This window comes from Kitasatospora nipponensis, from assembly GCF_039528135.1.
Classification (GTDB): domain Bacteria; phylum Actinomycetota; class Actinomycetes; order Streptomycetales; family Streptomycetaceae; genus Kitasatospora; species Kitasatospora nipponensis.
In genome coordinates this window covers 1-55,836 of record NZ_BAAALF010000018.1, presented here as the reverse complement: position 1 = coordinate 55,836, position 55,836 = coordinate 1, and the positions used below count along the sequence as shown (strand labels likewise).

Genomic DNA, 55,836 nt, shown 5'->3' with positions numbered 1-55,836 from the left:
CGCAAGACGGTGCCGGAGCTGCTCGCGGAAGCGCTCCTGGCCAAGCAACAGGCCAAGCTCGCACAGGCCAGGGCCGGACAGGCGGCCGTGTCGAACCCCGCTCCGGTGAGACGACCGCGTAAGCCCCACCGCCCCGATCCGGCCGCCGAGCACGCCCGGCTGCTCGCCGCCGGGGAGAAGCTCCTCGCCAGGGAGGACGCCACGAAGGCCAAGGAGGCCGCCCGGATCGAGGCCGACCTCGCCAAGCGCAGAGCCGCGCGCGAACGCGAAGCTCAGCAGCGGCAGCGGGAGCAGGAGCGCGCGGTCCGGGAGCGGGAGCGGTTCGAACGCGATGCGTTGAAACAGCGGTTGAAGGAGGAGGCCGAGCAGCGCTGCCGTGAGGTCGCGGCCGTGCTCGACGAGCTGGAGTCGGTGCTGCGTGACCGGCCGGACGGGTTGGAGGACTGGCATCCGCTGGTCGAGCGTGCGTTGGCCCACGGCGGGGCGAGCGGGGTGGCGGATGTGGTGGAGGACCTGCTGCGACGCTCGCCGGTGCCCGCAGGGTGCCGCGAGGATGCCGCGGTGGGGTACGTGCCGGAGGCCGGGCAGTTGCTCGTCGACGTGGCGCTGCCCTCGCAGGACGTGGTGCCCGCCGTTGCCGGGTACCGGTTCGTCGCCCAGCGCGGGGAAGTCGTCCCGCAGCAGGTCAAGGAGGCCGACCTCCAGGAGACCTACCGACGGCTGCTGGCGAGGTTGGCCCTGCGGGCGCTGGACGAGGCGTTCTCGGTGACGCCGACGGGTCTGGTGGGGACGGTCGTCCTCAATGGGCACGTCGCCACGACCGACCCCGCCACGGGGCGGGCTGTTCTGCCGTGCGTGGTGAGCATGATGGTGGAGCGCGCGGACTTCGCCGAACTCATCCTGGACGAGCCGAGGTTGGACCCGCAGCGCTGCCTGCGCAACCTGGGCGCGGTCATCTCCCGGCACCCGCACGACCTGGAGCCCGTGTCGCCGATCGTCGACTTCGACCCGGCCCGGTTCAAGATCGCCGCGGACACCGCCGTCGTCGGCCCGCTCGACGGCCGGCCCGACCTGCTGCAAATGGACCCGTTCGCCTTCGAGCGCCTGGTGCGCGAGCTCTTCACCGCCATGGGCTACGAAACCTGGCGCACCCAGAACTCCCGCGACGACGGACTCGACGCCGTCGCCGTCCGGCGCGACCCCGTGGGCGTCACCGTGATCGCCGTCCAGGCCAAGCGCACCAAGAACGTCGTCAGCCCCGAAGTCGTCCGGGCCCTGCTCGGCACCCTCCAGGACAAGCAGGCCGCCCGCGGCGTCCTCGTCACCACCTCCTGGTACGGCAAGACGAGCTGGGAGACCGCCCACCGCAACGGCCAGCGCCTCGACCTGATCGACGGCCGCAACCTGAAGGCCCTGCTCCTCGAACACCTCGGCGTCGACGCCCTGATCAGCCTGTCGAAGCTCCCGCCCGGCTGGCAGCCAGGCGATGTCGACTGAAGGCCCCCTCCGGCCTTCGGCATCCGCGCCCACGCTCTGCGATATCACGTAGGGCGCGCCACGAGAGCCGACCGGAGCGTGAACGTCACCTCGGATGCTCCGTGCCCACAGCGGCAGCCCACCGAAAGCCACAGGTCAGAACCGCAATTACGCGTTGGTGATCGCAGCGGTCCATCAAAACGAAGAGTCTGTAGCCTCGCGGGCTGATCAAGGAACCAGAACCGCAGGGGACAGAGAAGTGCACAGTTCAAAACGGCGGCGGGGCCGCGTCTACCGCCGATGCGGGTGCCGTGATGCGGAGCGACGCCAGCTCGGCGCCTCGTGCCCGCGACTGGCCGAAGAAGCCCACGGCTCGTGGACCTTCGCCGTGGACATCCCCTCAATCAGCGGGCGTCGGCGCACGATTCGCCGCAGCGGCTTCGAAGACGCCTTCGAGGCCGAGCCCTCGCTCCGGCGCTTCCTCGAAGGACGGCAACTGGGTTTCGACGCCGACCCGCACGAGACCGTGGGCGCCTACCTGACCAAGTGGCTGAAGGCGATGGAGTTCCTCCTCAAACCCACCACCTACACCCGCTACCGCACCTACGTGCTCTGCGAGTTGATCCCCGTGTTCGGCAAGCTGCGCCTGGAGGAGCTCGCCCACGATCACATCGCCGCCTACGCGCACGAGCAGCTCGAGTCCGGCCGCGGCCGCCAGGCCGTCTACCACTGCCTGGCCACGCTCTCCAGCGCCCTGGGGACCGCCGTCCGCACCCACCGGCTCCCCTTCAACGCGGCTCAGCCCCTGCCCATGCGCCGGCCCCGCGCTGACGAACGCGTCCCCTGGAGCGCCGAGCAGGCCGTCACCTTCCTCGCCCACTGCCGCGACGTCGACCCCGCCTTCGCCGACCTCTTCGAGGTCATCATCGGAACCGGCCTGCGCAAGGGCGAGGCACTCGGGCTTCAACGCCAGTGCGTGCGGATCGACGACCGCGTCATGTATATCCGCCACACCCTCTCCGCCATCGACAACCACGAACTCGTCCTGACCGCACCGAAGACGAAGAAGAGCCGCAACTGGGTGCCCCTGTCGGAGCGCGTCGCCGCCGCCCTCCAGCGCGCCATGGCCAGGAGCACCTCCACCGACAACGATCATGTCTTCCAAGGCACGGACGGCAAGCCCCTCCACCCGGCCGCGGTCCGCCGGCGCTTCCACGAGCTGCGCAAGCAGGCCGGCCTGCCCCACGTGACCATCCACGACCTACGGCACCTTGCCGCGACCCTCGCCCTGGAGGGCAACGTCTCCATGGCGGTCATCTCCAAGACGCTGCGGCACTCCACGCTCTCGACCACCGCGAACATCTACAGCCACCTGACCTGGGAAGTGGCGATGGCCGCGGTCCACACCATCGAAGCCAGGCTCTGCCTCGTCGAAGCCCGCGCGCGCGGCGTTGACGTCCTCGCCCTCAGCCGCCCTGCACCGAACCCGCTCTTCAGCCACGCCGCCTGACGGCGCTACAGCCACGTCCCACGCCAGGGGCACACAGAACACCGGGCAGCCGGTCCATAACTGACGTCCGCTCGAACCACTGCCCATCAGCAGATGCCGCGGGTCTCACAGGCATGCCCGCCCACAGAAAAATCAACGCCACTCCGACGCCGACCCGCGTCCGATCGGCCTCTCAGCCGCGCTCAACTCGCCGACGGAGGAGAAGCCGGTCACCCCAAGGCGCTTCTGAGTACAGGACGTCCCCCCGGAACGCGACGTGAACGAGCGTTCACGACCACACTGCGACCACCACAGCAAAAAGGCCGCCTCCGCTGTTCAGCGGAAACGGCCTCCGACCTGCGAAAACGCTGGTCGGGACGACAGGATTTGAACCTGCGACCCCTTGACCCCCAGCAAATACCTTCGCTGACCTGCCAATCGGCCGCCTGCTCAACGGATCCCGAGCGAGCGGCCAACTTGTTTTCCAAGCAAGAGAGTTGGCCCGCGAGAGCTACTCGCATGGTTCACCCGGGCTGACGGAGGCCCAGCTGTGACAATGGCCAGAGATGTCCAACTGTGTCCATATACATCCACCAGCAGCCAAAACCGGCTGGTCCCAAAACGGTCCCAAGGCCCAGTACCGGGCTCGGACACGCCGAGTAACAGCCCTCTGCCAGCCACCCGCTACCTGCCGGAGATGACTCCCAGAACCTCGGCCCGCGGGTCCGCCTACTGCAAAGCGGATCAGGGACGCCTACCCACCAGCTACGCGCCGTGATCTCCCGGGCGGCGTGTCGCCTGGCGCGTGTCGTCCCCGACCGGCCATCGCGTGCTCCGCGCCCTGCCTCGTACGCCCTGCGAAGACCAGGGTCCGGTATCTGTCGAAGTCGGCGTCCGGGGGCGGCTTGGCGAGGTCGGTGCAGGCGCCGACGGTCAGGATGTTCCAGGCATGGGAGGGGTCTTCATCCGGGAGATGTCGCAGAGCGTGAGGTGGTGCAGGCTTCTGTCGTCCTGGCGAGGTGGGTGATGAGGTGCTCGCGGACGTTGCCTGCCGAGACGACGATGAGGCGGGAAGCCTGGGGATCGAGTGCGTCGAGATGCGGTCGCCCTGGATGGCGATGCCGATTCCGGCGGCGAGTACGTCGAGGGTGGCGGAGCATGGGGTCGCCTAGAGCGTGTCTCCCTGATGGGCTGGCCAGATCCGCCAGCACGGCTTCGAAGATCCGCACCCAGGTGCCGTTAACGGCCCAGGTGATCAGCCGCTTATGAGCGGTCTGGAACGAGCCGAGCTCCTCGGGAAGATCCCGCCATGGCGAGCCTGTGCGGTACTTCCAGGCGACCGCCTCAAGCGTGCGGCGATGGTCAGCCCAACGCCGCCCACGAATCGGATCGGACGGCATCAACGGCTTGATCCGGGCCCACATCTCATCAGTGATCACTGACCGGACAGACATATCCGATCAACATGCGTGCCCGGTGATCGACGGAATCGCTCTGCCTGTGCACACTCACCGTAGGAGGGGTCTCTCTGCCTCCAATCCATCAGCTACCGCTTGGTGAGGTGAAGGTAAGAGAAGCTCAGGTCACCATGCGTTGATGGCCGGCGCGTCGGGTTCGTGCTGCTGCCAGGCCCCGTTGAGGCGCGCGAGCCGGTCGGCGGCGGCGATGCCGCGCAGGGACGCGACCTTGCCGTCGCTCACGTCGAACGCGACGGCGCCCACGACCCGGCCGTCGACCACTGCGAGGACGGCCGGGGAGCCGTTGACCAGCGCGATGTGGAACGCGGGCGAGCCGCCGGCCATCCGCCGCTTCGCCGCGGTGGGCTTGAAGCCGGCGCGCACGTAGGAGGCGATGCGCTCGCGCGTCTCGTACCGCAGGAGCCGCCTGGCCAGTCCGGCGCCGTCCGAGACCGCGGTCGCGTCGGCGGTGAGCATCGCCACCAGCCGTTCGGTGCGCCCCGACGTGGCGGCGACGAGGAACTCCTCGACGATCCGGCGCGCGGACGTGGGGTCCACCGGCTCGCCGTTGCGGCGCTCGGCGGCGACCCGGCGTCGGGCCCGGTGGACATGCTGCTGGCTCGCGGACTCGGTGATGTCGAGGATCCCGGCGATCTCGGCGTGGGGATAGGAGAAGGCCTCGCGCAGGACGTAGGCGGCCCGCTCGACCGGCGAGAGGCGCTCCATGAGGGTCAGGACGGCCAGGGACACCGATTCGCGCTGCTCGAAGGTATCGGCAGGGCCGAGCATCGGGTCGCCCTCAAGGAGTGGCTCGGGCAGCCAGTCTCCGACGGCGCGCTCGTGGCGTGCCTGCGCCGAGCGGAGCTGGTCGAGGCAGAGGTTGGTGGCGACCTTGGTCAGCCACGCCTCCGGCACCTCGATGCGTTCGCGGTCCGCGGCCTGCCAGCGCAGGAAGGTGTCCTGCACGGCGTCCTCGGCGTCGGCGGCCGAACCGAGCAGACGGTACGCGAGCGAGGCCAGCCGGCCCCGGCTGGCCTCGAACCTATCGATGGCTGCGCTGTCCATGCGGGGCAGCCTATGCGGCGACCCGCACGCCGATCCGGCCGGGCGCGGTGGCCAGGCGGCGCCGGCGCTTGGGCAGGCCGAAGGTCGGGTGGGCGATGCTCCAGCCGGCCCCCTTGAGGATGGCCGACTTGAGCCACACGGCGGTCCGGCCGCCCAGGTACCAGGACTTCGACCGGACGTCCCTGTCCACCATCTGGAAGATCGCGTCCCGCCGCCCGAGGCTGATGTGGTTGCCGTGGTACTTGAGCCCGATGCTCGGGATCTGACTGTCCGTCAGGCGCGCGATGATCGCGGCAGTCGCCTGCATGTTGGTGTAGCCGGCCGAGGCGCAGGACATCGGCAGCGGCCGGCCGTTGTCGCCGATCGCGTAGGCGCAGTCACCGGCGGCGTAGACCTCCGGGTGCGAGACCGAGCGCATGGTGCGGTCGACGACGATCTGGCCGGTCCCGGTGACCTCCAGGCCGCTGGCGGCCGCGAGGGGGTGTACGGCGAACCCGGCCGACCACACGGTCACGTCGGCCGGGACGGACGTACCGTCGGAGGCGATCGCCCGGGTCGGCTCGACGGCTTCGATGTCGGTGTGCTCGCGGACGGTGATGCCCAACCGGTCGAAGGCCCGGCGCAGGTGACGGCGGGCCTTCGGGGAGAGCCAGGCGCCCAGCTCGCCGCGGGCGGCGAGCGCGACCGAGAGGTCGGGTCGGGACTCGGCGAGCTCCGTGGCGGTCTCGATGCCGGTCAGCCCCTCACCGACGACCAGCACGGTGCCACCCTCGCCCAGGCGGGCCAGGCGCTCGCGCAGCCGCAGTGCCGAGGTCGGGCCGGTCACGTCGAAGGCGTGCTCGGCCACACCCGGGACGCCGTGGTGGGCTACCGAGCTGCCGAGCGCGTAGAGAAGCGTGTCGTACCCGAGAACGTTGTCGCCGTCCTCGCCGGTCACGGCGACGGTCCTGCGCTGGGGGTCGACGCCGGTGACGCGCGCGATGCGCAGCCGAACCCCGGTGCCCGCGAACACGTCGGCGAGCTTGCGGAACGCGATGGCCTGGCCGCTCGCGAGCTGGTGGAGCCGCATCCGCTCGACGAAGTCGGGCACGGCGTTGACGACGGTGATCTCCGTGTCGGCGGGGGAGAGTCGGCGGGCCAGGTTCCCGGCGGCGAAGGCCCCGGCGTATCCGGCGCCGAGTACGACGATGCGGTGCTTCATAGCGTTGCTCCTGTCTCGTTCACGTGGCCCTTGAACGAGATGGCGTCCCCATTGCTGACAGGAGCCGGATGTGACGCGGGTCACCGAACAGGGGGGCGGAGGCTGCCAGACGTCGCGACCGTGCCAACTACCTCGACCAGTCACAGCAGCCAGACCGGACCGCGCGGAAGCCCTCCAGCATGCTGACCGCGCCCATTCCGCGCGATCCGCCCGGGCGACCGCCTCGCCCGTCCAGGGCGGGCGAGTGCGCCACCAGCCCGCCCCCATGCCACCCCTGCTAAAGTCCCGATAAAATTACCTACGGTGTGCCGGGAAGACTGGTCGGCTCGGGGGACGACTGCAGCGATCAGGCGGCAGCGACCCCGCTCGTCGTGATGGGGTCTTTCGCAGATGCGCGCCGTGGGGCTCGTCCTCTTCCTCGTGGTCCTGGCCACTGCCGTAGCCACCTTCGCCCGCCGCTGGCGCATGCCCGCCCCGTCACTGCTGGTCCTGGCCGGCCTCGCCGTGGCACTGATACCCGGCGTGCCCGCGCTGCACATCCCGCCGCAGACCATCGCGCTGGTCGTGCTGCCCCCACTGCTGTACGCCTCGGCCGAGGAGTTGTCGCTGCGCGACCTGCGCACGGTGTGGAAGCCGGTCACGATCCTCGCGTTCGGCCTGGTCTTCGCGTCGGCTGCGGCGGTCGGTTTCGCGGCGGTCGCGGTGACCGGTCTGCCGCCCGCGATGGCGTTCGTCCTCGGGGCCGTGCTCGCCTCCACCGACCCGGTGGCTGTCACCGCGCTCGGCCGGCGCCTGGCTTTGCCCGGCCGCGTTCAGGTCCTGGTCCAGGCAGAGAGCCTGTTCAACGACGCGACCTCGCTGGTGCTGTTCAAGGTCGCCGTCGGCATCGCGGTGGCCACCGGGGCTACGGTGAGCCTGCCCGCCGCAGGCGGGGAGTTCCTGCTGCTCGGGGGCGGCGGAAGCCTGATCGGCGTGGCGGTCGCGGGCCTGGTGTGGCTGATCCGCCGCCGCACCACCGACCCGGTGCTGGAGACCGTGATCGCCCTGGTCACCCCGTACGCGGCCTACGTGCTGGCGGAGGCCGCGCACACCTCCGGCATCACCTCGGTCGTCGTCGCCGGCGTCCTGCTCGGGCGCTCCGGGCACCGCCTCACCGACGCGCACATCCGCCTCCAACTGCACGCCGTGTACGCGGTGGTGGTGTTCCTGCTGGAGAGCGTCGTCTTCAGCATCGTCGGTCTGGAGCTGCCCGCGCTGGTGCGGGACCTGCCCAAGGGCGCCGGCTGGTGGCCGCTGCAGGCACTGGCCCTGGCAGCTGTGCTGATCGCTGTGCGCGTGCTGTCGACTCTGCCGCTGACCCGGGCGGTCAAGCCCAGCCGCGGCCGGATGTCCTGGCGGGTGGCAGGGGTGGTGACCTGGGCCGGGACCCGCGGCGTGATGCCGCTGGCCGCAGCCCTGTCGATCCCCCTCGTGGCGAACGGCGGCGGCCCGCTGCCCGGACGGGCCCTGGTGCTGGTCCTCACCACGGCGGTCGTGGTGTTCACCCTGGTCGTCCAGGGGCTGAGCCTGGCGGCCGTGGTCAACCGCTCCGGGCTGGCCCTGGAACCCGAGCACACCGCCCGCGAAGAGGCCCAGGCCCGCGACGCCCTCGACCGTGCCGCGCTGACCCACGTCGACGACCTCGCCTCCCTGGAGGCGATGCCCGAGGCGGTCGTCGACCGGGTCCGGCGCGCCCTGAACGCCCGGCTCGACCACACCATCGACGGCCCGGACGGCAGCACCATGGAGGCCGCCTACCGAGAGCTGCGGCACGAGGTGATCGCCGTCCAGGGCACGGAACTGCAGCGCCTGTACGACGAGCACCGGATCAGCGACGCCACCCGCAGAACCCTGCAGCACGACCTCGACCGCGAGGAAGCCGCACTCGGCAACAGCTGAAACGCCGCTGCCACATCGCCGCCGGTGACACTTCGGCACTGCGGCGGCGGTGGGCAGCGCAGTACTCGAGACAGCCCACACCGGCCTCGAACGGAGGTCGAGCGCCGCACCAGCTCGCCGTCCAGGGCTGCAGCGACGGCTGGCGTCCGGGCGGGTAGCGTGGCGAAGGAAGAGGAAATCCGTCGCCGTCCCATCGAGCCGCCGCCACGAGTGCGTCGGCCGCCGACCCCGCCTCCTTCGCCGCGGCCCGATGGCGAGAGGAGGAGCGATGTCTGTCGCAGAACTGGACGCGGTGAAGCAGGAGGAGTTCGGCGGCCGCATGATCCAGGTGCTGAACGATGCCTGCCTGTGCCTGATGACGGGCCTGGGTCACGAGAGCGGATTGTTCGACACGATGTCCGCCATGGCGCCGGCCACCAGTACGGAGATCGCGCGGGCTGCCGGGCTGGACGAGCGCTACGTCCGCGAGTGGCTGGGCGCGATGGTGGTCGGCGGCTTCGTCGACTACCGGCCCGAGCAGGGCACCTACCACTTGCCGCCCGAGCACGCCGCGGCGCTCACCCGGTCGGCCGGGCCGGACAACCTGGCACGGATCGCCCAGGACATCGGCATGTGCGGGGAGGTCGAGCAGCGGGTGCTCGAAGCCTTCCGCACCGGATCCGGTGTGCCGTACTCGGCGTACCCGCGCTTCCAGGCCCTGCAGGCGGAGGAGTCCGGGGAGGTCTACGACCTGGCCCTGGTGGACGGCATCATCGCACTGGTGCCCGGCCTCACCGAGCGGCTGCGCGCGGGCATCGACGCGCTGGACATCGGCACCGGCCAGGGCCACGCCGTCAACGTCCTGGCCAAGGCCTTCCCCGCCAGCCGCTTCCACGGGCTCGACATGTCCGAGGACGGCATCGCCGCCGCTCGCGCCGAAGCCGCCGAACTCGGCCTGACCAACACCGACTTCCGGGTCGGCGACTGCACCGAGCTGACCGGCTCCTACGACCTGATCACCGCCTTCGACGTCATCCACGACCTGGCCCGGCCCACCCGCACCCTCGCGGCCGTCGCCGGCGCGCTGAAGGACGACGGCGTCTTCCTGATGGGCGACATCTCCGCCTCCAGCCGACTGGAGGAGAACCTCGAACACCCGCTCGGGCCCGCGCTCTACACGTTCTCGACCTTCTACTGCATGAGCGTCTCGCTCAGCGAGGGCGGCGAAGGCCTGGGAACCGTCTGGGGCGAGCAGACCGCCCTGCGGATGCTCGGCGAGGCCGGCTTCAGCCGGATCGACACCCAGCGGGTCGAGGGCGACATCCTCAACGTGTACTACGTCGCGCAGCACTGAAAGCCCAGCACGGTGCCGGCGCAGCAGTACGTGGGCCGATCGGGACCGGCCCACCGGCTGGCGCCGCCGACAACGTCGAGATCGCCTACACCCTGGCCATCCTGGCTCAACCGGATCGAGGCCCAGTGCACCGCCTGCGCCGCCTTGCCCTCGACGGTACCGACCATCCCCGCCACAAGGGGCGAACTTCACCTGATCCCAAGTCAGGGGACCAGCGGCCCGGCCAGCACACCCAACCCCGCCTCACGATCCCCGGCCCAGGTCACCGAACCAGCATCCCGCGGCTTGCGCCCCCACAACATCAGCAGCAGGTCCTCGGCGGTGCCCGCGACCTCCGCGATCGGCTCACCGGGCCCGTAAGTCCAGCAGCGGCCGGAGTCGGTGGCGGTGATCCGCACGGCCTGCTCGGGATGGGTGGCGGCCCCCTTGGAGATCATGCGGGGCGCCATGGTGTCGAAGACCTCGGCGACACCGTCGGCGGCGAGCGCCGCATCCATCGGCGTCGCCGAGCCGAGCGCGTGCTCGGCGTCCCACCGGTGCATCAGCGTCTCCTGGCTGCGGCGCCGACGCCAGAACCCGACCGTGTGCGGCGGGAAGAACGTCCAGGCCCCCATCGAGGGATCAACCGACAGGGCTTGCACGAGCGCGTCCGCCGTCCCGGCGTACCAAGCCTTGAGACCGGCCCGGTCACGGGGTGCGGCACCCTCGTCATAGCTGTCGCCATGGCCCTCCCGCACCGCCGCGACGACCCACAGGTTCCCCGCTCCCATGTGCACGGCCAGATCCACCAGCCTCCAACTGCCGCAGTGCTCGACCGGAGCCGACAAATCACCATCCAACACGGCACCGAACGCGTCCAGTTCACGCCGAAGTCCAACCAGGTAGTCCACGGCGCCAACATACAGCCGACCGAAGACGCCTGACTCAGCGCGCGGCCTCGGCGGACCATTCGATGATCATCGGCCGCACGCCAGGACGGCAGGTCAGACCGGCGCGTTCTCCATCCAGTGGTCGGCACCGGGGTCGCCGCCCTCGGCGCGTACCGCCAACCGCTCGACGTAGTGGGTCCAGCCCTCCTTGTGGGGCGCGCGGGCCTGCGCCGGAAGGCCGTGGTGCACCAGGCGCAGCAAGGTGCCCTCGCCGTCCGGGTGCAGGGTGATCTCGACGGTGGTGGAGTCCGGCGGGACGGGCATGCCGCCGGACTCCCAGCCCCAGGTGAAGACCACGCGCTTGGGCGGATCGAGCTCCAGGAAGCGTCCGGCGGCGTGATTGTCGCCGGTGACGTTGGTCCGGTAGGAGCCGCCGGGTTCGAAGGAGAACTCGCCGTCCGTGCCCATCCAGGAGAGCCAGCGCTCGCGGTCGGTGAAGAAGGAGAACACCGTCTCGGGACGCGCGGCGATCCTGCGCTCGACGGTCACCAGTTCAGCGGTCATCAGGTCGTGCCCTTCTCCTGCGCTGCGCGTTCGGCCTGTTCGGCGAGGTCGGCCAGCGCGTCGAGCCTGGTGGCCCACATGGCCTGCAGGTAGTCGGCGAGCGGACCCATGGCCGTGCGGTCGGCCCGGCAGTAGCGCTTGCGGCCCTCCTGGCGCAGGGTAACCAGGCCCGTGTCCCTCAGCACCTTCAGATGCTGGGACACCGCGCCGAAGGTGACGTCGAACCGCTCGGCGATCTCGCCCGCGGACAGCTCGCTGTCCCAGACCAGCCGCAGGATCTCGCGCCGCCTGGGCTCGGCAACCGCTTGCACCGCTTCCATGGGACTCATTTTAGTCATGGCTTGAACTTGCCATGGTTTCGCGGTTGTTTTAGTGTCGACTAAAGCAATGAGAAAGGGGCACTGCCATGGCCGACATCGCGATGCGGTCGCACATCGAGGCCGACACGGACACCGTGTTCGCGGCGATCTCCACCACCGAGGGCATCCGGAGCTGGTTCACCACGACCGCTACGGCGGGGGACGCTCTGCACGACGACGGCGGCTACCGCAACTTCACCTACGGCTGGGCAACCAAGTCCGTGCGGCTGAAGGCATCCGCAGAGACCGGCGAGCCGTCCCCGTTCTTCACCTTCACCGGCTGACCCGACCCCACCACGAGACGAGAGACCGCCATGCACACCGCCATTCAGGAATTCGCTGCCGCCTTCGCCGAGACCGCCTCGGCCGTGCGGGCCGAGCAGCTCTCGGCCCGCACTCCGTGCGAGAAGTTCACCGTCGCCGAGTTGCTCGACCACCTCGCCGGCGTCCTGCCGTCCTCCGAGCGCGCGGCCCGCAAGCAGCCGCAGTCAACCGCCGGCGACCCCGCGCCGGTCACCCCGGCGGCCGTGGCCGAGTACGCGATCAACGTCGCGGTCGCGTGGGCCGACCCGGCCGCGTACGAGGGCCTGACCGAGTTCGGCCCCGGTGAGATGCCCGCCGACTTCGCCGCCGCGATCACCCTCCAGGAGCTCGCCCTGCACGGCTGGGACCTGGCCGGTGCGACCGGTCGGCGCTTCCGCGTCGGCGAGGACTCCGCGAACACCGTGCTCGCGGTCGTCGAGCAGATCGCGGCGAACGCCCGCGCCACCGGCGCCTACGGCGAGCCCGTCGCCGTATCGGCCGATGCGAGCGCATTTGACCGCGCGCTGGCCGTCAGCGGCAGGAATCCTGGCTGGAGTGCCTGACCTGCCACGCGGGCGAGCAGCGACGAGACGAGGCAGCAGCAATGACGATCGACGAGACGGCGCAGCGGGTGATCCCGCTCCCGCCCGAGCAGGTGGCCGCGTATGCCATGGACTGGCGCCACGACCACGAGTGGACGCAGGGCATCCGGACGGCGGAGCTCACCCGGGAGGCCGACGGCGGAGGCTTCGGCGTCGGCGCCGAGGTCACCCGCACCGCGTACTTCCTCGGCAAGAGGATCGACTACGTCCTGCGGGTGGCCCGGCACGACCCGCCCGGGCTGCTCGACATGGTGTCGGTGGCCGGTCCGATGCCGATGCACGTCACCTACTCCTTCACCCCGGACGCCGGCGGCACGCTGGCCCGCATCCGGGTGCGGGGCGACGCCGGCGGCTACTACCGGCTCGCCGCGCCGCTCATGGCGCGCAAGGTCCGCTCCTCCCTCGGCAAGGACCTGCGCGACCTCGAACACAGGCTCACCCCAGCACCATGACCCCCGATCCCCCAGCACGCACCGCACGCACGGGCACACACCGCACCACCCTGAGCACAAGGAGCACGACGATGTCCGAAATCGCCTTCCAGGTCGAGATCGCGGCCGACCGCAAGACCGTCCACGAGGCCCTGAACACGCACGACGGGCTGACGGGGTGGTGGACCAGCGGCGTCGACCGCAAGGACGAGATCCTCCTCTTCGACTTCCCCATGGTCCCCGAGCCGTTTCAGCTGCGCCGCGACGAGGCCACCGAGAGTCGCGTCGCCTGGACCTCCGTCGGGGCCTTCCCGCCCCACTGGTCCGGCACCACGATCACCTGGGAGCTCTCCGACAGCCCGGAGCTGGACGGCGGCACCCGCGTGCTCTTCCACCACCGGGGCTGGCAGGACGGCGACCCCGGCCTGCCGCCGGCCGCCTACACCTGGGGCCTGCTGATGACCCGACTCAAGGAGTACGCCGAAACCGGCGTGCCACAGCCGCTGTTCACCCTCTGAGAGGCTGCCATGGCCATCGACGAAGGCCTGGCCCAGCGGATCCGCGAGCAGCTGGGCGAGGTCCCCGGCCTCACCGAGAAACGCATGTTCGGCGGCCTCGCGTTCCTCCTGAACGGCAACATGGCCGTCGGAGTCCACAGCGACGAACTCATCGTCAGGATCGGCCCCGACAACACGGACGCGGCCCTGGCCCGCCCGGGCGTCCGCCTCTTCGACATCACCGGGCGCCCCATGCGCGGCTGGATCCTCGTCGCTTCCTCCGCCCTCACCGAGGACGCGACTCTCGGCGACTGGATCGACCGGGGCCGCACCTTCGCGGCGACCCTGCCGCCCAAGTAGCGGGCCGTCGACGAACGCGACCTCGCCCAGGTCCGCCGACGAGGCCGCCGAGGTACGGCACCCGCGCATCCATGACACGGCCACCGGGTTGGCGCAGACGGGCCGCATGCCGGTTGGATGTCGCGAGACGTTTCGACTCGAAGGAGCGAGGACCCGACACATGCCCTCTGACGACCTGTTCGACGAGATCGCCACCGACCTCGCCCCACGCGGTGCCCATGCCGGAGCGATGTTCGGTAAACGCGCCCTCAAGGCCCATGGCAAGGCCTTCGCCTGCCTCCAGGCCGACCTGCTGGCCTTCCGACTCGGCGGCGGCACGCCCGCCCACGCCGAGGCCCTGGCCCTGCCCGGAGCCGAACTCTTCGACCCCTCCGGTAAGCACCGCCCGTTCAAGGACTGGGTCGCCATCCCCGTCGCCCACGCCCACGCCTGGCCCCACTACGCCGAAACCGCACTCGACAGCCTCGCCAACTGAAGGAGCCAGGCCAGTGCCAGAGCCGGTCAAGGCCGTCAGGCTCACGAACAAGGAGGGCCGGCAGTTGCAGCGGATCGTGCGTCGGGCAGCACGAACAACTCCCCTGATCGATCCCACCGAAATCGACGCCGACGGGCCGGCAGCGACGACGAACTGTCGCTGCTACCGGCCCTTCAGCCGGCCGGCTGTCCGAACCCCGTCCGGGTCACACCACGGGTGCGGCGGTCTCCGGCGCGGTGTCCCGCTTGGTTACCGCAGCGGCCGGCTTCGGGTTGAGTCGCCGCTCGGCGAGGTGGCCGAACAGGATGCCGAAGGAGGCCCATCGGGACGCGGAAGCCGTCAGTGTCCCGGGCGAGTGAAGACAAGGCGTTCGCGCTCGACTTGCGCGCGGATCACGCAGTCGTTCGCGTGGTCGTTGATCAGCCCCATGGCCTGCATGAAGGCGAAGACGGTCGTCGGCCCGACGAACTTCCAGCCAGCTTCCTCAGGTCCTTGGACAGGCGAATCGAGGTGGGTGAGGTCGAGACGGTCTGCGGCTCGGGCAGCTGTGCCGGGTCGGGCTCGTAGCGCCAGACGAAGGCGGCCAGCGATTCTCCGCTCTCCAGCATCGCCTCGGCGCACCTGGCGTTGTTGATGACCGCCTCGATCTTGCCGCGGTGGCGGACGATGCCGGCGTCCTGCAGCAGGCGCTCGACCTCGCGCTCGCCGTAACGGGCGACCTGGGTGATGTCGAAGCCGGCGAAGGCGGCCCGGAAGTTCTGCCGCTTGGCCAGGATCGTGCGCCAGCTGAGTCCGGACTGGAAGCCTTCCAGGCTCAGCTTCTCGAACAGGCGCCGCTCGTCGGCGACCGGGAAGCCCCACTCGGTGTCGTGATAAGCCAGGAACTCCGGTACGGCAGCACTCCATCGGCAGCGGGGGCGGCCGTCGGGTCCGGGCGTCGTCGTGCTCATCGGATTGGTCCTCGGTCAGGGAAGCAGGAACTTGAGGCGGTCGTCGGCCATGCCAGGGGCTATCTCGATGATCTCCGCGCGGACGACGTCCTGCGCGACGAACGGGTCGGCGTTCACACGCTCCTCCAGTTCCTCCTTCGAGGTGGCGTGGGCGAGGACCGCGCCGCCGAGCCCCGGCTGGATGCTGCCGACCAGCAGGAACACCCCGTCGTCCAGGCCCTGCTTGATCCACTGCTGGTGGCCGTCCATGTACTGGCCGGCGGCGGACTTGTTCGTGGAGAAGCGCAGCAGCACGACGAACATCAGGTTCCTCTCAGGTGGTGGTGTAGGTGTCCAGCCAGTCGTTCATCCGGCGGACCTCCCGGCGGATGAACTCCTCGTCCTTGAAGGCGTTCGCGAGGATGGCGACGCCCTGACTGAATGCCAGGACGTGCATCGCCAGTGCCTCCGCTTCATCCGCGTGCCCAAGGAGCGCGAACTGGTCGCGGAGCCAGGAGCGGAAGAGCACGAACAGACCGTTGGCCTCACCCAGCGCGGCGTGGTCCAGCTTTGCCAGTTCGCTGGTCAGGGTGCCAACGGGGCAGCCGTAACTCTGGATGTCGGCACGGTTGGTCAGCAGGATCTCGATGAACCGGCGGATGCGGTCAGCAGGCTCGGAGTACTCGACCTCCCACTGCTCCAGCATCCGCCGGGTGTCGGCGAGCCTGGCGTCGATCACCGCATCCAGGATGCGGTCCTTCGACTTGAAGTGGTGGTAGAAGTTGCCCCTCGAGATCTGCACCGCCTCGGCGATCGTCGCGAAGGACGTGTGCTCGTACCCCTGCTGATAGAAGAGCCGGTCCGCCGCGTCGACGATCTGCGCCCGGGTCGCCCCGCCTCTCACGTTCATGCTCCTCCTCGCTCGCACCCAGGCCACCGGCACCAAAGACTTAGGACGGCTGTCCCAAGTGAATCCTAGGACAGCCGTCCTAAGTCTTGTCAAGGACCGCGCCCGCGGCCCACGAGCAGGCTCACCGCCTTCGACAAACCCATGCACTTCGCCATCGGCGGCCTGAGCAACCCCGACGACTGTCAGCGGCGGGAGGGGAGTTCCTGCTGCTCGCCGGCGGCGGCAGCGTGATCGGCGCCGCTGTCGCCGGGCTGGTGTGGCTGGTCCGGCGCCGCACCACGGATCCGGTGCCGGAGACGGTGATCGCCCTGGTCACCCCGTACGCGGCCTACGTGGTGGCGAAGGGCGCGCACGCCTCCGGCATCACCTCGGTCGTCGTCGCCGGCGTGCTGCTCGGCCAGACACTGAGCGGTGACCGAGCGGCAGGTTCATCCGCAACCGCGTCCAGGATCAGCCTGGATCTTCAGTACCCTCGCGCGTGGCGGTCGGTGTTGACGGACCTGCCCCCTCAAGCGCCCCCACCCCTCCGAAGATCCAAGAACCAACCCGTGGGCTTCCTGAAGGGCGGGAACGTCGGTTTCGGCGGATGCCGGGCCCGGCTGGCGTGTGTTGCTCACATCGTGGGGCCCGGAGGACAGTTCCTGGCCGGGACCGCCACCCATGGTGCCCGAGGTCATGGAGCCTTGGCTGGGTGGGGTTTCGGTGGCCGGTGGCGGATCGTGGCGGTGAGCAGGCACAGCGCCGACAGCGCAAAGAGTGCGGCGGTGATCAGGAGCCAGTGGTCGAGGAAGGGGTCGGGGTCGAGGCCGGTGGTGTTGCGGTAGCCGGGGACGCGGCGTAGGACGAGGGGGTACCAGACGGCGAGCAGGAGCAGGGAGAGGAAGGCCGGCACACGGACGTAGTTGACCGCTGGCACGCGCGGGCTGTGCGGGCCGTGGGGGACGCGTCCGAGACGGTCGGCGAGGGTCTGGGCAGCGCGGTCGGTGAGGGTGTACAGGGGGAGCAGGAGGAGGTCGTGGGCGAGGGCGGCGCCGACGAACCAGAGCGCGACCTTGATCGGTTCGCCCTTCAGGAGCCGGATCCCGGCGTAGATCGCCAGGGCGAAGGAGCAGAGGACGAGGAGCAGGTGCAGGGGGGAGGCGCCGTAGCGTCGCCGGATGCCGTCGCGGCTCAGGTGCGGGTGGGGCAGGTGCCGGGGGTGTGGTCGCTTCACGTGGTGGCTCCGAAGGTGAGGCGGGTGACCCATTTGGTGTTGTGGACGCCGGGGTTGGCGGGGACGATGACGCGGGCGGGGTAGCCGTGGTCGGGTGAGAGGTCGGCGCCGTTGACCTGGAGGGCGAGCAGGGAGTGCGGGTTGCGGACCTGGTTGTCGCGCAGGACGGTCGAGCTGAAGGAGCCGCCGCGTTCGACGGACTCGACGAAGACCTCGGGCAGGTCGCCGTGCAGTCCGACCAGGGCGGCCAGGTCGCTCAGGCGCACGCCGCTCCAGTGCTGGTCGGGGGTGGACCAGCCCTCCACGCAGGCGATCGGCAGGGCAGCGGTGCTCTGCGGCAACTGCCTTACCTGGTCCAGGGTCAGGACGCTCTCGTGGCCTGGTGCGCGGACGGTCAGGCGCCAGTCGGGGCCGATGTCGGCAGGCCGGATGCCGACGGAGGCTGCGGTCTTGTTGATCTGGAAGCCGTTCGGTCCGGTGCCCGGGTTCTGCCCGTGCGGCGCGAGCAGGGCTGTCCTGCGCAGCGCCCCGCCGATGCTCTGACCGGCCGTCACCACGAAGAGCACCAGGGATCCTGCGCCGACCATGCCCAGCGCGCCGCGCCGGGACATCGTGGCCCGGGCCGGTCGCGGCGCCACCAGGCCCGTGCCGTCGAAGGGTTCGGGCACGGTGGCGGCAGCGGTGGTTCGCAGTTCGGTGCGCAGGCGGCGGGTGCGCAGGGCGCGGGTCATCCGTCCGAGGCGGAAGGTCACGTGGACGACGAAGGCGCCGATGAAGACCCAGGCGCCGTAGAAGTGCAGGGTGTAGAAGGAGCCGGGGAAGATGTAGTGCAGCTGGATGTTCAGCAGGCCGGTGATGAACTCGAAAAGGGCGCCGCCGACCAGCAGCAGCAGCGAGAGCCGCTCCAGTGCCTGGGCGGGCGAGCGCACCGGCGGCCAGGCGAAGAGCTTGGGGATGACGGACCAGAGCTTGGCCAGCAGCACCGGGACGAGCACCACACCGAGGGTGACGTGCACGCCCTGGTTGAGCCGGTAGAGCCAGCTGGGTCCGGTGGGCCAGGCGAACAGGTAGAATCCCAGCCAACCCTTGTCCGGCGTCTGGTCGTTGACCGCGGCGAGGTCCGGATTGTATGCGGCGTAGGAGAGCAGACCGGTCACGAACATCACCGTGATGCCGAACAGCAACACCAGGCCGAAGACCGCGGTCAGCCACGGCCCGCGCAGCGGACTGCGCCAGAACTCCGGCCGCGCCGGCCCGGGCGGTGGGCCGGCGGCGAGCGCGGATCGCGGCCGGCCGGCGCGATGCCCATCGCCCGTGCTGTCCGCCGGGAGGGGAGACACAGGCTGACCCGAGCGCCCGGCGGTGGACCCGTCAGCCGTTGGTGCCTCGCCGCGGTCCTTGCGGGGGTCGGCTCCAGTCGCACCAGCGGGCTTCGGTTGGTCGCGGTCAGTCGGTCGGCGGGCGTCGCCGTCGTTGGCATCCATGGATCGTCCTTCGTCCTTGCCCCGTAGCGGCGGCCGCGTCAGCACGACGATAGGCAGCAAAAAGGGCGTAGGGCTGAAAGCAGGGCGGCCCCGATCAGTCAGGTCACCCGCCTGCGCCGCAGGCTCCGCAGTGCTGCCCCGGTACGGAATCCGACTCTTGCCCTGTGGCTCCGCTCGGCGAGCCTGGTCCGGTGGCAGGGTGGGCGGATGCCGATCCGGAGCGTCCTGACCTGCCTGCTCACGCTCGCCGCCCTGGTCGCTGCGAGTGGCCTTGGTCGCGCTCGACGGTCGCGGGGAGTGGCTGGCGGTGCCCGCCGCAGGCCAGGTGCTCTGTCCGGCGGACGGGGCGCTGAAGGTCCAGCGGGCCGCCTACGGCGCGGCTCTGCTGTGCGTGCTGGCCGGCGCGCTGCTGCGATGGCGCTTCGCCCCGGCGGACGGAGGCGGTGGCGCCGACTCAACTGTCCTGGGTAAGCAGCGCGCCGCGCTGAGCGGCGACCTTGCCTGACATCTCGTCGGATCAGTTGATCGGTACTGACTTGCGCAGGGCGACGAAGCACCGGCCGTGCGAGGTCCACTGCTCCACGTCGGTGAGTCCGGCCGACCGGGCGCGGCGGGCTGTGGCATCCGCGCCCAGCCGTGCCCAGGCGAACGGCGGCCCCAGCTGCCCGCCTGGTCCCTCCACCCGGACCCTGACCCGCTCGTCGACCTCCCGGCGCTCCACCTCCACCAACAGCAGGCCGCCCGGGGCGATCAGCTCGGCGCAGCGCCGCAGCAGCGCGTCCGGGTCACCGCCGATCCCCAGGTTGCCATCGGCCAGCAGTGCGGCGCCCCAGCGGCCTTCGGCGGGCAGCCGGTCGAAGACCGAGCGGCAGATGGCCGCGGCGCCCAGGCCCCGGGTGCGCTCCACCGCGGCACCGGCGAGGTCGACGCCGAGGGCCGGCACGCCGAGCGCGAGCAGTGCGGCCACCAGGCGTCCTGGGCCGCAGCCAAGGTCCAGCACTGGTGTGGCCAGGCGCGCGCAGCGCCGCAGCAGGCTGTGGTCCGCGCCTGCGGCCGGCCGGCACCAGCGTTCGATGTCGAGGTGAATCCGGCCGCCGTCGGCGCGGCGCAGCCACAGCGGCCCCCGCCCGGTGACCACGGCCTCGACGAACGGATCGTCGACCCAGGCGGCAGTGACCGTCATCCTGCCGCCTCCGGCGTGAGATCGAACGAGCGCAGGCTGCCGGCGAAGCGGCTGCCCGGTGCGGCCGCCGCGACCTGGTGGGCGTCGGTGAGGGTGTCGACGTCGTTGAGTTCGGGCAGCAGGGCGACCGTGAGACCGGCGGCGGCGAGCCGCGCCAGCAGGGCGGCCCCGGTGTCCGGCGTGGACATCGGCAGGTCCACCAGCAGTTGCCGGGCCAACTGTGCGGTGGGCCGGGCCAGTCCGAGTGCCCAGAAGCCGCCGTCCGTCGCGGGTCCGTACCAGGCGTCGACCCCGGTCCGAGCGGCTGGGGAGAGCGGCTCGGCCAGCATCCGCGCGGTCAGCTGCGGGGTGTCCATCCCGACCAGCAGCGCGGGTGCGGTGGGAGCCAAGCAGGCGGCGAAGGCGAAGGCCGCCGCGAGTCGCCGGTCCAGCCCGCCGGTGGTCTGCGGGACCACCTGCCACCCTGGCGGCAGCCAGCTCCCGGGCTCGCCGTCCAGCACCAGCAGCCGCTGCCCGGCAGGGACGGTGTCGAGCGTGTGCAGGGTGTCCACGAGGGCCGCCTCTGCCAGGGCTGCGGCCTGTTCGGGCGTGCAGGGCGGGGTCAGCCGGGTCTTCACCCGCCCAGGTACCGGCGCCTTGGCAATGACCAGGAGGGTGGGCGGCGGCGCGGCGAGCACGGTCCGCATGTCGCGCACGGCCTGCCGGGTGCCCCGCAGGGTACCGGTGACCTTGGAGCGCCCCGCGCGCGGCAGGTAGTCGACAGACGTCTCGGCGATCCGCATCCCGGCCGCCGAGGCGGCGAGCACCATCTCCAGCGGATAACCCGAACGCCGGTCGCCCAGCCCCAGCGCCAGCAGGCGCTCACGGCACGCCGCACGCATCGGACCGAGGTCGTGCAACGGCGCACCCGTCCTGGCCCGCAGCCGGCGAGCCAGCACGGCATTGGCCAGCCGCGCGTGCACCGGCCAGGCCCGGGCGCTGACGGGGCGTCGGCGGGCGAGCACCAGGTCAGCGGTGCCGGCTGCCACCGGGTCCACGACGCGCGGGAGTTGGGCCGGATCAAGTGAGCCGTCGCAGTCGAGGAAGCAGACCAGCTCGGCCTCCGCCGCGAGCAGACCCGCGTGGCAGGCCGCACCGAAGCCACGCCGGGCCTCCTCGACAACGGTCGCACCCAGCGAGCGGGCCAGCTCGGCCGAGCCGTCCCGCGACCCGTTGTCCACCACGATCGCCCGCCACCCGGACGGGATCCGACCCAGGACCCAGGGCAGCGCCGCGGCCTCGTCGAGACACGGCAGCACGACATCGACGGAGAGCGAGGAAGGCGTGATCACGTCGACCACGCTAAGGGCGGCAGGGCTCCCGACGGCCGCAGCGACGCCTTACGAAAGTCAGACGTCACTGCGTCCCCCCGTCCTGTTTGCGCCGTTCGGCCGCTCACCCGTTCAACAGCTCGTCAGTTCGGCGGTCCACCTGTTCAGCAGCGCAGTGACGCTCCCGCGAACTCGGCCATGCCCTCCTGAAACGAGACCCGCGGGCGCCAGCCGAGTTTCGGCGCGCAGCCGGCCCGAGTCGGCGGTGATGTGCCGAACGTCGCCCAGCCGGTACTCGCCCGTCACCACCGGCGCCGGGCCGCCGTACGCGGTAGCCAGGGCCTGGGCTATCTCGCCTACCGTGTGCACGCTGCCGCTACCGATGTTGTACGCCCGTGCGCTGCCCGGCTGCCCGCGCGCCCACCGCCGCGTCTGGCACTCAAGAGGGACGAACGGGCGTCCGGTCCTCCACCCTCGTGCTCAGGCATCGCCCACTCCGTCAGCGACCTGCCGGGAGCCCTGCGCGTTCCCTCGGCGCAGGCCCGACGTCCACTTCTCCTCGATCCGGGCGAACCGCCACACCAGCAAGGCCGCGATCCAGGTGACGACGAAGAGGCCGACGATCACGAAGCCGAGCAGGTTGATGTCGATGCCGCTGACCCAGTCCCAGAACCAGCCGGTCAGGCTCAGCTGGTCGGCGAGGAGCCCCAGGAGTTCGACGGTGCCGATGATCAGCGCGACCGCCACCGACAGGCCGGTGATGGTGAGGTTGTAGTAGACCTTGCGGACGGGCTTGGAGAAGGCCCAGCCGTAGGCGAAGTTCATGAACGAGCCGTCGACGGTGTCCAGTAGGCACATGCCGGCAGCGAACAGCACTGGCAGACAGAGGATCGCGTACCACGGCAGACCGGAGGCGGCGCCGCTGCCCGCCAGCACCAGCAGGGCGATCTCGGTGGCGGTGTCGAACCCGAGGCCGAAGAGCAGTCCGAGCGGGTACATGTGCCAGGACTTGGTGATCGAGCGTGTGGCGCGCCCGAGCACGCGGTTCATCAGGCCGCGCTTGTCGAGCTGCTCCTCCAGAGCAGCGTCGTCGAAGTGCCCGGTGCGCATCGTGCGGAAGACCTTCCAGATGCCGACCAGGATCACCACGTTGATCGCGGCGATGAGGTAGAGGAACGCGCCGGACACTGCGGTGCCGATCAGGCCGGTGACCTGGCGCAGCTTGGAGTTGTCGTCTTGGACGGGCCCGGCGAGGGCCTTGACGCCGAGAGAGAGGAGGAACGCCAGGGCGAAGACGATGCTGGAGTGGCCGAGGGAGAACCAGAAGCCGACTGACAGGGGCCGTTTGCCCTCGTGCATGAGCTTGCGGGTGGTGTTGTCGATGGCGGCGATGTGGTCGGCGTCGAAGGCGTGCCGCATGCCCAGCGTGTAGGCAGTCACCCCGATCCCGATGCCGAAGCTCTTGGTGCCGACGCTGTAGTGGCCGGGCGCGACGATCACCACCAGGGTGAACCATCCGACGACGTGCAGGGTGGTGATGAAGGCGGCCATCGCGGCCAGGCGGGACCATTCCTGACGGGTCATCGAAGCGGCGGTCCGGTGCCACGACGAGGTGATGCCTTGGTGGTCGGCACGGGCGGGGGCAGTGGTCATGGGCGTTCTTCCTCCTGCGGCGGCAACGGCGGCACAGCTGGAAGCCTCAGGCTGGTAGTTGCATGATGGTGGCATCTGCATGCAGGTGTCAGGGGCGCGCCGGGGCATCCCTGGGGCTGCCGCGGGCCCGGCGCACGCCGGGCATCGAAGTATCCGGCAGGCGCCGCCCACTGATCGGCATGGACATCCGGGTTGCGCTCGTCCGGACGCACAAGCGGCGGCATCGGCGGCCGAAGGGCGTTGCACTGTCGGCTGGACGGGTGAGCCCGGGGCCCAGCCCGGTGTCGTGGCCGCACGCCAGTGCGCTGTCTGGGGATGGTGGCAGGGCCGGAGCCGAACGAGGTCCGGTCGTCAGCTGCCCCGCGTCGCGGCAGCCTTGTCTGCTCCCGGAGGCAGTGCGTGGCCCCACACCGCCCCCTCGCCCGCGCGGGTCTCCTCCTCGGCGCGACCCTGTGGCTGCTGGCCGCGGCCGCACCGAGCGCCGACGCCCATCCGCTGGGGAACTTCTCCGTCAACCACTACACCGGCTTCACCGTCCACCCCGACCATGTGGAGGCTCTGTCGGTCACCGACACCGCCGAGATCCCCACGCTGCAGCAGAAGCCGCAGGTCGACCGAGATGGCAACGGCACCATCGACGACGCCGAGCGCGCCGCCTGGGCAGCCGAGCAGTGCCGCCAGAGCGCCCAACATGTGACCGTCACCGCCGCCGGCAAGCCCCTGAGCTGGACGGTGGACACCGCCCGGTTCCAGTACGCCGAGGGCAGCTCCGGGTTGCAGACCAGCCGCCTCGACTGCTCCCTGCGCGCACCCCTGGCCATCGGCGCCGGCGGCGCGCAGTTCCAGGTGGCCACGGGCAACGATCCGACGCGGGTGGGCTGGAACGAGATCACCGCGCGGGGCGAGGGCCTCCACCTCCAGGACAGCGATGTCCCCCAGGAGTCGAACTCCCAGCAGCTGCGGGACTATCCGCGGGACCTGCTCGACAATCCCAGCGGCGTCGTCCGCGCCCACTTCACCGCCCTGCCCGGCAACAGCTCCGCGCCCGCCGGCACCGCTGCCGTCCAGAGCACGCAGGCCGGCGGCCCCACCGCGTGGCTCGCCCACCTCGACGCCAAGCTCGCCGCCCTCGGCGCGACCCGAGACCTGACCCTGCCCATCGGCCTCCTCGCGGTCCTGCTCTCCGTCGTCCTGGGCGCCGGCCACGCCCTGCTACCCGGCCACGGCAAGACCATCATGGCCGCCTACCTCGCCGGACGGCGCGGCAGCACCCGCGACGCCCTGACGGTCGGAGCGACCGTCACCATCACCCACACCGCGGGCGTCCTCGTCCTGGGACTGTGTCTGACCGCTTTCTCCTCCCTGGCCGGTGACACCGTGCTGGGCTGGCTCGGCGTCACCAGCGGCGCCCTGGTCACCCTGGTAGGCGCCGGACTGCTCCGCGATGCGGCCCCCCGCGCCCGCGCGCGTGCCCACACACACATCGCACCGGCCCGGCTCACCGACGAGCCGGTGCCAGCACTCGCCGGAGCACCGGCAGCCCATCACGACCACTACGGCCACGAACACCAGGACGGTCACACCCACACGGAAGCCGACCACCACCCCGGGCACGAGCACAAGCACGGGCACGGGCACCCGGACGAGCAGGGGCACAGCCACGATCATCCCGAGTCCGCACAGCCCGACCACGCTCACACAGGCCGTCATGATCACGACCATGGTCACCGGCACGGCCTGTTCGGCCACCATCACCACCACGGCGAGAGCCAGCGCCCTCTGGGCAAGCGCGGCCTGATCGGGCTGGGCATCGCCGGCGGCCTGGTCCCCAGCCCTTCCGCACTCGTCGTCCTGCTGGGTGCCGTGGCGCTGGGCCGCACCCTGTTCGGCGCCGGCCTGGTCCTCGCCTACGGACTGGGCATGGCCGCCACCCTCACCGCCGCCGGACTGCTGTTCGTGCGTCTGGGCGACAGCATCGCGGGTGCCGCCGACCGGCCCCTGATCCGCGCGATCAATCGCATCACCCCCTACACCGCGCTGCTGACTGCCCTGCTGGTCGTCGCCGTCGGCATCGGCCTTGTCGTGCGCAGCCTCCCCTCGACCCTGTGAATCCCAGCGTGCCCCGGAGGTCCCCACTCGTGCCCATCGCTCGCCACTACCGCACCCTCCTCGTTGCCCTGGCTCTCGCCTCGCTCACCACCGCGTGCGGCGGCAGCGACGACAACGGGCGCTTCGACGCCCAGAGCGCCACGCCGTCCCCCACCTGCCAGCAGCACCAGAGCCGGCAACCGGGAACTCAGTACACCGGCAAGGAGAAGTCCGACCCCACCTCCGTCCTGGAGATGATGCGCTACTACACCGCCAACGGCATCAAGCCCTACTGCGACGGCAAGCCCGCCACCGCCACGGACCAGCAGTGGACACAGCTCTACCTCGCCCTCGGCGGCGACCCCACCCACATTCCGCGCCTGAGCTGACGTCCGTCTGCGCAACGGCTCGCGGGCTCGGCCCGGGCGTCAGCTGAACGGCAGCAGCAACACCGGCTTCCCGGTGGGGTGCTGTGACCCACCGGACGGCTCCACGGTGACGCCGATGCCGACCGCGCCGCGAATGGGGCCGGTGAGGAGGACGGATCCGTCGGTGGAGGGGAGCAGCCCGGCCGGGCGCATGGTGCCGGCGTCGTTGAACCACAGCTGGTACGTGGTTCCCTGCGGCAGTGCGGGCAGGTCGGCCGCGAGGAATCCTGCCTGGCCCCGGCTCGGCGACCAGACGACCGTCCCCATACCCGAACCGGCTGCGAGGGGGGCGGTGGCGGTCCTGGCATCCGGTTGGGTGAGCAGGGCGCCGAAGTCGACCTGCTGGGCGTGGAGCCGGTCTGCCTGGACGCTCGTCCGCTGGGCCTGGCCGTGCTGCTGCAGGGCGATGCCACCGAGGGTCGCGGCCACAGCGACCGAGGCAGCGAGGGCGAACTTCGGCCATCGCTGGGCTGCCGGCCTCGGCAGGCGGCCCCCGGCGGACGGCTGTGCGGTGCTTGCTGGGAGCTGTCGGATGGATGAGGCTGCCGCCAGGACTTGGGCTTTCAACTGCGTGGGTGGCACGACGGCTTCGGCCTCGGCGAGGCGGGCCAGGGTCGCAGCGAATTCCTGGACCTCCACGGCGCATGCCCCGCACTGGGCCAGGTGCTGCTCGAAGGCTCTGCGTTCTCCCTCGCCGAGCGCGTGGGCCGCGTAGGCTCCGCTGAGGGTGTGCAGATCAGCAGGTATGGTCACGGTTCCACCCCTAGGCAGTCGCGCAGCCGGATCAGTCCGTCCCGGATACGGGTCTTGATGGTGCCGAGCGGCGCGCCCAGGCGGTCGGCGACCTCCGGGTAGGAGAGGCCACGGTAGTACGCCAAGGCCACGGACTCGCGTTGCAGCTCGGTCAGGGCGCGCAGGCACCGGCGCACTTCCTGGCGTTCCAAGCGGTCCTCGACCTGCTCGGCGACTTCGTCGAACACCGGAGCGTGGGAGCGGGCGATGTCGCGCTGGTCCCGGTCGGCGGCGGACTGCGCGCTGCGCACCCGGTCCACGGCCCGGCGATGGGCCATGGTCATCACCCAGCTCATCACCTGGCCGCGCTCGGGCTGGTAGCGGGCGGCGTTCTGCCAGACCTCCAGCAGTACCTCCTGGGTGACCTCCTCCGACTGGGCGGCGTCTCGCAGGACACGCCGGATGAGGCCCAGGACGGGGCCGGCAACGGCGTCGTAGAGGTGGCTGAAGGCGTCCTGGTCGCCGAAGGCGACCTTGGCGAGGAGTTCCTGAAGGTCCGGGCCGCGGCGCTGCGGACTGGCGAGGTGGACGACGCTGTTCACTCGGCTGCCTCCCGCCGACGGGAGGCCGGGGCCGCCGTTCGCGCAGGGCAGGCGCTCACCCGGGTCTTCGGGTCGGCGAGTTGCATGAGTCCTCCGGGAACTGGCGAGATGCGACCGTGCCAGCGACTGGGGCGGCACAGAATCGCCGTGACGACTTTCGAACACCGAGGCGCTACGGAGTGGATCCTGCGGGAATCCGCCGGGCGACCGAGGCACAGCCTGTCACAGCCACTGGGCGATACGCCCAGGAACGACGGGGTTGGCGGTATTCGCCCGCCCGGGAGCCCTTTCAGGGCCCCGCCGTGCCACCTCGCGGTTTTGCTGCAGCACATGTCGATCCCGTTGATCAGCTGCATCAGTGATTTTCGGACTGTCACCCATCCGGATCACGGGCCGCTCCGAATGGGCGCTGTGATCAACACCGGAACGTCTGTCGAGGAGTCTGCCGCCGTTGTGCGCCGACGTGGGTGGGCACTGCGCGAGGCGGGCGCCGCGGTGGTCGGGCTGGCCGCTGCGGGGGCGGCGGTCGGCGCGGGTGAGCTGGTCGCGGCGTTCACCGGACCGCAGACCTCGCCGGTGATCGCGGTCGGCTCGGCAGCGATCGACCTGACGCCGACCTGGCTGAAGGACTACGCCGTCCGCACGTTCGGCACCGACGACAAGCCGGTGCTGCTCGCCGGGATCTACCTGACGATGGCGGTACTGGCCACCCTCGCCGGGCTGCTGGCGGGCCGGCGCCCGGCACTGGGCGCCGTGGTCCTCGCTCTCTTCGGCGGCCTGGGGATCTGGGCGGCGCTCTCCCGCGCGACCTCGATGCCCACCGACGCCGTCCCCTCGATCGCGGCGGGCCTGGCGGGCGCGGCGGCGCTGTTCTGGCTGGCATGTCTCCTGCGCCGGGCCACCGGCCCGGTCGGCGGTCGACCCGCCTCGACGACCGACACCGCGCCGGCGTCCGGCCCCGACCGGCGACGGGTGCTGCTGGCGACGGGCAGCACGGTCGCGGTGGCGGCGGTGGCGGGAGTGGGCGGCCGCACGCTGGCCGACAGCCGCAACGACATCACCGCCGCCCGCAACGCCGTCCGCCTCCCCGCCCCGGCGGTGCGCGCCGCCCCGGTCCCCCTGGCAGCCCGACCGGCGATCCCCGGCCTGCCTTCCTTCTACACGGCCAACGCCGACTTCTACCGGGTCGACACCGCGCTCACGCTGCCCAGGATCGACCCGCGGAACTGGTCGCTGCGGGTGCACGGCCTGGTCGACCACCCGCTGGAGATCAGCTTCGACGAGCTGCTGCGCCGGCCGCTGGAGGAGATGGACTACACACTGTCGTGCGTCTCCAACGAGGTCGGCGGACCCTACGTCGGCACCTCCCGATGGCTGGGGGCCTCGTTGCCTGCCCTGCTCCGCGAGGCCGGAGTCCGCTCCGGGGCGCAGCAGTTGGTGGGCCGCTCCAAGGACGGCATGACCATCGGCACCCCGCTGGACGCCGTGCTCGACGGGCGGCAGGCGCTGCTCGCGGTGGCCATGAACGGTGAGGCGCTGCCGGTGGCGCACGGGTTCCCGTGCCGCTCGCTGGTGCCCGGGCTCTACGGCTACACCTCGGCCACGAAGTGGCTGGTCGACCTGGAGGTCACCACGTTTGCCGCGCATGACCCGTACTGGGTCAAGCGTGGCTGGGACCGCACCGGCGCGGTGAAGACCACCTCGCGGATCGACGTCCCGGCGCCGTTCGCGCGCGTCCCTGCCGGGGACGTCACGGTCGCCGGCACGGCCTGGGCCACCCACCGCGGGATAACGGCGGTGGAGGTGCGGGTGGACGGCGGGCCGTGGGCCCAGGCGGTGCTCGCCACCGACGCGGGCCCGGACCTGTGGCGCCAGTGGACCCACACCTGGGCCGGCGCCCGGCCCGGCACCCACCGCCTGGAGGTGCGGGCCACCGACGGCACCGGGGCGGTCCAGCCCGAGGCCCGCGCCGCGCCCTTCCCCTCCGGTGCGACCGGCTGGCACACCACCGTCGTCACCGTCACCTGAGCCGGCCCCGCCGGTCCGTCCCCGCTCCCGCCACCCTCCCTGCCCCTGCCCTGCTCCCTGCCCCCGCTCTGACCCGCTGTGCCCACGTCCCGCCCCCGTGCGCCCGCAACCGGTGCGCACCGATCACCCGAAGGAACACCATCATGATCAACAAGACTCGCGGCACCTCCCTCGCCGCCGTCCTCGCGGCCGGTGCGCTGGCCCTGGGCCTGACGGCCTGCGGCAGCAGCGGCGGGACCAAGGCCAGCAGCGCGCCGCCGGCCGCGGCGGCCTCGTCGTCCTCGTCCGCCGCCCCGTCGGCCGGCTCGCCCGCGGCGGGCACCCCCGCCGCCGCGGACGCCGCGGCGATGCCGTTCGGCTCGGCCTGCGCCGCGGTGCCCAAGGACGGCTCCGGCAGCTTCACCGGCATGGCGCAGGACCCGGTGGCCACCGCGGCCTCCAACAACCCGCTGCTCTCCACCCTGGTCAGCGCGGTCAAGGCGGCCGGTCTGGTGGACACCCTCAACTCGGCCAAGGACATCACCGTCTTCGCGCCCACCAACGATGCCTTCAACAAGATCCCCAAGGACACCCTGACCGCCCTGCTCGCCAACAAGGACGAGCTGACCAAGGTGCTCACCTACCACGTCGTCCCCGGCCGCACCGCGCCCAGCGCGCTGGCCGGCAGCCACCCGACCCTCCAGGGCGCCAACCTGACGGTGGCCGGCACCGAGCCGGACTTCACCGTCAACGGCAGCGCCAAGGTGCTCTGCGGCAACGTGCAGACCGCCAACGCGACCGTCTACATCGTCGACACCGTCCTGATGCCGCCGACCAGTTGACCCTGGGGTCCGGCATCGCCCGGGCTGACCGGCCCGGCCCCCGGGACTACTCCCGGATGTCGCCGGGGCCCCCGCCGGCGCCGGTCAGCAGGGCCTCGCCGAGCGGGGTCCGGCGGTAGAGCACCGTGCGCCCGTCCCGGGCCCGGTGCAGCAGGCCGGCCCGCCGCAGCACGGCGAGGTGGTCGCCGACCGCGCCGGTGGCCAGGCCCAGGCTGCGCGCCAGCTGGGTGGTCCCGGCGGGCCGGTCGAGCGCGGCGAGCAGCCGGGCGCGGGAGCGGCCCAGCAGGTCCGCCAGCGCGTCGGACGACAGCACCTCCCCGCGCTCCCAGAGCGCGGCGATCCCGCGCGCGGGGTAGACGATCGCCTTCGGCCAGGGGTCGTCCATGTGCGCGGCGGTCTCCGGGTAGACGAAGACCGAGGGGACCAGCAGCAGCCCCTCGCCCGCCAGCGGCACCACCGCGTCCGCCGAGTTGCCGCCCAGCTCGATCCCGCCGGCGCGCCACCGCACCCGCGGGTGCAGCCCGTCCAGTGCGGCGGCCCAGCCGTGTCGCCCCAACTGCCCGGCCCGGTGGACCAGATCGCGCTCGCAGACGGCCCGCAGCCGTGGCCAGTCGGCGGCCAGCAGCTCGTGCCACGCCAGGTCCAGCGCCTCGGCGACCCGCTCCACCACGTCCTCGCCGGCGAGCACGGCGCGGGCCCGCGGCCCGGTGCGCGGTCGCGCGGGCAGGCAGCGGGCGATGTCCGCGCGGGCGGTGGCCAGCGGGGTGCGGCGGATCGCCGCGAGGTCGTCCGCCCAGCTCTGGTCCGGTCCGGTGGGTGGCAGCGCGATGAAGTTCGCCCCGAACCGGGCGTTCTGCAGGGCGAGGACGGCCGTCAGGTCGCTCTCCCGGCAGAGCCGGCGGAACACCGGCTGCAGCCGGGTGGCCCAGCCGGCCGGCAGCGGCCGGTCGGTCGTGCCCTCCAGCATCCGCAGCAGGGTGCAGAGTTCGAAGGCCGGCGAGAGGGCGAACCGGCTGTGCAGCAGGTCGTCCGTGCCGACCTCGAATCGGAGCATGGGGCGACCTTACGTCCAGCGACGAAGGAGTCGTGTGGCCGGCGGCCGGCCGCCAGGCTGCTCTCCATGACCGCCGACCCCGCCCCCGTCGCCCCCGCCGGCCCCGCGCCCACCGCCGTTCCCCCCGCGCCCACCCCTGTTCCCCCCGCGCCCGCCGCCGTCGCCCCGCCCGCCGCCGTCGCCCCGCCCGGTGCCGCGCCGCCGGCCGGCTACCGCGAGGTGCTGGCCGAGCCGGTCTTCCGCCTGTTGCTGCTCACCCGCACCCTGGCGGTCGCCGCGGACGGCCTGCGGATCACCACGCTCTCCGTCCTGGTCTACGCGAGCACCGGCTCGCCGCTGCTGGGCGCGCTGGCCTTCGGAGCGGGCTTCGCGCCGCAGTTGCTCGGCTCGCTGCTGCTGGGCGGGCGCGCCGACCGCCGGCGGCCGCGGCGCGTGATCGTCGCCGGACACCTGCTGGCCGCCGCCGGCGCGGCGGTCCCCGCGCTGGCCCGGCTGCCGGTGGGCGCGACGCTCGGGCTGATCGCCGCGGTCTCCTGCCTGACGCCGGTCTTCGGTGCGGCGGCGACCCGGCTGGTGGCCGAGTCGCTGCGCGGGGACGCGTACGTGCTGGGGCGCTCGCTGACCAACATGACCACCTCGGGGGCCCAGCTGGCCGGGCTGGCGGGCGCCGGTGCGGCGCTGGCGGCGCTGGGCGTGCGGGGCGCGCTGCTGGTGAGCGCGGCGGGCTACCTGGCCGCGGCGCTGACGGTGCGGCTGTGGCTGCCCGACCTGGCGGCGCCCGCGGCCGTCGCCGACGGGGCGCTGCTGAGCAGCAGTTGGACGGGGACCGGGGCGCTGCTGCGGGACCGGGCGGTGCGCGCACTGCTGCTGGCGCAGTGGCTGCCGCCGGCCTTCGCCGCCGGGGCGGAGGGCCTGGTGGTCCCGTTCGCGGGGGAGCGCGGCTTCCCGCCCGGGGCGGTCGCACTGCTGCTGGGGGCACTGCCGGTGGGGATGCTGCTCGGCGACCTGCTGGTGGGGCGCTTCGTGCGGCCGGCCACCCGGGAACGCCTGGTCGCGCCGCTGGTGGCGCTGCTCGGCGTCCCGTTGGCGGCGCTGGCCGCCGGGCCCGCACTGCCGCTCTGCGCGGGGCTGCTGCTGGTGAGCGGGGCCGGCTTCGCGTACGGCCTGGGTCTGCAACGCGGGTTCCTGGCCGCGCTGCCGCCGGCCGCGCGCGGGCAGGCCTTCGCGCTGCTGTCGGCGGGAGTGATGAGCGTGCAGGGCGTCGGGCCGCTGTTCTTCGGGTTGCTCGCCCAACGCACCGGCGCCGCTGGGGCGATGGCCTGGGCGGGGGCGGCGCTGGTGCTGACGGCGGTGGCGCTGGGGACCGGGCACCTGGGAATCGGTCGGCCGGGGAGCGAACGGCCGGGGAGTGAACGTCCGGGGACCGAACAGCCGGGTCAGCGGCCGGAGGTCGGGGGGTTGAAGCGGGAGTAACCGGCCTCGGTCCAGCGCAGCGGGCTGGCGGCGGGTGTCTCCACCACCCGCTGCACGGTGAACTCCACCAGCCGTTCGGCGCCCGGGACGGTGGCGGCGTGCGCGGGATCCCAGTCGGTGCTCGCGGTACCGGAGAGTTGGAGGGTGGTGCCGGTCTCCCAGTCGAGGAAGAGCAGGCCGGCGGCCGGGTTCTCCAGCAGGTTGCCGAGGGTGCAGAACATCGCGTTGCCCACGTAGTCCGGGAAGACCAGCCGGTCCGGTCCCTCGACCCGGACGAAACCGGGGTTGCCGCCGCGGTGCGAGGCGTCCAACTCCCCGTCGCGGTCGGCGGTGGTGAGGAAGAAGGTATCGGCGGTGCTGATCAACAGTTGCTGGCGCAGGGTCAATTCGGTGCCGTGGACCGGCGGCGAGGACGGCTCGTCGACCAGCCGCCAGCTGCGGTCCTGGATGTACTTGGGGCAGTTGGAGAAGACCTGGTCGAGGGTCACCCGCAGGCCCGAACCAGTGGCGGTGGCCGAGCCGTTGAGCCGCATCCGGCGCCGGCGCGCGGGCTCGATGGCGATCAGGCCGACCTGGGTCCCCCCGGCGGCCGCCGGCACGTCGAGCGCGGCGGCGAGCGGATCGCCGGGCAGCGGGCGGGCCTCGACGGTCAGCGTGTCGAGGACCGGGTCGGGCTTCGGGCCGAGCGCCGGGCCGTCGGGTGCCGGGTCGTCCCGCGAGCCGGGCTCGGCGCGCAGGAAGCCCGGCCGGCCGGTGAGCAGTCCGGCCCAGAGCCGGCCCTGCGCGTCGGCCGCGCCGAGCACCAGCATCGGCTGGTCGGCCAGGAAGTCGGCCGCGACCGCGGGGATCTGCCGGAACTTGGAGGGCCCGCGGTACCCGGGCCGGTCGAGCCCGGCCCGGCGGCGCACCTCCCGCTCGCCGGTGTGCTCGGCGCGCTGCTCGGAGCGGACGGAGTGGACGGTCATGGCGGCCTCCGTGACGGGAGCGGTGCGGGCAGGGAAGGGGAGGGGTGAGGGCCGGACAGCCCCTAGAAGAAACCGCAGGTCGGGGCGGTGCCGTGCGGCGCGGTGCCGGTCTCGGCTCCGGAGGCGGTGGAGACCTCCAGCCGGATGCCGTCGGGGTCCAGGAAGAAGATCCCGCCCGAGCTGGCTCCCTCGCGGTGCGGCACGACGCCCTCGTAGGTGAACTCGGCGTCCAGAGCGCGCAGTTCCTGCTCGATGTCGTGCACCTCGCGGACGCTGTCGACCTGGAAGGCGAGGTGGTGCAGGCCCGGCGTGGCGGTCGGGAAGCGGCCCTGGCTCTGCTGCCAGAGGGTGACCGTGATCGCGCCGTCCCGCCCGAGGAAGGCCCAGCGCTGGTCGCCGTCGGCCCCCTCGCCGACGGCCTCGAACCCGAAGACCCGCTGGTAGAAGGCGCGGGAGCGGTCGAGGTCGGTCACGTTGAGGCCGATGTGTCCGGTCCTCAGGGTCGTGGTCGTGGCGGGCTGCGTCATCGGGTGCCTCCGTCGCGGAGTCCGGACCCGTTCCGGACTAACCGTTGTTCTTGAGTATGGAGGTTAGCATGGGAGGCGTCAACCGGCTCAGAGGTCCAGAGCGGTTAGGATCGTCCCGGGGATGGTGGGGACGGTTCGGGGGACCGAGAGGAGAGGAAGGCTCATGGCCCAGGAGGTACCGGTGGCGGACCCGCGTCCACTGCCCGGCGAGCCGCTGGCACTCGACCTGCTCAACACCCGCTGGAACGGCGGTGGCAACCCGCGTGACCTGCTGGGCAGCCTGGACGAGCTGGCGCTCTGGCTGGAGCTCAACGGCTTCGCCGACCGGGTCGAGGCCGACCGCCCCATGCAGGAGGCGCTGCGCTCCACCCGCGAGGCGATCGTCGAGCTGCTCGCCGTCCGCGGTGTCGGCGCCGAGCCGCACTGGGGTCCCGAGCGGGCCCGGACCGCGCTCAACGAGGTGCTGGCGCACGGGTGCGTGCGCCGCGAGTTGGGTCCTGACGGGCCGGTCGACCGGATCGAGACCGACCTGCCGGCCTGGCTTCCGGCGTGGACGGCGGCGGAGGGCGTGCTGCGCCTGCTGGCCGAGGCGCCGGACCGGATCCGTTCCTGCGCGAGCCCCGACTGCGTCCTGTACTTCCTCGACACCTCGAAGAACGGCACCCGGCGCTGGCACGCGATGGCCAGCTGCGGAAACCGGGCCAAGGCCTCGCGCCACTACGCGCGCGGGAAGAACGGCTGACCGCACCGGCGTTCGCTCCGGATGGCTTGCCATCGGCGGGGCATTGACACGGACTGGTCCAGACCGCTTCAGTGGTCTGGACCATATGGGGTGCCGGGTGGGGTCGCTCCCTGTCCTGCCTCCATCTGTCAGGTCAATCCCGTCAGTTGAGGCAGGAGCATCCCCCACATGCACAGTCTCCGAAGAGTCGGTTCCGCGCGCCCGAAAACTCCCCGCAGGCTGGCCGCGGCGGTCACCGCCTGGGCCGTCGCCGCCGCCGGCGTGGTCGGTCTCACGATCGGCCTGGCCCCGGCCGCGTCGGCCGGCGAGTTCCTGGCCAACGGTGGATTCGAGAGCGGCGCCCTGAACCCGTGGAGCTGCACCGGCGCCACCGGAAGCGTGGTCACCGGCCATGCGCACAGCGGAAGTTACGCACTGAGCGGAGCCGCCACCGCGAGCGACGACGCGCAGTGCGCGCAGACCGTCACGGTCGCCCCCAACACCACGTACACGCTGAGCGCCTACGTCAACGGCGCGTACGTCTACCTCGGGGTGAACGGCGGCACCAGCACCTGGACGCCCGGCACGGGCGGCGGCTACCAGCAGCTCTCGGTCAGCTTCACCACCGCGGCGGGCCAGACCAGTGCGACGGTCTTCACGCACGGCTGGTACGGCCAGGGCACGTACTACGCCGACGACGTCTCGCTCAGCGGTCCGGGTGGCCCCAGCCCGTCCCCGACCCCGACGCCCACCGGCACGCCGACGCCCACGCCGACGCCCACGCCGACGCCCACGCCGACGCCGACGCCGACGCCGACGCCGACCCCCACCCCGACCTCCACGCCCACCCCACCGCCCGGCGGCGGCCTGCCGACGCACGCGCTGGTGGGCTACCTGCACGCCAGCTTCGCCAACGGCGCCGGCTACCTCAAGATGGCCGACGTGCCCGACTCGTGGGACGTCATCGACCTGGCCTTCGGTGAGCCGACCTCGGTCACCTCCGGCGACATCCGGTTCAACCGCTGCCCGGTCGCCCAGTGCCCCACCGCCGAGTCCGACGCCGACTTCAAGGCCGCCATCGCCGCCAAGCAGGCCAAGGGCAAGAAGGTGCTGCTCTCGATCGGCGGGCAGAACGGCGAGGTCCAGCTCACCACCACCGCGGCCCGCGACACCTTCGTCAGCTCGGTCTCGGCGATCATCGACCGCTGGGGCCTGGACGGCCTGGACGTCGACTTCGAGAACCAGTCGCTCTCGCTGAACACCGGCGACACCGACTTCAAGCACCCCACCACGCCCACCGTGGTCAACCTGATCTCCGCCCTGCAGAGCCTCAAGGCGAAGTACGGCCAGGGCTTCGTGCTGACCATGGCACCGGAGACGTTCTTCGTCCAACTCGGCTACCAGTTCTACGGATCCGGCCCGTTCGGCGGCCAGGACCCGCGGGCCGGCGCCTTCCTGCCGGTGATCTACGCGATGCGCGGCGACCTCTCGCTGCTCACCGTGCAGGACTACAACTCCGGTTCCATCATGGGCCTGGACAACCAGTACCACTCGATGGGCGGCGCCGACTTCCACGAGGCGATGACCGACATGCTGCTCGCCGGGTTCCCGGTGGCGGGCAACACCGCCAACATGTTCCCGGCGCTCGCCCCCTCCCAGGTGGCGATCGGCATGCCGGCCAACACCTACGCGGGCAACGGCTACGTGGCCCCGAGTGCGGTGGACCAGGCGCTGGACTGCCTGACCAAGGGGGCCAACTGCGGGACCTACCAGCCGCGTAGCGGCAGGCAGCCGAACCTGCGGGGCCTGATGACCTGGTCGATCAACTGGGGCCAGTACAACGGGAACGAGTTCTCCAAGAACTTCCACGGCTACTTCGGCTGACCCGCCGCCCCCCTCCCTCGTGCCCCATCGCCCTTGCGCGGTCGCCGCAGGCGAAGGGGCACGAGTGGTCTGGACCACTATGCGGACAGGTCGGTGACAGCCGGCCCGCGGCGTGTGAGGGTGACGCCCATGCCGATCTTCCGCACCCATGACGACGTCGAGCTCTGGTACGAACGCACGGGCACCGGACCGCCGTTGGTGGTGCTGCCCGGCGGTCCCGGGTCGGACCTGCGCTACCTGGCGGACCTGGGCGGGCTGGACCGCGACCGGCAGCTGATCCTGCTGGACGCCCGCGCGGTGGGCCGCTCCGCCCTCCCGGCGGACCGGTCCACCGTCGCGTTCACCGAACAGGCCCGCGACGTCGAGGCGTTGCGCCGGCATCTCGGGCTGGCGCGGCTCGACCTGCTGGCCCACTCGGCCGGCTGCCTGACCGCGCAGGAGTACGCCGCGCGCCACCCGGACCGGGTGCGCCGCTCGGTGCTGGTCTGCCCGGTCGGCCGGGCCGAGCGCGAGCCGGACCCGGCCGAGCTGGCCGAGCTGCACGCGTCCCGGTCGGCCGAACCGTGGTACCCCGACGCCGCCGCGGCGGAGCGCGAACTCGCGCAGGGGCCGGCACCGGCCGAGGTGGCCGGCGTGCAGGCGCGGCTCCTGCCGTTCTTCTGGTACGCGTGGCACGAGCGGCTGCGGGCCGAGTACGACCCGGCGTACGCCACCGCGCTGCCCTGGTTCCGCGAGGCCTTCTACGCCGGCTCGGCCACGGGCCCGACCCGCTCGGCCCGCCTGGCCCGGCTGGCGGCGGCGCGAACGGCGCTGCTGGTGCTGGCCGGTGCCGGTGACGGGATGGTCGGCACCGCCCCGGCCCGCGCGGTGGCCGCGCTCCACCCGCGGGCCCGGCTCGCGGTGCTGGAGCGCTCCGGTCACCGCCCCTGGGTCGAACAGCCCGCGGAGTTCCGCGCGTTGGTGAACGACTTCCTGGCGGGGTGAGGCCCTGGCGCCCGGCGGGCGGTGCCGCTCAGGGGCGGGGGGTCTTCGGGCCGTGCACGGCGGTGTACTCGGCGGCCAGCCAGGGGCCGAGGTCCTCCAGGAGCAGGGCGAGCACGGCCGGGTCCGGACTGCCGGAGCGGGCGGCCGCCGCGGCGGTGCGCATCTGCTCGGCGCGCTCGGGGTAGTAGGGGGCGAACGCCTCGGCGGACTCGGCCAGATCGCTGGTCCAGCCGTTCCAGCGGGGCATCACCAGGGTGAAGCCGGTGCGGACGATCGTGCGGGCGGCGCCGCGACAGAGCACCCGGCGCGCCTCGTCCCGCCTACCCGTCGGGTCGCTGGTGGTGGCGATGTCGGCCGCGCGGGCGCGCCACCGCGGCAGGAGGCGCGGCAGGTCGCCGTTGGTCTCGCGGGCGAGCAGCGGGGTGGGCCGGTAGCGGGGGAGCCGGTCGGCCAGGTCGGGGCCGGTCAGCGGGGTGCAGAGGCAGGCCAGGAACCAGCCGAGGTCGTGCCGTTCGAGTTCGCCCAGCAGGGTCCCGACGCCGAAGAGCAGGATGCCCACCCCGTCGATCTGCGGCCAGACGGCGTCCAGGTGCTCCTGCACGGCCTCGGCGCTCGCCCGGTCCACGGCGTCCGGCTCCCGGTGCAGCGCCAGCAACAGGTCCAGGTCGGAGCGGCCGGCCACCGCCGTACCGCGCGGGATGCTGCCGTAGAGGTAGCCGCTGTGCAGCCGGTCCGGACCGAAGGCCGCGCCGACGGCGGCCCGGGCGGCGGCGACCACGGGGGCGAAGACCGGGCTCACCCGGTCCAGCGACCCCTCGCGCACGATGAACCCGGCCTCGTCCAGTCCCTGTCCCGTCATGCGGCGATTGTGCTGGACGGCCGCGCGCCGACGCGAGCCGATTTCCACAGGTGGGCGCCGGTACGGGTGGGCATCATGATCGGCCCTTCGCGGTCCTGCGGGCGGCGCGCCGGTCGCGCACCTCGGCGGAACGGCGCCAGATCCGCTCCTCCAGTGAGCCGCCGGAGCCGGTGCTTCCGGCGGTGGTGGCGGTGGTGGCGGTCGCGGTGCTGCTGCCCGGGCCGGTCCACTGCGGGACGGGCGGCAGGGGCGGTTGCTGCTCGCGTTCCTGCTCCCGCTCCGCCAGGATCTCCTGGCGGGCCGTCACCGCGCTGGAGACCATCGCGCGGTAGTCGCGGAAGACCTGCACCTCGCCGTCCGCGTGCCAGGCCGGGTCGGTCAGGTAGGTGTAGTCCATCGGCCGCCGGGTGGTGTCGAGCCCGGCGACGCCGACGGCCCAGCGGCGCAGGCCGGCCGGCGGTGCGGCGAAGACCAGCAGGCCCGAGCGGCGGGTGACCACGGCCCGCGGATCGGCGTGCCGGCGGCTCTCCCGCTCCACCTGCTCGGCCCAGCGCGCCGGATCGGTCAGCGCGAGATCGAGCCCGGGCGTGCGCCACCGCACCGTGCCGGCCGGCGGCCCGGCCAGCGGCAGGGCCCGGCGCAGGGCCCGCGCCGCGCCGTCGCCCAGCGGCGTGAGGTCGCGCGGGGCCAGCACGAACGGCGCGCTCGGCTCGCCCTCGAAGGGGGTCGGGTCGAGGAAGGGGCGGTCGATCACGATCAGGGTGTCCGGGTGCCGCTCGTAGGACAGCCCCCAGAGCAGCCGGGCCAGCAGCCGCGCGCCGGCCGGGTCGGAGAGCAGGTGCCAGGTGCCGTGGAAGTGGTTGGTGGCGAAGCGCGCGGTGCTGCCGGGGCGCAGGCTCAGCACGGTGCGGTCGCGCCCGTCGAGGCGCAGCCGGTGGCGGTGGAGCTTGAGACCGTCGACCGCGCCCGCGGGGCCGGCGCTGCCCGGGCGCTGGCGGGCGCCGCGCCCGCCGGTCCTGCTGCCGCTGCCGCGACCGGGACTGGTGCTGGGGCCGTGGTGCTGGGGGTGGGTGCCGATGGCGGTGCCGCTGCCGGTGATGGTCCGTTCGCCTCCTCGATGCGGACCCCGACGGCCCGTGCAGGCATGGTGCCGCTGTCGGCACCCGGGCGTCATCCGGTTTTCCGGGCCGCCCAGGCGCGGGCGGCGGCGATCCGGCGGGCCGTGCCGGGGTGGCTGGCGAAGAGCAGTTCGAGCAGCCGGGGCGGGTCGACGTCGGCCACGTTGGTCAGCGCGAGGCGGCGCTGCATGGCGATGAACTGCGCCGGATCGTCGGTGAGTTCGAGGGCGTGCCAGTCCGCCCGGGCTTCCATCCGGCGGCTCACCGCGGCCTGCGGCGGGCCGGCCAGTGCGCCCAGCACGGCCGCGCAGGCGGCGAACAGCGGCAGCGAGCGGGGATCGGCCAGGTCGCTCACCCCGGCGGCGTCCAGCAGCGCGGGCCGCGAGGCGAGCAGCGCGAGCAGGGCCACCGCGACGGCCGCGCCGAGTGCCCCGAGGGCGGTGCCGACCGGCACGTCACGGTGCTTGACGTGCCCGAGCTCGTGCGCGACCACCAGCTCCACCTCGCGCGGCTCGGCGGTGCTCAGCAGGGTGTCGTACGCGACGATCCGCCGGGTCGCGCCGAACCCGGAGACGTACGCGTTGAGCGCCGTGGTGCGGCGCGAGGCGTCGGCCACCAGGACGTCACGCACCCGCACGTCGTCGCGCGCGGCCAGCGCGAGCAGGGAGGTGCGCAGCTCACCCGGGGGCATCGGGGAGAAGCGGTTGAAGAGCGGTTCCACCAGCAGCGGGAAGAGGAAGGAGAGCAGCACGGTCAGCCCGGCGGCGGCGCCGGGGGCGGCCAGCCACCACCGGGTGGTCGACCATCCGGTGAGCGCGTAGAGGCCGAGCGCGGCGGGCAGCGCCAGCAGCAGGGTCAGCGCCAGCCCGCGCAGCAGGTCCACCGCCCAGCCGCCCCAGCCCTGGACGGTCAGCCCGTAGTCGCAGCGGATCATCCGTACCCGGGCGGCGAACGGCAGCGCGACCAGCTGCCCGATCAGCACCAGCGCCGCCGCCCCGGCGAGCACCTGCGCGGTGCGCGAACCGCCGAGCAGCCCGCCGGCCGCGGTGACCAGGTGCGCGCCGGCGGGGGTGAGGCCCAGCAGCAGGGTCACCGCCAGACCCGCCGCCCGGCCGCCGAGCGCCCAGGGCTGCTGGGCCCGGCGCAGGGCGCGGCCGCGGGCCCGCTGGGCGGGGGTGAAGTCCTGGTCGGGGAGGTCCTGGTGGTGGTCCGCCTTCGCCGTCGAGCCCGCCACTGGTCTCCGCCTCCGCCGCTGGGTCACTGGGTTGTCGCGTCACTGGGGCACCGGGGTGCCACGCCGCCGGGTCGGCACGCCGCTGGGTGAACGATAGAGCCCGCCGCCCCCGGCGCGCCGCACCCCGGGGGCGGCTCAGTCCCGCTCGGTGCGGCGTTCCGGGCGGACGGCGTGCGCCGTGCCGAAGAGGCGGGTCGGAGCGCGCCCGCCGACGCGCTGACCGGCGGCGACCCGCTCCACCGCGACCACGGCCGCGTCGTCGCCGAGCCGCCCGCCCGCGTAGCCGAGCAGGTCGCGGCGCAGGTGCTGCAGGAGCTGCCCCGGGTGCTCACCGGCCCAGCCGCCGACCCGCTCGGCGAACGGGTAGAAGGACCGGGCGGCGTCGCGGGCCTCGATCACCCCGTCGGTGTAGAGCAGCAGCCGGTCGCCGGCTTCGAACGGGAAGACGTCGGCGTGGTAGCGGGGCTCCACCAGGCCGCCCAGGCCCAGCGGCGGCGCCGGGCGGCGCGCCTCCAGCGTCACCACCTCGCCGCGGTGCAGCAGCAGCGGTGGCGGGTGGCCGCAGTTGACGATCCGGATCTCCGTCCCGTCGTCGGGGATGTCCACGATCACGGCGGTGATGAACGATTCGCCGGCGTCCGCGCCCCCGGCCGTACCGCCGTCCCCGTCGGTACCGCCGTCCGGGTCATCCCCGTCCCCCTCGCCGTCGATGTCCCCGTCCCCGTCTCCGTCCGTGCCGCCGTCCCGCAGGTCGTCCGGGGCCTTCGAGCCGTCGGTGGCCGCCAGCCGGTCCGCCACCTCGTCCGTCGCCGCGCAGCCGGCGAGCTCCCAGCTGACGCTGCCGTCCAGGTAGGCGGCCAGCTCGGGCAGCTCGGCCTGCAGGTGCGCGGAGGCCCGGAAGGCCCCGAGCAGCAGCGCCGCCTCGCCGAGCGAGGTCAGCCCCTTGCCCCGGACGTCGCCGACGATCAGCCGGGTGCCGGTGGCGGTCCTGGCGGCCGCGTAGAGGTCGCCGCCGATCTGCGCCTCGGCCTCGGCGGCCAGGTAGACCGAGGCGATCCGCAGCGGGCCGATCCGGCTCGGCAGCGGGCGCAGCAGCACGCGCTGGGCCGCCTCGGAGACCGATCTGACCTGGACCAGTTCGCGGGCGTGCCGGTCGCGCACCGCGCAGAAGACCACCACCAGGGCGGAGACCACGACCAGGGCGGCGATCTGCGTCTCGTGGTTGCTGGTGGTCAGGCCGTCGCGCATCGCCCCGATGACGGTCAGGGCCGACACCGCCACCAGGCCGACGGCGGCGGTGAGCCGGGTGCCGGCGAACGAGGCGGTGATCGCGGGCGCCACCACCAGCAGCGGCCCGAGGTGGATCTGCGGTGGTGCCAGCACGTCCACCGTGGTGATCACCGCGATCAGCGCAAGCGGCAGCAACACCAGGGCGCGGGCGGGGCGCCGGGCCCGGTGACGTGCATCGGAAGGCTGCCGGACGGGCACTCCTCCTCTCTACACCCGAGCTGCCCGCCGTGCACCGCGAGGTAGGGTCACAGGTCGAACGCTGGGTCGGGGACTGGGGGAACCATGGCGATCAGGCAGACCGGGCCGCACGGGGAGCCGGCGGGACGGGCACCCGGCACGGGGGGCTTCGTCGGCGAGCCGGAAGCCTCGGGCCAGGACGCCGCCGAGCGGTACGAAGACCGGTTGGAGGGCGGCCGCGGCGAGGGCGGCGGCCGCGCGGACGAACGGGACGGTTCGGCGCCGCCGGGCGGGGCGCACCCCACCCGGCGCCGGCTGCTGCTCGGCGCGGGCGCGGTGCTCGCCGGTGCGACGGCCTGGGCCGTGCAGCACGGGGAGACCGGGGCGCGGTCCGCGCGCACCGCGAGCCCGCCGCCGGACGGTTCGCCGCGGCCGGTCGCCGCGCGCGCCGGCGGGCCGCGGCCGAGCTGGACGTACCACGGGTTCGGCCCGCGCGCGCTGGAACGGCTGGACCGCTCGCCGCGCGCGCCGATCTTCCTCTCCGGCTCGCAGCTGGCGGTGCTGGACCCGGCCGTCGGCGTCGAGCGGCGCCGTTTCACGGTCCCCTCGGGCGGTCCGCTGCTGGTGGGCGGCAGCCTGCTGCTGGTCGGCGACGCGGCGACCTCGGACGCCCCGGTGACCGGCCGGATCACCGGCTACGACCTGGGCAGCGGCGTCACGGACTGGCAGTTCTCGCTGCCCGGGCCGGACGGCTCCGCCACGCCCGATGCCGCCACGCCCGATGCCGCTGCCCCCGACCCCGCCACGCCCGACCCCGCCGTGCCCAATCCGGCCGCGCCCGACGCCGTGACCCAGCCGGCCGTCCGGCGCGGCATCCTGCAGATGATGGCCTGCGACGACAGCGCGCTCTACTGCCGCGCCGACGTCCTGCCGGCGGGCGGCCCGGCCCGGACCTCGCTCCTGATGGTCTCGCTGGCCACCCGCCGGCTGCTCTGGTCCCATGCCGACGACCAGCCGGGCGAGGCGGTCGAGAAGGTCCAGCCACTACCGGGCGGCCGGCTGCTGGTCGCCGCCGGCAACCGGATCTCGCTGCTGGCGGCGGCGGGCGGTCCGCAGCTGTGGAGCGTGGCCCAGGGTGGACTGGCGGCCGGCTGGGAGGCCGTCGACGAGGGGTCCTTCTACCAGGCGGCCGGCTCCGGGGGCCTGCGCGCGATGGCGCTGGCCGACGGCGCCACCAGGTGGTCGGCCGAGCCGCCCGCCGGTGAGTCCTGGCGCTACCTGACCCTGCTGGCCGGCGGCGGCCGGCTCTTCCTCTTCACCGACGACGGGCAGGTGCGGTCGGTCGACCCGGCCACCGGTGCGCCGCGCTGGACCTACCGGCTGCCGTTCCGCCTCGACGCGCGCTGCCGGCCGCTGCTGGTGGCCCGCACGCTGGCCGTGCCGGGCCCGGCCGCGGCCGGCGTGGCCGCGCTGGCCGCCGCCACCGGACTGCCGCGCTGGACCTTCCACGACGGGGAGCCGGCCGTCGACTTCTGGTCGGTGGCCACGGACGGCGTCCAGCTCTTCGCCGGCCACGACAGGCTGCTGCACGCGGTGCCGCTGAGCTGAGCCCCGCGAAACGGCGGGCCGGTGGGCCGGTCGGTCAGCGGATCAGCGCGACAGCAGGGCGCGCAGGCCGGCCTCGGTCTCCGGCTCCGTCAGCGGCCGCGGCACGGCCTTCATCAGCCGCGCGGCGACCGGGTCGAGGACACCCGCGATCCCGTGCGCGAGGGCGAACCCGGCGTAGCGGACGGCGTCCAGCGCGTTGCCCGCGCCGCTGGGGGAGTCGTCGACGGCCAGCCGCAGGTCCACCTCCAGCGGGGTGCCGCCGAAGCCCTCGCCCTCCACCCGGATCACGGCGATCTTCCGGTCGGCGAGGAAGGGGATGTAGTCGGCGCCGACGTGCACCGCGGGCGCCGACCCGCCCGCGCCCGTGGCCCCGCCCGTGCCCGTCCCCGTCCCCGCGCCTGCGCCGAGCAGGCCGTCGGCCTTGGACGCCTTCTTGGTCTGCATCCGCTCGGCGTCCTGAAGGTTGAGGAAGTCCATGTTGCCCCCGCCGAGCAGCTGGTAGGTGCTGCTCAGCCGGACGCCGTTGGCGGTGAGCAGGTCGACCAGCGCGCGGTGCAGCAGGGTGGCGCCGAACTGGCTCTTCAGGTCGTCGCCGACCAGCGGCAGGCCGGCCGCCTCGAAGCGGGCGGCCCACTGCGTCGAGCGGGCGATCACCGAGGGGATGCAGTTGACGAACGCGCAGCCCGCCGCCAGGGCCGCCCGCGCGTAGAGCTCCGAGGCCTGCTGGCTGCCGGCGGGCACGAAGTTCAGCAGCACCTGGGTTCCGGTCCGCCGCAAGTGGTCGGCGACGTCCTCGACGGTGGCTGCGCCGCGCGCGGTGATCCGGTCCGCCGAGCTGCGGCCGATCCCGTCGCCGAGTGCGCCCTCGACCACCGGCACCCCCAGGTGCGGGACCTCGGCGAAGCGGCGGGCGTTGTTGGGTTCGGCCCAGATCGCGTCCGAGAGGTCCAGCCCGGTCTTGCGGGTGTCCACGTCGAAGGCGGCGGTGAACCGGACGTCCGCGACGGCGTAGCCGGCACAGACCGGGTTGGTCAGGCCGACCGTGTGCTCGCCGTCGGCGTAGTGGCTGACGCCCTGCACCAGGGACGAGGTGCAGTTCCCGACGCCGACCAGACCGACGTTTACGGTGGGCATGAGTCCTCCGGAGGGTGGGGATTGGGGCCGGTCGATCGTACGCTGACGCCGGGTCAGGGCCGCTCGGGGGTGCCGGCCAGGTGCGTGGTCCAGTCGCCGGAGGGGATCGGCGAGGGGTGCGCGCGCAGGTACTCGGCCTGCGCCGGGCCGGCCAGGTAGACCCAGGCATCCTCCACCGGTCCCGCCGGTCCTGCCAGGCCCTCCGATCCCGTCGCCGTCGCCGCCCCGCCGGTCGGCCGGACCGGCAGCCGCAGCCGCACGTAGAGCCCGCTGTCGTCCGGGCGGCACTCCTCCAGCTCGTCCAGCTCGGCGAGCACCCGCGCGTAGTCGGCCGGCCGCACGGTGAGCAGCTCGCCGTGCACCAGCCGCCGCGGGTCCGGGTCGCGGACGGCGTACGGGTAGCCGGGGCCGTCGTGCAGCACGGCACCGCCCAGCACCGCGGGCCGGGAGCGCAGGCAGCGCCCGCCGAGGTGCCGGGCGTGGTTGTGCAGGCCGGGGCGGAGCGTGCCGTAGACGAAGAACGGCAGCAAGGGGGCCTCCAGGGGACGGCGGCGGGGACGGGGGCAGCGGCGGGGAACGGCTGCTTCCGCATTCTTCCCCCGCGCCGCGCCGCTGCCCAGGGGCTGCGGCGCCCGTCCCGAGCGCTGGTACCGGCTGGCGGGCCGCCCCCGCGATGCGCTGTGATGGCGGTCCGCTGTACAGCACCGAGTCAGGGAGACGCACATGACGACCGCAGGGACCCAGCCGCCCGCCGGGACAGCCGGCCAGCCCCTCGGCGCCGCGGGCACCGGGGGCGCCGGGCCCGTCCTGCCCGCCCGGACCTCCACGGCGGTCTGGGCCGCGCTCGCGGTGGTCTACGTGGTCTGGGGCTCCACCTACCTGGGCATCCGGATCGTGGTGGAGAGCATGCCCGCACTGCTCTCCGGCGCCGTCCGGTTCCTGCTGGCCGGCGCACTGTTGCTCGGCGTGCTGGCCTGGCGGCAGGGGAGTGCGGCGCTGCGGGTGACCCGGCGCCAGCTCGGCTCGGCGGCGCTGGTCGGGGTGCTGCTGCTGGTCGGCGGCAACGGCCTGGTGGTGCTGGCGGAGGGGGAGATCCCCTCCGGCCTGGCCGCGCTGCTGATCGCCGTGGTGCCGCTCTGGGTGGTGCTGCTGCGCGCGGCCTTCGGGGACCGGCCCGGCGCGGCCGCCCTGCTGGGGGTGGCGCTCGGTACGGCCGGGCTGGTGGTGCTCGCCGTGCCCGGCATCACCGGCCGGGTCGCGCTGGGCGGGGTGCTGATGCTGGTGGGCGCCTCGATCTCCTGGGCCATCGGCTCGTTCGCCTCCTCGCGGCTGCCGATGCCGGCCAACCCGCTGGTGGCCAGCGGGTACGAGATGCTCGCCGGCGGGCTGGGCTGCCTGCTGGTCGCGCTGCTGCACGGCGAGCTGCACGGCCTGCACCCGGGTGCCGTCACCACCCGGTCCTGGGTGGCGCTGGCCTACCTGGTGCTGGTCGGGTCGCTGGTCGCGTTCACGGCCTACGCCTGGCTGCTGCAGTCCGCCCCGATCAGCCTGGTCGCCACCTACGCCTACGTGAACCCGGTGGTCGCCGTCTTCCTGGGCTGGCTGGTGCTGGACGAGCGGCCGAACCGCTGGGAGGCGATCGGCGGCGCGATCGTGGTGGCGGCGGTCGGCGTGGTGGTGAGCACCGAGCGGCGCCGCTGAGCGGCCCGCCGGCGCGGTGGGCGGGCCGGGCCGGGCGGTCGTACGGTGGAGACGGGGCCCGCGAACCGAAGGGAGTCCGTCATGCCCGGATCGATGACGCTCGGCCACACCGAGGCCATGGCCACCGTCGAACACACCGACGCCGAACGGCTGGCCGTCCTGCTGGACGAGATGGGCCACCTGCTGGCCGTGGACGGGCCCAACCGCCTGAGCGACGCGCAGATCGACGCGCTCTGCCAGCGGCAGGGCGCCGGGCGCGAGGAGTTCGCGCGCTGGTGCCGCGGCCTGGCGGCCGGCCTGCACGACCGGCTCTGAGCGCTTCACCCCGCGCGGCACCCTCGCGCGCACCGACCCCGCGCGGCACCCCGCGCGCACCGACCTCGAGCGAAACCCCGCACCCACCCCGAGCCGGCGCAGGCGGCCCGCCCGGACGTTCCCCCGGACGCCCGGACGGGCCGCCGCCCGTTGCCACCGGGGCGTCAGGAGCCCACCGGGGCGCGGGGGATCGGGGTGGTCGGGGGCGGTCGGGACCCTTGACACCCGTCATCGGCCCGTGAGTACATGCCAAACGTGCCGATACCCTCGCTCCCCACCCCGCTGCGCGCCGCCGCCCGGGCGGTCCCCGCCCTGGTGCTGGCGCTCGCCGCCGCGCTCTGCCTGCCGGCCGGTGCCGCCACCGCCGCCACCCCGTCCGCCTCCGCGGCCGCCGCCCCCGCGGCCGGGCGGGTCGAGACGGACTACGGCAACCCCGTCACCGCGCTGCCGCCGGTCAGCCGTCCGGACACCGCGCACTGCACGGTCACCGCGATGCAGCACGACTTCGCCAACAGCTACGGCCAGCCCTTCACCGCGACGCTGGCCCCGCCGGCGAACTGCCCGGGCCCGTGGACGAAGGTGGTCCTGGACTGGTCGGGCAGCGTCGCCGGCCGCCAGTACGACCGGCTGGCCGGGGTCTGGATCGGCGGCGCCGAGGTGCTGCGCACCAGCACCCCCGAGCCGGACCCCTCGGGCATCAGCTGGCACGTCGACCAGGACCTGAGCAGCTTCATCCCGCTGCTGCGCACCCCGCAGCCGCTGGTGGTGGACCTCGGCAACATCGTCAACGCCACCTACACCGGCGTCTACCACATGACGATGACGGTCACCTACTACCAGGCCGACCGCCACCACCCGGCCGCCGCGACCGCCGACCAGGTGCTCCCGGTCTCGCAGTCCAGCACCGCGCCGGGCTGGTGGACGCTGTCCAAGGGGCAGAGCGCCACCGCCACGCTGAGCTTCCCGCGCAACCTCACCGCCGCCCACCTGCAGCTCTACGCCCGCGGCGGCGGCTGCGAGGAGTTCTGGTACGCCAACGTGCCCGACGACTACACGGCCGCGCACCCCGACGACGGCCTCTGCGGCGGCGGCAGCTACCGCGAGGTGCAGGTGCTGGTCGACGGCCGGCTCGCCGGCACGGTCCAGCCGTTCCCGGCGATCTACACCGGCGGGATCAGCCCGCTGCTGTGGCGGCCGATCCCGAGCATCGACGCGCTGCGCACCCAGCCCTACGACGTCGACCTCACGCCGTTCGCCGGCACCCTCACCGACGGTCACCCGCACACCGTCACGCTGCTGCCGCCGGCCGGCATCAGCGACGGCTGGACGCTCGACGGCAGCCTCTTCCTGGACACCGACCCGCTGCGCGCGCAGACCGGCGGCGCCGTCACCGCCGACACCATCGCCGCCGCGCCGCAGGTCGCCACCACCGAGGCCGGCCAGGCCGACGGCAGCGACCTGATCACCGCGAGCACCACCCGCGACTGGACGGTGGCCGGCTACGTGGACACCTCGCGCGGGCGGATCAGCACCCGGATCGACCACCACGGCGACTACAGCAACAGCAACACCATCGCCGACCAGGGCCAGCGCCAGGTGACCTCGCAGCGCGACAGCGGCTGGACCCTCACCAGCACCGACCGCGGCCACGGCCGGCCGGCGGTGACCCGCAGCAGCTGGTCCTACCCGCTGGACGTCACCAGCACCTACACCCCCGGCGCCACGGCCGACAGTTACCTGGTGCGCGGTCAGGTCTCGGTGGCCCGGCACCTGGCCGACGAGACGCTGCAGGGCGAGCGGCACTGGACCCGGCAGGCGGGCAGCGACGACGTGCTGTCGGCCCAGGGCGTGCTGGAACGGCAGGCCGGCACCACCGTGCAGGCCGACGGCAGCGGCCACGAGCACTACACCGGCACGACCGCGGACGGCGGCTGCTACGACCACGAGCTGGCGGCCGACCACGGCTACGTCACGCTCGACCGCCAGCACTCCTGCTGATAGGGCCCGTCCGGCCGATCCTGCCGGGCGCGCGACGCCGGGCATCCCTCCCCCAGCCTTCGGCCGGGAGGTGCCCCCTCGGACGCACGCCCGAATCGCCCAAGTACGTCCAGTACGAGGGCGACTCGGGCGCACGCCCAGCCGGGCGCCCAACGCCGCACGCTGATCCGACAAGATCGACCGGACAGGCCCTAGCGGACCGGTGGCCGCTGATCAGGGGGAGAGGGATCGCGGGGTGGGTAGGCGTTGGCGATGTCCTTCCTGGTGGTGTTGAGTTTCTTCAGGACATGAGCGACGTGCTGCTCGATGGTGCGGGGGGACAGGAACAGCCTCTGGGCGATTTCCTGGTTGGTTGCTTGCTGGACGAGCAGTTCGGCGACCTGCTGTTCGCGGGGGGACAGGCTGGTGCCGTAACTGTGCCGCCCGCGTGCTCCGGGCCGTGCAAGGCCGAACTCGCGCAGGTAGTGCTGGCAGCGGGCCGCGTCGGCGGTGGCGTTGAGGTCGGTGTAGACGTCGATGGCTTCGCAGAGGCGCTGTCCAGCGCCATCGGCGTGGGCGCGCGCGAGCGCCTGGCCGAGGTGCTCCGCCGCGCGGGCACCTTCATAGGGGCGCCCGATGGCGGCCCAGGCCTCGCGGGCCCGTAGGAGGTCCTCGGCGGCGAGGGCTGGTTCGGCCTTCCGGTGGAAGAGCCCGCGGGCGAGGTGGAGTTCGGCGACCGCCGCCGGTGCGTCCCGATCGTGGAGGCCCTCGGCGGCATCGTCGATGAGTGCTCCGGCGGCGTGCGCATCGTCGCAGGCCAGCGCCGCTTCCACGGCCCCCGGCAGCAGGCCGGTCGCCCTGGCCCAGGCTCGGGCCTGACGGAGAATGGCCGTGGCGGGTTCGGCGATGGCCCAGGCATCGTGCGGTGCTCCCTGCGCGAGCCGGACCGAGACCAGCCCGGCCGCGGCCCGCAGTGCCGAGGTCACCTGGCCCTCGCACTCGCCGTAGGCCGCGGCAGCCTTGAAATGCCTGAGCGCAGGGGCGAACCGTCCCTGGGAAGCGGCGAACAACCCGGCGGCCAGGTTCTGTTCGTTGGCGGTCATGGCCATGCCCACGTATTCCATACCGAGTTCGGCGAAGCGCTCCTCGAGGTGCGCCCAGTGGCCGGCCAACCCGTCCAGACGGAGGAGGGCGATCTGGCTGTAGGACTCCAGGTACCCGATGGTCGCCCGCTTGGCCAGGTCCCGGCTCTCCGTCAGAAGGGCGGCAGCACGGTGGTCGTGTCCGAGCTCGATGGCGATCTCGCCCACGTTGTAGAGGGCGCGGGTGGTTTGCTGGAGGATCTCGATACGCCCGGATCTGCGCGGGAGCTGGTCCAGGTGAGCCCAGACGGCCGGATCGCCGCTTCGGGCGAGGATGGTGAGCCGGGTGGCGTGAAGCGTCGCCCGCGAGACGTCGTCCGCATGCGGACCAAGGGTGGAGTCGGCCCGGTCGATCCATGCCCCGCCTCGATCCGCCGCGTCGTCCCGCTCGTTGACGGCCATGGCGATCATGGCTCGAGCCGCCCTTTGCGGCGTGGATCGCAGCTCCTCGATGGACTGCTCGATCTCCTCGTACCCGGCACGGTCACCGGCGTGGTTCACCATCAGCAGCCCGAGGGCCAGGCGGATCTCTCCGCAGGTCGGCACCGAGAGCTGGGGGTCGGCGAGGATCCTGCGCAGGACGGCGGCGTTGGTGGCCCAGTCGGCGCCGTTGACAGCGATGAGTCCCAGTGCGAGGGCGGCACGCGAGCGGGCGTCACTGCTCAGGTGGGGCTCTTCGAGGACCTGCTGGAGGAGGGAGGCCGCCGTGCCGACATCACCGAGGGCGACGGCCTGGTCGGCTGCCTCCTCGACCTGCTCCAGCCATGCCTGCCGGTCACCCACCGCGAGTGTGTGGTGCGCTATCTGCACCAGTGGCACGGGTGACTGCTTCTGGAGCGCTTCGCGTGCCTGTAGGTGCAGACGAGTGCGGCGGGGCCCGTGGACGTGCCAGTACGCGACCTGTTGGGCGAGGACGTGTCTGAACTGGTACTGCCCCGAGCCGGACTCGCGGAGCACCGCTGCCTGCAGGGCCTCCGTCAGGCCCTGCGCGCCGTGCTCGGGCGTCAGCCCGGCCACCGCTGATATCAGTGGCTCGGCGGCGGGCACGGCCAGGATCGCCGCGGCGTCGACGACCGCCGCTGCGGTCGGAGAGAGGGCGGCGAGGCGCTCCACGACGGCCTCGCGCAGCCCTGCGGGTACTTCGGCGTGTGCGAGGTCGGCTGTCGCCTCGACGGGGTTGCCGACCAGGCCGTGCTCGCAGAGCGTGATCAGGTCTTCCTCTGCCACGAGTGGCAGCCCCTGGCTCCGGTCGTACAGGACAGCCGCCAGCGCCGAGGTGGCGCCGTCGCCCAGGGCCGCGTCGGCCAGTGCGTGGACGTCCACCTTGGAAAGCGGGGCGAGGCGGATCGTGGCGCCGCTGGTGCCGGGTGGGCGGCGGTAGGCGGCTCCGAGCACGGGAGTGTCGGGCGGCAGGTTCTCGGCCCGGTAGGTGACGATCAGGCCGAGCTGGTCGGGAAGGTCACGGGCAAGGAGCAGCAGGAGATCGCGGGTGCCTTCGTCGACCCAGTGCATGTCCTCGATCACCAGGACGGCGGGGCCGATGGCGGCCAGGAAGGATCGCACCGCTTGGACCAGAAGATGGCGCGCGGTCCGGGGGTCCTCCTGGTACACAGGCGGAACCGGCAGCCGGTCCGCGAGGTCCGGCAGCAGGGAGGCCAGCGCGCCGGTGATGGGGGGAAGGCTGTCGGTGGGCAGCCAGTGGGCGCCCTTCCGCAGGGCGTCCGCGACCGGTCCGTACGGGAACGGCTCACGCAACGGGTGGCAGGAGCCCATGAGAACCCGCAGGCCGTCCGCCGTCAGGATCCTGGCCGCCTCGCAGATCAGGCGGGACTTGCCGATACCGGCTTCACCCTCCACCAGGACCACTGCCGGCGGGTGGTGCACGGCCGCCAGCAACAGGTCGAGTTCCCGCTGCCGACCGACGAAGTGGAATGTCCCGGTGGCCGCATGGTTGAGAGCTGCTGCCACGCGATCACCTTCCCTGTCCTTGCCACGGTAGATCCGGGCGGAGGCGGTCGCAAAAGGGCTGGTCCGTCCAGCAGCCGTCCCGGTCAGCGGGCAAGCGTCGGCTTCGGCAGGAAGAGCTCCGCCGTGACCTGAGTGCCGACGGCCGTAGGCCGCAGGGAGCAACAGCCGGCATACGCCTCGACCAGGTGCAGGCCACGTCCGGAGCATGCGTCGAGAGCGGTGCCCGTACTCCGGGCACGCCACTGTCCGCGGTCCCTGACCTGGATGGTCACGGTGACTGCGTCGCTGGTGAGAAGAAGCGCCACGTCCGGGCTGCCGCTGTGGCGGATCACGTTGGTCACGAGTTCGGTCACGATGAGCGTGAGCGTCTCCCGGGTGCTGTCGGGCAGGTGCCAGCTTCGGGCCATGGCGCGGGCGAAGTGGCGCAGGGACGGTACCGCCTCGACGGCTGCGGGCAGGACGCAAGCGGCAGCGCGTACGGGGTCGGCGACCGTCGTGGGGGCGGGGGTAGCGGCAGTGGCGATCATCTGGTGCTCCTGAGGCAGGTGGGGTGGGCCTCCGCTTGCCACCTTTGCTGTCGCACCACTGCCGCCACCATCAGGGGTTCAATAACTGAGGGTACGTATTTCAGCTGGCGTGCCGCTGTGGCGCGGCGCCGTGCCGAGGGGTCGAAGTGTGCGGGAAAGCACCGTTGCCGTACTAGGCGGTGGCCGGGACCACCGGCGGGGGCGGGTCGGGGAAGAAGGAGCTCCGGTCGGCGGCCGCGTACTGCTGGCCGGCCCGGTTGAGCAGGGCGACGAACTGACCCACGCTCTCGATCGAGTCGGCGATCTGCCGGAGCACCTCGCTCATCACCGGGTTCATCACCTTCGCGTACGCCTCGGCCGACTGCTGGACCGGGCCGTCGGCCTCCAGGGTGTCCGGCCGGGCCGGGGTGTAGGTCCCGTAGCTGTTGAGGATCGAGGTGTGTTCCACCAGCTTCATGGCGTGCTGGCCCCAGACGGTGTCGGCGTCGATCGCGCTCCGCACCCGCTCCTTGAGCTGCATGTAGCCGGCCACCGACTCGCGGGCCTGGCCGAGCATGCCGTTCTCGCAGTCCCGGATCGAGCCCAGGTCGACGGTGAACGCCGGGTGGCTCCGGTGGGCGCCGCCACCGCCCTGGCCCTGCGGGCCCAGGTCGCCGGTGATCACCGGCGCGTCGCCCCAGACCACCTGGAGGTACGGGTCGCCCTGCCAGGCGGGGAGCCGGTCGGGCGTCGAGGGGTCACCGCTGCCGCCGCCGGCGGGGCCGTCGCGGTTGTCGTCCCGGGGCGGTCCGTGTTGCGCGTTGTGGGGGGTGCTGGCCACGGTTCCTCCGCGATGACGGCAGCGGGCACTGCGTGTTGAAGCGGGCGCCGCTTCCGACCGTCGCCATCCTCGCGAGCGCGCGAGGGCGGGGACAGGTCCCCGTTCGGGGACACCGCGGGCGGCGGGAAAAGGGGAATGGTTCCGGCCGTCGACCGCTGCCTAGGCTCGGCCGCGGGGTCCGCCGCGCGGCGGGTCCGGCGGGGCGCGGTGACAGCGAGGAGCAGGCGGCGTGGCCGAGACGACGGAGAGCATCACCCCGGCCGAGTTCAAGGTCGACCTGGCGCAGTTGGCCGACGCCATCGTGATCGTCGGCGCCCGCAAGGACGCGATCAAGGAGAAGGTGGCGATCATCAACGACATCTTCCACCAGGCCGAGAGCTTCTGGCACAGCCCGGCCGGCACCTCGTTCGCCGACTTCCAGGCCGAGTTCACCCAGGACATGCTCAACCTGAACGACCTGCTGGAGGAGATGGTCCGGCGGATGACCGCCGCGCACCAGCAGTACGTGGACGTGGAGCAGACCAACACCGCCAACTTCGCGAACAAGTAGCCGGGTTCAGCCGTGGGCACCGAGGAGCGACCGTGATCCAGCCACCCCCCGCCGTCTACGCCGGCTCCGGGGCCGACGCCACCATCAGCGTCGATCCGGAGCTGCTGCTGGCCCTCAGCAAGCAGGTGCTGGTCCAACTCCAGGGCATCGGTTCCGACATCACCACCATCTTCACCACGCTCAAGGAGCTCCAACTCGGCTGGGCGGGCCAGACCGCGGACGAGGCACAGGAGTTCTTCGAACGGCTGGAGGTCTGCCTGACCGCGCTCTACGGCGCGGCCAACGACAAGAACGGCGAACAGAACAGCATGCTCGGGCGGGTGGCCGCGGCGCTCGACATCGCCGGCAACAACTACCTCGGCGCCGAGGACGCCATCGTCGACCTCTTCTACTTCACCGGCTCGGTCTCGGACACCTCGATCTGGAACGCCCACAACGGCAAGGGCGGTGGCGGGGGCGGCGACACCCCGATCACCGACCCGAACTTCACTGCTATCACCGAGAGTTACTGAGCCGCCGAGCGCCGCGCCGACCCGTCCGGCCCGGGCCCGGCCGCTCGCCCCGATCCGGGCCGTCTGCAAGGTGGATTCCAGTGGTGGACTACAACCCCACGTTCGACGTCAGTCCGATCTACGACCTGGGCAACGCCTGGATCGACTTCAGCGACCGGCTCTTCGAGCAGTTCGGCGCCATGGACGCCCAGGTGCACTCGATGCGCTGGACCGGCGACGCGAACACCGTGGTCCAGAACACCTGGAACGACCTGCGCACCCTGCAGCTCACGCCGGCCGTGGACGCGGCGCGCGAGATCGGCAACCACATCAACGCCTACGGCGACTACATCGTCTCGTTGATGGACCAGGAGAAGCGGCAGGCCGAGAGCTCCTCGTTGGCCGAACTGCTGAGCACGATCCTCTCGTTGCCGCTGATGTTCCTGCCCGGACTCGGCGAGATGCTGGGGGCGGCGCTGGGCGCGATCCTGCCCGAGGTGCTGGTGAGCATCATCGGGGAACTGGGTGGCGTGATCTCCGCCGCGCTGCCCGAGGCGCTCACCTTCGCGGGCACCATCGCCACCGAGGCGGGGCTGCAGGCGGGCGTGCAACTGGGCATCGACATCGGCTCGCAGGCGATCGCGAACGCCGTCTACGGCACCACCACCGACTTCGGCAGCGCGGACTTCTGGAAGGGTGAGGCGATCAACCTCGCGCTGGCCGGCGGGCTGCCGATCGTGGCCCACATCCCGTCGATGATGGGCCCGTTGGCGAAGGGACTGGGTGACAAGCCCTGGGTCCACGGCGACACCCAGCCGGTGGTGGCCGGGCACGGGGATGCCCCGGGCGTGGGCGTGCACGGTCCGGCGCCGGTCGAGCCGGTGCACTCGATCGGTGCGCCGGAGACCGGCGTGGGCATGGGGCCCGGCCCCACGGTGGGCCGGCCCGACGTCGGCACCGGAACGGGCAGCGGAACCGGGATCCACGCGCCGGTCACCGAGGTGCCCGGTGGCGTGATCGACCGTCCGGTGTCCGGCGGCCCCGGCGAGGTCCTGCCGGCCACCCCGGGCGGGCCGGTGGAGGTGCCGGGCGGCGGCGGTCGCGGGCGTCCGGTGACGGCGGGCGGTCCCGAGCCGGTGGGGACGCGGCCGGCGCCACCGGTGGAGGCGCCGGGTGAGGGCGGTGCCGGTGGCGGTGCCGGCCGTCCGGTGACGGCGGGTGGCTCGGAGGCGGTGGGGACGCGGCCGGTCGGGACGCCCGACGCGGCGCACGGAGTGGAGACCGGTACCGGCCAGGGGCTCACCACGGCGGCGCCCAGGACGTCCGCGTCGGATCCGGTCACCGGATCACCGGCGCACTCGCCGGGCGCCGAGCCCGTGCTCAACTCCGGTCCCAGGGAGCAGCACGCGGGCGTGGGGGAGCGCGGCACCGGCAGCCTGCGGGGCGAGGCCGCGGCGGTCGGCGGCGCCGGCGGCGGGCCCGGCTCGCCGGCCGGCCACCAGGTCGGGGAGCCGGTC

The 55,836-nt window shown here is 72.8% G+C and carries 51 protein-coding genes and 6 pseudogenes (1 of these 57 only partly in view); 27 read left to right on the top strand and 30 right to left on the bottom strand.

Annotated features, from left to right (window positions below; all coding sequences use genetic code 11):
- Positions 1–1,497 carry the 3' portion of a restriction endonuclease gene (locus tag ABD323_RS08405; RefSeq protein ID WP_344440606.1) on the top strand. 9 nt of this gene lie to the left of the window's left edge, so only the last 1,497 of its 1,506 coding nucleotides appear in the window; its start codon lies beyond the left edge, outside the window; the stop codon is at positions 1,495–1,497.
- A gap of 367 nt (positions 1,498–1,864) precedes the next feature.
- Positions 1,865–2,986, top strand: coding sequence for a tyrosine-type recombinase/integrase (locus ABD323_RS08400; protein ID WP_344440605.1), 1,122 nt, complete (start codon positions 1,865–1,867; stop codon positions 2,984–2,986).
- 1,181 nt (positions 2,987–4,167) lie between these two features.
- On the opposite strand, the pseudogene ABD323_RS08395 reads toward ABD323_RS08400, so the two are convergent.
- The 3 genes and pseudogenes from ABD323_RS08395 to ABD323_RS08385 all read right to left on the bottom strand — a co-directional run.
- Positions 4,168–4,419, bottom strand: a pseudogene (locus ABD323_RS08395) (transposase); the annotation flags it as partial.
- Between the two features lie 129 nt (positions 4,420–4,548).
- Positions 4,549–5,487 (bottom strand): sigma-70 family RNA polymerase sigma factor, encoded by a 939-nt coding sequence (locus tag ABD323_RS08390; protein ID WP_344440604.1) that lies wholly within the window; start codon positions 5,485–5,487, stop codon positions 4,549–4,551.
- A 10-nt stretch (positions 5,488–5,497) separates the two neighbouring features.
- The gene (locus ABD323_RS08385; protein WP_344440603.1) at positions 5,498–6,688 is read right to left on the bottom strand and encodes an NAD(P)/FAD-dependent oxidoreductase; all 1,191 of its coding nucleotides are present in this window, start codon (positions 6,686–6,688) and stop codon (positions 5,498–5,500) included.
- Between the two features lie 390 nt (positions 6,689–7,078).
- Here ABD323_RS08385 and ABD323_RS08380 point away from each other — a divergent pair, with 390 nt between their 5' ends.
- Both ABD323_RS08380 and ABD323_RS08375 read left to right on the top strand, forming a co-directional pair.
- On the top strand, positions 7,079–8,626 hold the full coding sequence (locus ABD323_RS08380; protein WP_344440602.1) for a Na+/H+ antiporter: 1,548 nt from the start codon (positions 7,079–7,081) through the stop codon (positions 8,624–8,626).
- A gap of 268 nt (positions 8,627–8,894) precedes the next feature.
- Positions 8,895–9,959 carry a class I SAM-dependent methyltransferase gene (locus ABD323_RS08375; protein ID WP_344440601.1) on the top strand — a complete coding sequence of 355 codons (1,065 nt, stop codon included), beginning with the start codon at positions 8,895–8,897 and terminating at the stop codon, positions 9,957–9,959.
- A 203-nt stretch (positions 9,960–10,162) separates the two neighbouring features.
- Here ABD323_RS08375 and ABD323_RS08370 read toward each other — a convergent pair whose 3' ends face one another.
- The 3 genes from ABD323_RS08370 to ABD323_RS08360 form a co-directional block, all read right to left on the bottom strand.
- On the bottom strand, positions 10,163–10,849 hold the full coding sequence (locus ABD323_RS08370) for a maleylpyruvate isomerase family mycothiol-dependent enzyme (protein WP_344440600.1): 687 nt from the start codon (positions 10,847–10,849) through the stop codon (positions 10,163–10,165).
- 93 nt (positions 10,850–10,942) lie between these two features.
- The gene (locus ABD323_RS08365) at positions 10,943–11,392 is read right to left on the bottom strand and encodes an SRPBCC family protein (protein ID WP_344440599.1); all 450 of its coding nucleotides are present in this window, start codon (positions 11,390–11,392) and stop codon (positions 10,943–10,945) included.
- Positions 11,392–11,712, bottom strand: coding sequence for an ArsR/SmtB family transcription factor (locus tag ABD323_RS08360; protein ID WP_344440598.1), 321 nt, complete (start codon positions 11,710–11,712; stop codon positions 11,392–11,394). The genes ABD323_RS08365 and ABD323_RS08360 overlap by 1 nt, the downstream gene beginning before the upstream one ends.
- Positions 11,713–11,798: 86 nt before the next feature.
- Here ABD323_RS08360 and ABD323_RS08355 point away from each other — a divergent pair, with 86 nt between their 5' ends.
- The 6 genes from ABD323_RS08355 to ABD323_RS08330 all read left to right on the top strand — a co-directional run bounded on the left by ABD323_RS08355 (position 11,799) and on the right by ABD323_RS08330 (position 14,419).
- The gene (locus tag ABD323_RS08355; protein WP_344440597.1) at positions 11,799–12,035 is read left to right on the top strand and encodes an SRPBCC family protein; all 237 of its coding nucleotides are present in this window, start codon (positions 11,799–11,801) and stop codon (positions 12,033–12,035) included.
- A gap of 30 nt (positions 12,036–12,065) precedes the next feature.
- Positions 12,066–12,617 carry a TIGR03086 family metal-binding protein gene (locus ABD323_RS08350; RefSeq protein ID WP_344440596.1) on the top strand — a complete coding sequence of 184 codons (552 nt, stop codon included), beginning with the start codon at positions 12,066–12,068 and terminating at the stop codon, positions 12,615–12,617.
- A gap of 41 nt (positions 12,618–12,658) precedes the next feature.
- Positions 12,659–13,108 (top strand): SRPBCC family protein, encoded by a 450-nt coding sequence (locus tag ABD323_RS08345; protein WP_344440595.1) that lies wholly within the window; start codon positions 12,659–12,661, stop codon positions 13,106–13,108.
- Positions 13,109–13,179: 71 nt separating this feature from the next.
- Complete coding sequence (locus ABD323_RS08340; RefSeq protein WP_344440594.1) at positions 13,180–13,605, top strand: SRPBCC family protein; 426 nt, start codon at positions 13,180–13,182, stop codon at positions 13,603–13,605.
- 9 nt (positions 13,606–13,614) lie between these two features.
- Positions 13,615–13,944, top strand: a complete 330-nt coding sequence (locus tag ABD323_RS08335; RefSeq protein WP_344440593.1) for a TfoX/Sxy family protein — start codon at positions 13,615–13,617, stop codon at positions 13,942–13,944.
- Between the two features lie 160 nt (positions 13,945–14,104).
- On the top strand, positions 14,105–14,419 hold the full coding sequence (locus ABD323_RS08330; RefSeq protein ID WP_344440592.1) for a hypothetical protein: 315 nt from the start codon (positions 14,105–14,107) through the stop codon (positions 14,417–14,419).
- A 339-nt stretch (positions 14,420–14,758) separates the two neighbouring features.
- Here the strand turns inward: ABD323_RS08330 and ABD323_RS08325 are convergent.
- From ABD323_RS08325 to ABD323_RS08315, 3 genes and pseudogenes are all read right to left on the bottom strand, one after another.
- A pseudogene (locus tag ABD323_RS08325) lies at positions 14,759–15,369 on the bottom strand (DNA-3-methyladenine glycosylase I).
- 15 nt (positions 15,370–15,384) lie between these two features.
- Complete coding sequence (locus ABD323_RS08320) at positions 15,385–15,672, bottom strand: YciI family protein (RefSeq protein WP_344440591.1); 288 nt, start codon at positions 15,670–15,672, stop codon at positions 15,385–15,387.
- A gap of 10 nt (positions 15,673–15,682) precedes the next feature.
- Positions 15,683–16,258, bottom strand: a complete 576-nt coding sequence (locus tag ABD323_RS08315; protein ID WP_344440590.1) for a TetR/AcrR family transcriptional regulator — start codon at positions 16,256–16,258, stop codon at positions 15,683–15,685.
- Positions 16,259–16,443: 185 nt separating this feature from the next.
- Between ABD323_RS08315 and ABD323_RS08310 the strand changes: the two are divergent.
- A pseudogene (locus ABD323_RS08310) lies at positions 16,444–16,662 on the top strand (cation:proton antiporter domain-containing protein); the annotation flags it as partial.
- A 269-nt stretch (positions 16,663–16,931) separates the two neighbouring features.
- On the opposite strand, the gene ABD323_RS08305 reads toward ABD323_RS08310, so the two are convergent.
- Positions 16,932–17,471: a hypothetical protein gene (locus ABD323_RS08305; RefSeq protein ID WP_344440589.1), complete on the bottom strand. Its 540-nt coding sequence runs from the start codon at positions 17,469–17,471 to the stop codon at positions 16,932–16,934.
- Positions 17,468–18,811 carry a molybdopterin-dependent oxidoreductase gene (locus tag ABD323_RS08300; RefSeq protein WP_344440588.1) on the bottom strand — a complete coding sequence of 448 codons (1,344 nt, stop codon included), beginning with the start codon at positions 18,809–18,811 and terminating at the stop codon, positions 17,468–17,470. The genes ABD323_RS08305 and ABD323_RS08300 overlap by 4 nt, the downstream gene beginning before the upstream one ends.
- Before the next feature lie 451 nt (positions 18,812–19,262).
- Between ABD323_RS08300 and ABD323_RS08295 the strand changes: the two genes are divergently transcribed.
- A complete protein-coding gene (locus tag ABD323_RS08295) occupies positions 19,263–19,460 on the top strand; it encodes a hypothetical protein (protein WP_344440587.1) in 198 nt (65 codons plus the stop codon).
- Positions 19,461–19,472: 12 nt separating this feature from the next.
- Here ABD323_RS08295 and ABD323_RS08290 read toward each other — a convergent pair whose 3' ends face one another.
- From ABD323_RS08290 to nicT, 5 genes and pseudogenes are all read right to left on the bottom strand, one after another.
- Entirely contained in the window at positions 19,473–20,138 is a 666-nt protein-coding gene (locus ABD323_RS08290) for a methyltransferase domain-containing protein (protein ID WP_344440586.1), read from the bottom strand.
- A complete protein-coding gene (locus ABD323_RS08285; protein ID WP_425555911.1) occupies positions 20,135–20,593 on the bottom strand; it encodes a DUF2064 domain-containing protein in 459 nt (152 codons plus the stop codon). The genes ABD323_RS08290 and ABD323_RS08285 overlap by 4 nt, the downstream gene beginning before the upstream one ends.
- Before the next feature lie 171 nt (positions 20,594–20,764).
- A pseudogene (locus tag ABD323_RS08280) lies at positions 20,765–21,478 on the bottom strand (glycosyltransferase family 2 protein); the annotation flags it as partial.
- Positions 21,479–21,612: 134 nt separating this feature from the next.
- Positions 21,613–21,859 (bottom strand): annotated as a pseudogene (locus ABD323_RS08275) (NAD-dependent epimerase/dehydratase family protein); the annotation flags it as partial.
- Between the two features lie 69 nt (positions 21,860–21,928).
- On the bottom strand, positions 21,929–23,101 hold the full coding sequence (gene nicT / locus ABD323_RS08270; protein WP_425555909.1) for a Nickel transporter NicT: 1,173 nt from the start codon (positions 23,099–23,101) through the stop codon (positions 21,929–21,931).
- Positions 23,102–23,500: 399 nt separating this feature from the next.
- Between nicT and ABD323_RS08265 the strand changes: the two genes are divergently transcribed.
- The gene (locus ABD323_RS08265) at positions 23,501–25,210 is read left to right on the top strand and encodes a high frequency lysogenization protein HflD (protein WP_344440585.1); all 1,710 of its coding nucleotides are present in this window, start codon (positions 23,501–23,503) and stop codon (positions 25,208–25,210) included.
- 29 nt (positions 25,211–25,239) lie between these two features.
- Positions 25,240–25,578 (top strand): hypothetical protein, encoded by a 339-nt coding sequence (locus ABD323_RS08260; RefSeq protein WP_344440584.1) that lies wholly within the window; start codon positions 25,240–25,242, stop codon positions 25,576–25,578.
- A gap of 39 nt (positions 25,579–25,617) precedes the next feature.
- Here the strand turns inward: ABD323_RS08260 and ABD323_RS08255 are convergent, their stop codons facing one another.
- Positions 25,618–26,370, bottom strand: coding sequence for an anti-sigma factor (locus ABD323_RS08255; RefSeq protein ID WP_344440583.1), 753 nt, complete (start codon positions 26,368–26,370; stop codon positions 25,618–25,620).
- Positions 26,367–26,951, bottom strand: coding sequence for a sigma-70 family RNA polymerase sigma factor (locus ABD323_RS08250; RefSeq protein ID WP_344440582.1), 585 nt, complete (start codon positions 26,949–26,951; stop codon positions 26,367–26,369). The genes ABD323_RS08255 and ABD323_RS08250 overlap by 4 nt, the downstream gene beginning before the upstream one ends.
- 402 nt (positions 26,952–27,353) lie before the next feature.
- Between ABD323_RS08250 and ABD323_RS08245 the strand changes: the two genes are divergently transcribed.
- Positions 27,354–28,979 carry a molybdopterin-dependent oxidoreductase gene (locus ABD323_RS08245; protein WP_344440581.1) on the top strand — a complete coding sequence of 542 codons (1,626 nt, stop codon included), beginning with the start codon at positions 27,354–27,356 and terminating at the stop codon, positions 28,977–28,979.
- A 143-nt stretch (positions 28,980–29,122) separates the two neighbouring features.
- The gene (locus ABD323_RS08240) at positions 29,123–29,800 is read left to right on the top strand and encodes a fasciclin domain-containing protein (RefSeq protein WP_344440580.1); all 678 of its coding nucleotides are present in this window, start codon (positions 29,123–29,125) and stop codon (positions 29,798–29,800) included.
- 46 nt (positions 29,801–29,846) lie between these two features.
- On the opposite strand, the gene ABD323_RS08235 is transcribed toward ABD323_RS08240, so the two are convergent.
- Positions 29,847–30,854, bottom strand: coding sequence for an ArsR/SmtB family transcription factor (locus ABD323_RS08235; RefSeq protein ID WP_344440579.1), 1,008 nt, complete (start codon positions 30,852–30,854; stop codon positions 29,847–29,849).
- Between the two features lie 66 nt (positions 30,855–30,920).
- Here ABD323_RS08235 and ABD323_RS08230 point away from each other — a divergent pair, with 66 nt between their 5' ends.
- Positions 30,921–32,327, top strand: a complete 1,407-nt coding sequence (locus ABD323_RS08230) for an MFS transporter (protein ID WP_344440578.1) — start codon at positions 30,921–30,923, stop codon at positions 32,325–32,327.
- Here ABD323_RS08230 and ABD323_RS08225 read toward each other — a convergent pair.
- Both ABD323_RS08225 and ABD323_RS08220 read right to left on the bottom strand, forming a co-directional pair.
- Positions 32,291–33,292, bottom strand: a complete 1,002-nt coding sequence (locus tag ABD323_RS08225; protein ID WP_344440577.1) for a pyridoxamine 5'-phosphate oxidase family protein — start codon at positions 33,290–33,292, stop codon at positions 32,291–32,293. The two genes, ABD323_RS08230 and ABD323_RS08225, sit on opposite strands and share 37 nt — an antisense overlap.
- 62 nt (positions 33,293–33,354) lie before the next feature.
- Positions 33,355–33,819: a VOC family protein gene (locus ABD323_RS08220; protein WP_344440576.1), complete on the bottom strand. Its 465-nt coding sequence runs from the start codon at positions 33,817–33,819 to the stop codon at positions 33,355–33,357.
- 163 nt (positions 33,820–33,982) lie between these two features.
- On the opposite strand from ABD323_RS08220, the gene ABD323_RS08215 reads away from it, so the two are divergent.
- The 3 genes from ABD323_RS08215 to ABD323_RS08205 all read left to right on the top strand — a co-directional run bounded on the left by ABD323_RS08215 (position 33,983) and on the right by ABD323_RS08205 (position 37,408).
- Positions 33,983–34,561, top strand: a complete 579-nt coding sequence (locus tag ABD323_RS08215) for a CGNR zinc finger domain-containing protein (RefSeq protein WP_344440575.1) — start codon at positions 33,983–33,985, stop codon at positions 34,559–34,561.
- 168 nt (positions 34,562–34,729) lie between these two features.
- Complete coding sequence (locus tag ABD323_RS08210) at positions 34,730–36,424, top strand: chitinase (protein ID WP_344440574.1); 1,695 nt, start codon at positions 34,730–34,732, stop codon at positions 36,422–36,424.
- Positions 36,425–36,553: 129 nt separating this feature from the next.
- Positions 36,554–37,408 (top strand): alpha/beta fold hydrolase, encoded by an 855-nt coding sequence (locus tag ABD323_RS08205; protein ID WP_344440573.1) that lies wholly within the window; start codon positions 36,554–36,556, stop codon positions 37,406–37,408.
- Positions 37,409–37,436: 28 nt separating this feature from the next.
- Here the strand turns inward: ABD323_RS08205 and ABD323_RS08200 are convergent, their stop codons facing one another.
- From ABD323_RS08200 to ABD323_RS08185, 4 genes are all read right to left on the bottom strand, one after another.
- A complete protein-coding gene (locus tag ABD323_RS08200) occupies positions 37,437–38,267 on the bottom strand; it encodes a nucleotidyltransferase (protein WP_344440572.1) in 831 nt (276 codons plus the stop codon).
- A gap of 73 nt (positions 38,268–38,340) precedes the next feature.
- Positions 38,341–39,441 carry a hypothetical protein gene (locus ABD323_RS08195; protein WP_344440571.1) on the bottom strand — a complete coding sequence of 367 codons (1,101 nt, stop codon included), beginning with the start codon at positions 39,439–39,441 and terminating at the stop codon, positions 38,341–38,343.
- Positions 39,438–40,619: a M48 family metalloprotease gene (locus ABD323_RS08190; protein WP_344440570.1), complete on the bottom strand. Its 1,182-nt coding sequence runs from the start codon at positions 40,617–40,619 to the stop codon at positions 39,438–39,440. The genes ABD323_RS08195 and ABD323_RS08190 overlap by 4 nt, the downstream gene beginning before the upstream one ends.
- A 135-nt stretch (positions 40,620–40,754) precedes the next feature.
- Entirely contained in the window at positions 40,755–42,047 is a 1,293-nt protein-coding gene (locus ABD323_RS08185) for a PP2C family protein-serine/threonine phosphatase (protein WP_344440569.1), read from the bottom strand.
- 144 nt (positions 42,048–42,191) lie between these two features.
- Between ABD323_RS08185 and ABD323_RS08180 the strand changes: the two genes are divergently transcribed.
- On the top strand, positions 42,192–43,694 hold the full coding sequence (locus ABD323_RS08180) for an outer membrane protein assembly factor BamB family protein (protein WP_344440568.1): 1,503 nt from the start codon (positions 42,192–42,194) through the stop codon (positions 43,692–43,694).
- Positions 43,695–43,736: 42 nt separating this feature from the next.
- Here the strand turns inward: ABD323_RS08180 and ABD323_RS08175 are convergent, their stop codons facing one another.
- On the bottom strand, positions 43,737–44,828 hold the full coding sequence (locus ABD323_RS08175) for an inositol-3-phosphate synthase (RefSeq protein WP_344440567.1): 1,092 nt from the start codon (positions 44,826–44,828) through the stop codon (positions 43,737–43,739).
- 53 nt (positions 44,829–44,881) lie between these two features.
- Positions 44,882–45,358 carry a gamma-glutamylcyclotransferase family protein gene (locus ABD323_RS08170; protein WP_344440566.1) on the bottom strand — a complete coding sequence of 159 codons (477 nt, stop codon included), beginning with the start codon at positions 45,356–45,358 and terminating at the stop codon, positions 44,882–44,884.
- 193 nt (positions 45,359–45,551) lie between these two features.
- Between ABD323_RS08170 and ABD323_RS08165 the strand changes: the two genes are divergently transcribed.
- The 3 genes from ABD323_RS08165 to ABD323_RS08155 all read left to right on the top strand — a co-directional run bounded on the left by ABD323_RS08165 (position 45,552) and on the right by ABD323_RS08155 (position 48,842).
- On the top strand, positions 45,552–46,529 hold the full coding sequence (locus tag ABD323_RS08165; RefSeq protein WP_344440565.1) for an EamA family transporter: 978 nt from the start codon (positions 45,552–45,554) through the stop codon (positions 46,527–46,529).
- 81 nt (positions 46,530–46,610) lie between these two features.
- The gene (locus ABD323_RS08160; RefSeq protein WP_344440564.1) at positions 46,611–46,844 is read left to right on the top strand and encodes a hypothetical protein; all 234 of its coding nucleotides are present in this window, start codon (positions 46,611–46,613) and stop codon (positions 46,842–46,844) included.
- Positions 46,845–47,099: 255 nt separating this feature from the next.
- Positions 47,100–48,842 carry a peptide-N4-asparagine amidase gene (locus tag ABD323_RS08155; protein ID WP_344440563.1) on the top strand — a complete coding sequence of 581 codons (1,743 nt, stop codon included), beginning with the start codon at positions 47,100–47,102 and terminating at the stop codon, positions 48,840–48,842.
- A gap of 191 nt (positions 48,843–49,033) precedes the next feature.
- On the opposite strand, the gene ABD323_RS08150 is transcribed toward ABD323_RS08155, so the two are convergent.
- From ABD323_RS08150 to ABD323_RS08140, 3 genes are all read right to left on the bottom strand, one after another.
- Positions 49,034–51,931, bottom strand: coding sequence for an ATP-binding protein (locus tag ABD323_RS08150; protein WP_344440562.1), 2,898 nt, complete (start codon positions 51,929–51,931; stop codon positions 49,034–49,036).
- 83 nt (positions 51,932–52,014) lie between these two features.
- Complete coding sequence (locus ABD323_RS08145; protein ID WP_344440561.1) at positions 52,015–52,458, bottom strand: ATP-binding protein; 444 nt, start codon at positions 52,456–52,458, stop codon at positions 52,015–52,017.
- A gap of 172 nt (positions 52,459–52,630) precedes the next feature.
- On the bottom strand, positions 52,631–53,278 hold the full coding sequence (locus ABD323_RS08140) for a hypothetical protein (RefSeq protein WP_344440560.1): 648 nt from the start codon (positions 53,276–53,278) through the stop codon (positions 52,631–52,633).
- Positions 53,279–53,507: 229 nt separating this feature from the next.
- Here ABD323_RS08140 and ABD323_RS08135 point away from each other — a divergent pair, with 229 nt between their 5' ends.
- The 3 genes and pseudogenes from ABD323_RS08135 to ABD323_RS08125 form a co-directional block, all read left to right on the top strand.
- Complete coding sequence (locus tag ABD323_RS08135; RefSeq protein ID WP_344440559.1) at positions 53,508–53,828, top strand: WXG100 family type VII secretion target; 321 nt, start codon at positions 53,508–53,510, stop codon at positions 53,826–53,828.
- A 32-nt stretch (positions 53,829–53,860) separates the two neighbouring features.
- The gene (locus ABD323_RS08130; protein WP_344440558.1) at positions 53,861–54,340 is read left to right on the top strand and encodes a WXG100 family type VII secretion target; all 480 of its coding nucleotides are present in this window, start codon (positions 53,861–53,863) and stop codon (positions 54,338–54,340) included.
- Positions 54,341–54,423: 83 nt separating this feature from the next.
- A pseudogene (locus tag ABD323_RS08125) lies at positions 54,424–55,836 on the top strand (hypothetical protein); the annotation flags it as partial.

What these genes read in the sequence shown, in the direction of transcription:
- ABD323_RS08390 (WP_344440604.1), bottom strand. Translation starts at nt 5,487, where the DNA reads ATGGACAGCGCAGCCATCGATAGGTTCGAGGCCAGCCGGGGCCGGCTG.
- ABD323_RS08385 (WP_344440603.1), bottom strand. Translation starts at nt 6,688, where the DNA reads ATGAAGCACCGCATCGTCGTACTCGGCGCCGGATACGCCGGGGCCTTC.
- ABD323_RS08380 (WP_344440602.1), top strand. Translation starts at nt 7,079, where the DNA reads ATGCGCGCCGTGGGGCTCGTCCTCTTCCTCGTGGTCCTGGCCACTGCC.
- ABD323_RS08375 (WP_344440601.1), top strand. Translation starts at nt 8,895, where the DNA reads ATGTCTGTCGCAGAACTGGACGCGGTGAAGCAGGAGGAGTTCGGCGGC.
- ABD323_RS08365 (WP_344440599.1), bottom strand. Translation starts at nt 11,392, where the DNA reads ATGACCGCTGAACTGGTGACCGTCGAGCGCAGGATCGCCGCGCGTCCC.
- ABD323_RS08360 (WP_344440598.1), bottom strand. Translation starts at nt 11,712, where the DNA reads ATGGAAGCGGTGCAAGCGGTTGCCGAGCCCAGGCGGCGCGAGATCCTG.
- ABD323_RS08355 (WP_344440597.1), top strand. Translation starts at nt 11,799, where the DNA reads ATGGCCGACATCGCGATGCGGTCGCACATCGAGGCCGACACGGACACC.
- ABD323_RS08350 (WP_344440596.1), top strand. Translation starts at nt 12,066, where the DNA reads ATGCACACCGCCATTCAGGAATTCGCTGCCGCCTTCGCCGAGACCGCC.
- ABD323_RS08345 (WP_344440595.1), top strand. Translation starts at nt 12,659, where the DNA reads ATGACGATCGACGAGACGGCGCAGCGGGTGATCCCGCTCCCGCCCGAG.
- ABD323_RS08340 (WP_344440594.1), top strand. Translation starts at nt 13,180, where the DNA reads ATGTCCGAAATCGCCTTCCAGGTCGAGATCGCGGCCGACCGCAAGACC.
- ABD323_RS08335 (WP_344440593.1), top strand. Translation starts at nt 13,615, where the DNA reads ATGGCCATCGACGAAGGCCTGGCCCAGCGGATCCGCGAGCAGCTGGGC.
- ABD323_RS08330 (WP_344440592.1), top strand. Translation starts at nt 14,105, where the DNA reads ATGCCCTCTGACGACCTGTTCGACGAGATCGCCACCGACCTCGCCCCA.
- ABD323_RS08320 (WP_344440591.1), bottom strand. Translation starts at nt 15,672, where the DNA reads ATGTTCGTCGTGCTGCTGCGCTTCTCCACGAACAAGTCCGCCGCCGGC.
- ABD323_RS08315 (WP_344440590.1), bottom strand. Translation starts at nt 16,258, where the DNA reads ATGAACGTGAGAGGCGGGGCGACCCGGGCGCAGATCGTCGACGCGGCG.
- ABD323_RS08290 (WP_344440586.1), bottom strand. Translation starts at nt 20,138, where the DNA reads ATGACGGTCACTGCCGCCTGGGTCGACGATCCGTTCGTCGAGGCCGTG.
- nicT (WP_425555909.1), bottom strand. Translation starts at nt 23,101, where the DNA reads ATGACCACTGCCCCCGCCCGTGCCGACCACCAAGGCATCACCTCGTCG.
- ABD323_RS08245 (WP_344440581.1), top strand. Translation starts at nt 27,354, where the DNA reads ATGGGCGCTGTGATCAACACCGGAACGTCTGTCGAGGAGTCTGCCGCC.
- ABD323_RS08240 (WP_344440580.1), top strand. Translation starts at nt 29,123, where the DNA reads ATGATCAACAAGACTCGCGGCACCTCCCTCGCCGCCGTCCTCGCGGCC.
- ABD323_RS08235 (WP_344440579.1), bottom strand. Translation starts at nt 30,854, where the DNA reads ATGCTCCGATTCGAGGTCGGCACGGACGACCTGCTGCACAGCCGGTTC.
- ABD323_RS08230 (WP_344440578.1), top strand. Translation starts at nt 30,921, where the DNA reads ATGACCGCCGACCCCGCCCCCGTCGCCCCCGCCGGCCCCGCGCCCACC.
- ABD323_RS08225 (WP_344440577.1), bottom strand. Translation starts at nt 33,292, where the DNA reads ATGACCGTCCACTCCGTCCGCTCCGAGCAGCGCGCCGAGCACACCGGC.
- ABD323_RS08220 (WP_344440576.1), bottom strand. Translation starts at nt 33,819, where the DNA reads ATGACGCAGCCCGCCACGACCACGACCCTGAGGACCGGACACATCGGC.
- ABD323_RS08215 (WP_344440575.1), top strand. Translation starts at nt 33,983, where the DNA reads ATGGCCCAGGAGGTACCGGTGGCGGACCCGCGTCCACTGCCCGGCGAG.
- ABD323_RS08210 (WP_344440574.1), top strand. Translation starts at nt 34,730, where the DNA reads ATGCACAGTCTCCGAAGAGTCGGTTCCGCGCGCCCGAAAACTCCCCGC.
- ABD323_RS08205 (WP_344440573.1), top strand. Translation starts at nt 36,554, where the DNA reads ATGCCGATCTTCCGCACCCATGACGACGTCGAGCTCTGGTACGAACGC.
- ABD323_RS08200 (WP_344440572.1), bottom strand. Translation starts at nt 38,267, where the DNA reads ATGACGGGACAGGGACTGGACGAGGCCGGGTTCATCGTGCGCGAGGGG.
- ABD323_RS08195 (WP_344440571.1), bottom strand. Translation starts at nt 39,441, where the DNA reads ATGACGCCCGGGTGCCGACAGCGGCACCATGCCTGCACGGGCCGTCGG.
- ABD323_RS08180 (WP_344440568.1), top strand. Translation starts at nt 42,192, where the DNA reads ATGGCGATCAGGCAGACCGGGCCGCACGGGGAGCCGGCGGGACGGGCA.
- ABD323_RS08175 (WP_344440567.1), bottom strand. Translation starts at nt 44,828, where the DNA reads ATGCCCACCGTAAACGTCGGTCTGGTCGGCGTCGGGAACTGCACCTCG.
- ABD323_RS08165 (WP_344440565.1), top strand. Translation starts at nt 45,552, where the DNA reads ATGACGACCGCAGGGACCCAGCCGCCCGCCGGGACAGCCGGCCAGCCC.
- ABD323_RS08160 (WP_344440564.1), top strand. Translation starts at nt 46,611, where the DNA reads ATGCCCGGATCGATGACGCTCGGCCACACCGAGGCCATGGCCACCGTC.
- ABD323_RS08145 (WP_344440561.1), bottom strand. Translation starts at nt 52,458, where the DNA reads ATGATCGCCACTGCCGCTACCCCCGCCCCCACGACGGTCGCCGACCCC.